The organism is Elusimicrobiota bacterium (assembly GCA_041658405.1).
GTDB lineage: Bacteria > Elusimicrobiota > UBA5214 > JBBAAG01 > JBBAAG01 > JBBAAG01.
This window is the reverse complement of the sequence record JBBAAG010000016.1, coordinates 1-44,057: the sequence shown is the minus strand read 5'-3', so window position 1 is coordinate 44,057 and position 44,057 is coordinate 1. Positions and strand designations below refer to the sequence as shown.

The 44,057-nt window shown below is 40.0% G+C and carries 30 protein-coding genes; 29 read left to right on the top strand and 1 reads right to left on the bottom strand.

The window, feature by feature from the left end:
• Positions 1-23: 23 nt before the first annotated feature.
• From WC955_04740 to WC955_04635, 22 genes are all read left to right on the top strand, one after another.
• The gene (locus WC955_04740) at positions 24-7,325 is read left to right on the top strand and encodes an Ig-like domain-containing protein (GenBank protein MFA5858353.1); all 7,302 of its coding nucleotides are present in this window, start codon (positions 24-26) and stop codon (positions 7,323-7,325) included.
• A gap of 28 nt (positions 7,326-7,353) precedes the next feature.
• Entirely contained in the window at positions 7,354-8,334 is a 981-nt protein-coding gene (locus WC955_04735; GenBank protein ID MFA5858352.1) for a PorV/PorQ family protein, read from the top strand.
• 13 nt (positions 8,335-8,347) lie between these two features.
• Entirely contained in the window at positions 8,348-9,463 is a 1,116-nt protein-coding gene (pilM, locus tag WC955_04730; protein ID MFA5858351.1) for a type IV pilus assembly protein PilM, read from the top strand.
• Positions 9,460-10,104, top strand: a complete 645-nt coding sequence (locus tag WC955_04725; protein ID MFA5858350.1) for a hypothetical protein — start codon at positions 9,460-9,462, stop codon at positions 10,102-10,104. The genes pilM and WC955_04725 overlap by 4 nt, the downstream gene beginning before the upstream one ends.
• 13 nt (positions 10,105-10,117) lie before the next feature.
• Complete coding sequence (gene pilO, locus WC955_04720; GenBank protein ID MFA5858349.1) at positions 10,118-10,696, top strand: type 4a pilus biogenesis protein PilO; 579 nt, start codon at positions 10,118-10,120, stop codon at positions 10,694-10,696.
• On the top strand, positions 10,693-11,193 hold the full coding sequence (locus tag WC955_04715; GenBank protein ID MFA5858348.1) for a hypothetical protein: 501 nt from the start codon (positions 10,693-10,695) through the stop codon (positions 11,191-11,193). The genes pilO and WC955_04715 overlap by 4 nt, the downstream gene beginning before the upstream one ends.
• On the top strand, positions 11,190-12,872 hold the full coding sequence (locus WC955_04710) for an AMIN domain-containing protein (protein ID MFA5858347.1): 1,683 nt from the start codon (positions 11,190-11,192) through the stop codon (positions 12,870-12,872). Before WC955_04715 ends, WC955_04710 begins: the two co-directional genes overlap by 4 nt.
• A gap of 12 nt (positions 12,873-12,884) precedes the next feature.
• Entirely contained in the window at positions 12,885-14,408 is a 1,524-nt protein-coding gene (locus tag WC955_04705; protein ID MFA5858346.1) for an O-antigen ligase family protein, read from the top strand.
• Positions 14,389-16,092 (top strand): O-antigen ligase family protein, encoded by a 1,704-nt coding sequence (locus WC955_04700; protein ID MFA5858345.1) that lies wholly within the window; start codon positions 14,389-14,391, stop codon positions 16,090-16,092. Before WC955_04705 ends, WC955_04700 begins: the two co-directional genes overlap by 20 nt.
• Before the next feature lie 25 nt (positions 16,093-16,117).
• Positions 16,118-18,193, top strand: coding sequence for a YfhO family protein (locus WC955_04695; protein ID MFA5858344.1), 2,076 nt, complete (start codon positions 16,118-16,120; stop codon positions 18,191-18,193).
• Between the two features lie 8 nt (positions 18,194-18,201).
• Positions 18,202-18,918: a glycosyltransferase gene (locus WC955_04690; protein MFA5858343.1), complete on the top strand. Its 717-nt coding sequence runs from the start codon at positions 18,202-18,204 to the stop codon at positions 18,916-18,918.
• A gap of 42 nt (positions 18,919-18,960) precedes the next feature.
• On the top strand, positions 18,961-19,821 hold the full coding sequence (locus tag WC955_04685; protein ID MFA5858342.1) for a sugar phosphate isomerase/epimerase family protein: 861 nt from the start codon (positions 18,961-18,963) through the stop codon (positions 19,819-19,821).
• A gap of 124 nt (positions 19,822-19,945) precedes the next feature.
• Entirely contained in the window at positions 19,946-21,226 is a 1,281-nt protein-coding gene (locus WC955_04680) for a DUF2341 domain-containing protein (protein MFA5858341.1), read from the top strand.
• Between the two features lie 118 nt (positions 21,227-21,344).
• The gene (locus WC955_04675; GenBank protein ID MFA5858340.1) at positions 21,345-22,484 is read left to right on the top strand and encodes a glycosyltransferase family 2 protein; all 1,140 of its coding nucleotides are present in this window, start codon (positions 21,345-21,347) and stop codon (positions 22,482-22,484) included.
• Positions 22,485-22,492: 8 nt separating this feature from the next.
• Positions 22,493-23,932, top strand: coding sequence for a radical SAM protein (locus WC955_04670; GenBank protein MFA5858339.1), 1,440 nt, complete (start codon positions 22,493-22,495; stop codon positions 23,930-23,932).
• A complete protein-coding gene (locus tag WC955_04665; protein MFA5858338.1) occupies positions 23,933-25,093 on the top strand; it encodes a glycosyltransferase family 4 protein in 1,161 nt (386 codons plus the stop codon).
• Between the two features lie 68 nt (positions 25,094-25,161).
• A complete protein-coding gene (locus tag WC955_04660; GenBank protein MFA5858337.1) occupies positions 25,162-26,196 on the top strand; it encodes an NAD-dependent epimerase/dehydratase family protein in 1,035 nt (344 codons plus the stop codon).
• The gene (locus WC955_04655) at positions 26,193-26,921 is read left to right on the top strand and encodes a sugar phosphate nucleotidyltransferase (protein MFA5858336.1); all 729 of its coding nucleotides are present in this window, start codon (positions 26,193-26,195) and stop codon (positions 26,919-26,921) included. The genes WC955_04660 and WC955_04655 overlap by 4 nt, the downstream gene beginning before the upstream one ends.
• 47 nt (positions 26,922-26,968) lie before the next feature.
• On the top strand, positions 26,969-28,249 hold the full coding sequence (locus WC955_04650; GenBank protein MFA5858335.1) for a radical SAM protein: 1,281 nt from the start codon (positions 26,969-26,971) through the stop codon (positions 28,247-28,249).
• A gap of 12 nt (positions 28,250-28,261) precedes the next feature.
• Positions 28,262-30,628 (top strand): glycosyltransferase family 39 protein, encoded by a 2,367-nt coding sequence (locus WC955_04645; protein ID MFA5858334.1) that lies wholly within the window; start codon positions 28,262-28,264, stop codon positions 30,626-30,628.
• Entirely contained in the window at positions 30,625-32,067 is a 1,443-nt protein-coding gene (locus WC955_04640; GenBank protein ID MFA5858333.1) for a radical SAM protein, read from the top strand. Before WC955_04645 ends, WC955_04640 begins: the two co-directional genes overlap by 4 nt.
• Before the next feature lie 37 nt (positions 32,068-32,104).
• Entirely contained in the window at positions 32,105-33,223 is a 1,119-nt protein-coding gene (locus tag WC955_04635; protein ID MFA5858332.1) for a glycosyltransferase, read from the top strand.
• Here the strand turns inward: WC955_04635 and WC955_04630 are convergent.
• Positions 33,124-34,083, bottom strand: coding sequence for a lysylphosphatidylglycerol synthase transmembrane domain-containing protein (locus WC955_04630; GenBank protein ID MFA5858331.1), 960 nt, complete (start codon positions 34,081-34,083; stop codon positions 33,124-33,126). The two genes, WC955_04635 and WC955_04630, sit on opposite strands and share 100 nt — an antisense overlap.
• Positions 34,084-34,130: 47 nt before the next feature.
• On the opposite strand from WC955_04630, the gene WC955_04625 reads away from it, so the two are divergent.
• From WC955_04625 to WC955_04595, 7 genes are read left to right on the top strand one after another with little or no spacing between them, the layout of a single operon-like run.
• Positions 34,131-35,123 carry a lysylphosphatidylglycerol synthase transmembrane domain-containing protein gene (locus WC955_04625; protein ID MFA5858330.1) on the top strand — a complete coding sequence of 331 codons (993 nt, stop codon included), beginning with the start codon at positions 34,131-34,133 and terminating at the stop codon, positions 35,121-35,123.
• Entirely contained in the window at positions 35,120-35,857 is a 738-nt protein-coding gene (locus tag WC955_04620; GenBank protein ID MFA5858329.1) for a glycosyltransferase family 2 protein, read from the top strand. The genes WC955_04625 and WC955_04620 overlap by 4 nt, the downstream gene beginning before the upstream one ends.
• Positions 35,830-37,821, top strand: a complete 1,992-nt coding sequence (locus WC955_04615) for a glycosyltransferase family 39 protein (GenBank protein ID MFA5858328.1) — start codon at positions 35,830-35,832, stop codon at positions 37,819-37,821. The genes WC955_04620 and WC955_04615 overlap by 28 nt, the downstream gene beginning before the upstream one ends.
• Positions 37,822-37,858: 37 nt before the next feature.
• Positions 37,859-38,875 (top strand): MraY family glycosyltransferase, encoded by a 1,017-nt coding sequence (locus WC955_04610; protein ID MFA5858327.1) that lies wholly within the window; start codon positions 37,859-37,861, stop codon positions 38,873-38,875.
• Positions 38,876-38,882: 7 nt separating this feature from the next.
• The gene (locus tag WC955_04605; protein ID MFA5858326.1) at positions 38,883-40,199 is read left to right on the top strand and encodes an FAD-dependent oxidoreductase; all 1,317 of its coding nucleotides are present in this window, start codon (positions 38,883-38,885) and stop codon (positions 40,197-40,199) included.
• Complete coding sequence (locus WC955_04600) at positions 40,192-41,355, top strand: glycosyltransferase family 4 protein (protein ID MFA5858325.1); 1,164 nt, start codon at positions 40,192-40,194, stop codon at positions 41,353-41,355. The genes WC955_04605 and WC955_04600 overlap by 8 nt, the downstream gene beginning before the upstream one ends.
• A complete protein-coding gene (locus WC955_04595; protein MFA5858324.1) occupies positions 41,340-44,033 on the top strand; it encodes a serine/threonine-protein kinase in 2,694 nt (897 codons plus the stop codon). Before WC955_04600 ends, WC955_04595 begins: the two co-directional genes overlap by 16 nt.
• Positions 44,034-44,057: the final 24 nt, after the last annotated feature.

Here is a 44,057-nt window from a genome sequence, read left to right as displayed (position 1 = left end):
TAGCTCATACATTTGACAGGTTGTTGATAGATACAAATACAGTCACTGCAAAGTATGGTGTCACTGCTGCTAATTCTACGGTTTACTTCCGGGATTATGTCAGGCCGTTCTTGCCGGATAGCGTATCAGGTTCAAGTTTGTACTGGGATCCAACACTTGAGTGGACCGGGTTGACAGGGTTCGTATCAGATGGGGTGGAACCTAACTTTGCAGAACGGTTGACTGACCGTGAATTCCAGGTTAAATATTTTGACCGCGGCCTGGCATCACAAGGTGTTGCGCCGACAACAATACAGGTTTGGATTGATATTAACGATAATATGGTATATGAAACTACTGAACAGTTTATGATGCAACTGAAACCTAGTGTGGATAACGACGGAGATTATTCCAACGGTGAAGTTTATTACTATATATATCCTCGTATGAACTACGCAGGGGATGGGTTTATCAGGTATAGATTTTATGCTAATAATCCCAATAGTTTAAGTGTTTCTACTTATACTTATTCTATCAATAGTACTACTAATACAGTGTTAGGTTTTTATGAAGCCAGCGGGACTGCAGTGTTCGGCAGTACAGTATCTGTCAAAGGTACACCGCCAAGAGTTACTATCGACGCTCCTTCGGGTGAACAAACCGGGCAGGTAACAATTACTTATCATCTAATAGATGATGATAACAAAACTGTGCCATATAATTATTGTTCTGTTAATCTAGAGTATTCGCTCGATGGTAATAGTTGGAATACAGCAACGAAGTGGGGTGGATCAGAGAAGATTGAAAATCTGGAAGCAAGTTTATCGCCAGGCACAACGCATACGTTTACATGGGATACCTCCGTTGATTTGAGTAATACCGATAATTCTGTACTCGTGAGAATAACTCCCGCAGATAGTGATGGTACAGGAACTGCGGTGGTAAGCCAGGCGTTTAATATTGATAATATTATTGTATCAAAACTTGTGATTACGTCTTCTATACAGGACTTGGCGTTCGGTACGACTTCACAGGTTGCTACAGTTGAAGCACAAAATAGTGCGGGAATTAAGGATATTGATGCAGCGCTAGTGCTGAACCTGCTGAGTAATTCTACAAATTATAACTTTGTTGATTATCAGGCAAATGTGGTTATAACAACAGTGACAATGTCATTAGGTGAAGCTAGGTTCAGGTATAATGATAGAAATATAGGGAGTCCGTTGCTTACAATCTCAGAAAATCCTAGTATAGGCATTTCTGATGCAACACAAAATTGGACTATCAATACAGGCGGGGTTAATGCCACAACATCTACTGTTATTGCAGACCAAACTTCCGCGATTGTCGGTACAACTGTTACTGTAACTGTGACACTAAAGGATATATTCGGGAATCCTATATCAGGTAAAGCGGTTGAGGTAGCGGTCAGTGGTTCAAGTAACTATATCACTCAACCTACTTTCACGACTAATAATAACGGATTGGCAATCGCAAGGTTCTGGTCGGTTGTTGCTGAAACAAAAACTGTTACTATAACTGATGTTACGGATAGTATTGCGCTTGTTTCCAGTGCAACAGTTGTTTTGACTGCAGATGTTGCAGATGCCGCAAAATCTACGTTCGTACTAACTCCAGGCAACGTGGTTGCAGGTTCTACAATTTCTGTTGTTACAACATTGAAAGACAGGTATAATAATTTGGTTTCCGGTAAGAGTATTGCGATCAGTGTTAACCCTGTATATGCAGGGGATGTTGTTACACAACCGCCGATGCTCACTAATACCGCGGGGCAGTCAACAGGAACTGTTACCAGTGCTGTTATACATAACAAAACTGTTACAGTAACTGATACAACGGACGGGATAACGCTGAATACTTCATTAACTGCAGCGTTTACAAGTATTGATCCAACCCCGCCGGTTGTTCTGCGGACATCCCCGGAAGCTAATAAAACGTTGAATACTATTTTTCGCAGCGTATCCGCTACATTATGGGATAACTACAGTCTGAACATCGCATCATCAACAATAAGGTTGTTGAGGCCGAATGATACTGAAGTCTCTGGTGTTAAGACTATTGTCAGTACGGATACTATAGAGTTATCTTTCGTAGATGAGGGGTCTGATGGGAAGTATACCATTGTCGTTAATGCTTATGATAGTTTTAATAACCTGTCAATATCATCAGTAACGTTTACTGTTAGTTTTACATATGGTTCAATTTATACAACAAACAAAAAGATGATTGGTAAATGGAATTCTACAGATACTTGGTATGGCGGAGTGGTTCCGACTGACCGTAACAGAGTGAATGTTGAGCAAGGATTCACGTTATTAATTGATTCTGAGGCGGTATGTAATGCGTTATCATTGTATATGTATGACAATGCAAAGGTGCAGTTTGTTGGTGGTAATTGCACTTTGAACGTTATTAATTCATTAGTGCTTCCCGAGGCAGGTCAGCTTGAGATAAAAACTACTCAGCCTGGGGATAATTTTAAACTTTCTTGCGCTGATATTTGGGCATGGAGTTGGTGGGATGGGTGGTATCACACAAATAATCGTGCGGAGATACGGTTTGAAACTATGGCACAGCAATCTACGATCACAGTTATTGCGGAAGATCTTAATCTTGGGTATTATTGGGATAACAATGCGAATATGAACGTTATTACTTCAAGCGCGAATTCGGTGATAAACATCTCATGCCGGGATTTTACGCTTGACCGTTATGACGAAGCAAGTTTGATTACCAATGCGCCAAATTCGTATATTACGTTTACGGCAACCGGTACCGGTGATCACGGATACATTGCTCTCGGGTATTATTCAAACTTCAATGTTCGTATTGCGTCAAGTAACAGCAAGATTGACCTGAATGTAGATGATATTAAGATACATTTGGATTATAGTACGGCAATTAAGGAAACTGCGGCAAAGTTTGAATTAATTAATGAAGTGAATACAAGTACGTTGACGTTGCACGTAAACAATTCAGTAACGAACGCAGGGTTGTTCACTATGCGCGGGGTAAATCCAGGCGGTGCTGTGAAACCTGACCCGGAGAATGCTTTCCGCAGTACGAAACTTACGGGTAATTATAATGTTGCGTATGTAAACAGTGTTGGTTGGGTGGACATGCAGAATGTTCAGATTACCGGTTTTGGGCAATCACGTACGCCTAAAAAATATGGGTTTATGTGTTATCAGAATAAAGGATCTGTTAATGTACCCCCAAAAGCTGTGTACTTTTATAACTGCGAAGTGTCGTCCAGTGCGGATACCGGGATATATCTTTTGGAATGTGAACGCTTGAATAATACCTGGTATGACCAGGGTATTACGTCGTGTGTGATTCATAGTAATAAATTCGCAGGGGTATGGCTGGATAATACAACCAAGAGCGAGGTTAAGGGATGTGATATATACAATAACACAGGGATTCCTGATGGGTATGGTATATACCTAACCCAGTCAAGTGAAAATATGATACTGTCAAATAATGTACATCATAATAACGTAAGAGGTATTCATCTTGAGTCATCTGCTAAGAATATGATTGAAAAGAATTATGTGCATCACCAGTTTGCTGAAGAAGGGATTTCAATTAAGAATTCTAATAAAAACATTTTGATGTCCAACGAATGCGCATATAATCCGGTCTGCGGGTTGTCACTCGAAACTTCAATCAATAATTATGTGAGTAATAATAGTTGCCATGATAACGCGAATTCGGGTATACGTGTGAGGTACGGCGCGGATAAAAATATTTTCTTGATTAATACCAGCAGTAATAATGCGAGAACTGGGTTAACATCGCATTCTTCGGTAGATAACCTTTGCGTAGGAGAAGTGTATCGCAACAATAATTTCGGTGATGTTTATATGGAAGGCGAAGCTAACCAGGGATATGTTTCGCAGTTATGGTTAAAAGGGTGTTTGCTCAACAGTGTAACCGAGTTCGCAAATACTATTGAAAAACAGGAGTTTACAAAAGAAAATTCGTGGGTGATAAGCCAGAAACATGATAATATTCCGGGCCTCACACGTATATGGGGTCAATTCTCTATGCCTCAGGCTAATCATTTATGGCATACGCCTGTGCTAAGATGGAATTACGCGACTGATACTTACTCTACTAACCGTGCGCATGGTTGGAATACTGCTATCCTTAACTACGATACGCCAATGTTAAGATACGACGATGGAGGTATTGACGGAGGGACAACATCAGGGACTAACGATATTACTTCAATATCTGTCAGTTCTACAACAAAAAGTGAGTTATGGATTTTGAGTTATGGTTACGGCCCAACTTCAAATCAGTGGTTGGTAAAAGGTACGGCGTCAGGAGTGCAGTTAGGATATCTTACGCATGATACAGATTATAAGAGTGATAACGGCGAGGTTGGAATACGATTAACGCATAGGCCGCCTGTACAGCGCGGGGAACAGTATGTATTCGCAACAATTGCACCGTCAGGTGATGCGTTTATACAAAAAGAAATTGATTTCTGTGATTTCTCTGATCCAAGTTATGTTGGTGCAAGTTTTGAGAATAAAGCAGGTGCAATAGTTGAAATGATAGGCGTTTCTACAGCTCCTACCAGGATTACACGGAAACTGGCAGAAGATCTTGCGGATACTAATTTTTATTATGGAATGAAATTGGGTGGTGGGATTAATCAGTTGGCTTATATAGATTACCAATATCTGGATTTTAATGGGTTGGTGATAAGTTCAGCGCCAAGTGTTAACAGTACTGGGTTGAGAATTACAAATATTCAGCCAAGTACGTTTACGGCGTATGTTACGGCACAGGCAGTGAAACATACTTTTGATAGTATTGTTATTGATACTACAAATATTGCAGGCGCATGGAACCTTGTGGCTACCGGCGGATCTGATATAACTTTCCGGGATTATACACGCCCAATGTTGCCTGATAATATAGATTTAACAAGTAAAGTTTCTTGGGATCCAACACTTCTGTGGACAACCCAGCCGGGATTCATAGAAGACGGGGTGGAACCTAATCTCGCAGAACGGCTCACCAACCGTGAGTTCCAGATTAGGTATTTTGATAAAGGTTTAGCGGCTAAGGGTAATCCTCCTACAACTATTCAAGTATGGATTGATTTGAATGATAATATGGTATACGAAACAACTGAACAGTATTCAATGATACCTAAACCTGGGATGGGGAATGATCTGGATTATACCAACGGTGAAATCTACTACTATATCCGCCCGAATGTTGACTACGCGGGGGATGGGTTTATTCGTTACAGATATTTCGCAAATAATGCGTTCAGTGTTACCGTCAGTACCAGCGGTGAGTATAATTATGAAGCTACCGGAGTTGGGGTTTATGAAAGTACGTTCGCTGTAAAAGGTACCCCTCCAAGAGTTACTGTTGATACGCCAGTGGGTGAGCAATGGGGACAGGTGCTTATTACATATCATCTTATTGATGATGACCTAAAACCGTATCCTCATAATCTTGCAAGTGTGACTGTAGAATATTCAAAAAACGGGACTTCATGGCAACCCTGTACTAAATGGCTGGGTTCTGAAGATGTGAAGGATCTTGAGTGTTTGTTGTCACCGGGGACAACACATACATTTACGTGGGATTCAAATACTGATCTTCCTGAATCAGAAACTTCGGTAGTAGTAAGAATAACTGCTACTGATGAAGATGGGACAGGTATACCTCTGATAAGCCAGTCGTTTAGCATCGATAATATACGTGCAATGAGGTTGGTGATTACCTCTCCAGCGCAGACTGTATCTTCAGGGACTGTGTCAAAAGAAGTTGTAGTCGAAGGACAGAGTCTTGGTGGAATAAAGGATGTTGATGCTAATTTTGTTATTGGGTTATTATCAAATTCTACGGATTACGCGTTTTATGTAGTTGATTCGTCTGATACTAAAATATCTACTATAACCATGATAATGGGTGAAGTTAGATTCAGGTATCTTGATAGAGTTCCCGCGAATCCTGTTATTTCAGTATTTGAATCACCAACTACCGGGGTGCAGGGTGCTACACAGATGTGGTCAGTGAATAAAGGAGGAGTTAGTACAATAACTTCGTCGGTGACGGTTATGGGTAGCGGAACCTATGCAGCAGGTTCTACTGTTACTGTTCGTGTAACTCTGCGTGATGTTGACCTGCGGGCGGTTAGCGGAAAAACTGTTAGTATTTCTGTAACCGGTATTAATAATATAATAAGTCAACCGGCATTCCCGACTAATAATGATGGACAGGTGTCTGCGTCGTTCTGGTCGTCAAGTGCGCAAATGAAGTATGTCACCGCAACTGATGTTTCAGACGGGTTGGCTATTATTTCAAGCGCAGCTGTTAATATTACACCTGCGGTTGTTAGCGGTGAAGTGTCAACATTTACTATTTATCCTTCAACAACCAATCTGCTGGTCGGTACAACTGTTACTGTTAATGTTATACTGCGGGATGCATATAGCAATCCTGCTTCCAGCAAGACTGTTGTTATAGGTGTTGCTGGTTTGCAGACAAGTGATAGTTATGTGCAGCCTGGATTAACGGATAATTCTGGGCTGGCAACAGGGTTTGTGTATATCAACAGCCTTGGATCAAAAGTGTTCACTGTAACTGATACAAGTGACGATATTATTCTTCGGTCGTCTTACACTATAGTTTTCCGGTCATTAACTGATCAAACAGGTGATATTGTTCCGCCTGTGGTATATAATACAACTCCGCAAAACGGCGGGACATTATCTGCAGCATTATCTGAAGTTTATGTTAACTTCACGGATACCGGCGGGTCTGGGGTTAACTTCGCATCGTCTACCATACGGATATTCAGGCCGGATGGTGCGGAAATTATCGGTGGGACTAAGACGGTTACCGGTTCGAATACTTTGAAGTTGAATTTTAACCGCCAGGTGATTAATGGTACTTATACAATGGTGATTACTCCTTATGATAATGCGAACAATATTGGAACTATTTACACGTCTATATTCAATGTAAGCATCTCGTTGAATGAAGCGTCTAATATTCTGAAAGAAAACACGTATGCGTACCCTAACCCTGCATCAAACGGGCGTGCATCATTAGGATATATGGTTGTGAATAATGCGCATGTGGTGATCAAGATTTATGATATTATGGGAAAAATTGTTTTTGATGATGAAGCGGATGTAGCTGCGGGGACTAATAACTATCCTTGGTTATTGACTGATGAGCAAGGGAATAAAGTTGCTCCTGGGTTATATATTTATCAGGTGAGAGTGCGTGAAAATACTGGGAATGAGTATTCCAGCGGGTTTAAAAAAGTTATTGTTGTGCAATAAATTATTTGTTGAAAGGTATATAGATATTATGAAAGCTAACTGCACAAAGTTGTTTCTTACGGCAGTGTTGTTACTGTTGTACGTTACCGCACTATCTGCGGGTACTTCCACGACGGCAGCGACTTTCTTGAAGATTGAGCCTTCAGCCAGGGTAGCGGGGATGGGTGGTGCGTTTGCCGGGATTACTGATGATATTAATGCGTTGTATTATAATCCGTCGGGGTTGTGTTCAATTCAGAATACAGAGTTTACGGCAACATATACTCAGTGGATTGTTAATATCATGTCGGGTTATGTCGGAGTAGGGTTCCCGTACCCAAAAATGAATGCTGCAGCGGGTGTGAGTATAACGTATTTAGGGACAGAGGATATTGAAGCTCGTGATGATTCAGGTGTTCTGCAAACAAGTAAAAATCTTGTTAATAACAGCGCTACTGCTGTATGTATCAGCCATAGGTTATTGCCAATACTCTCCTGGGGTACTAATATTAAGTATATAACACAAAAACTGGGGGCGTATTCCGGGGACGGTATTGCAGCGGATTTCGGTGTATTGTTTAATCCTTTTGAAAGTTTGGGAGTGGGATTGTCAATTCTTAATATCGGTACGGGGATAAAAGTTGCCGGGATAACTAATGATCTACCCATGAGTACCCGGATAGGGGTTGGCTATAGGATGCTAAAGAACGCGTTGGTTATGGGATTTGACATTGAACTTCCGGGAAGCGGAGATATGGCGTTTCATCTTGGCGGTGAGTATCTTTTTGCAGAAAAGTTTTATATCAGGGCAGGATACGGCGGGACGGCTAAGGATGCGGGTGAACTTAAAGGGTTAACCGCGGGGTTGGGGTTTAAGACATTAATGAAACTACCGGCTGAGAAACGGCAGCGGTACTCGCAGTCGTCCTTAAAAAATAAGGAAGCGGAAACCAATGTTGATTATGCATTGGTAACTTATGGCAGTGAGTTCGGGCCAATACATAGAGTGAGTGTTACGGTAAAATTTTAAGACGGGATAAATAATGGTTTTAGCAGTACCAATACCTAAATTTTTGGTTAGTAAAGACACCCTTGGGATTGATATCGGGAGTCAATCAATAAAAATTACGCAATTAAAGATAAGCGGTAAAAAATGGGTTGCTGCAACATGGACCGAAGAAGTATTATCACTTGAATCTATCAGCGAATTATCACCGCCTGAACGTAAAAGTTTGATCATAGATAAACTCAAAGAAATAATTTTGAGGGAACGTATTACGACAAAAAAAGTCTGTGCGTCAATTTCGGGTAGTTCTGTTATTGTACGTTATGTAAAGTTTCCAAAACTAGCACCGGAACAGTTGGCAAAAACAATAGAGTATGAAGCTGAACCGTATATACCGTTTGCGATAGCGGATGTGCATCTGGGATTCCATATAGTTAAGGATATTGAAGAAGACGGGCAGAAGAAAATGGAAACCATCCTGGTTGCAGTAAAGAAAGATCTTATCCAGGAACGGATTGAAATACTACAGCAAGCAAACTTGAATCCGACAATAATTGATATTGACGCGTTTGCGTTGGGTAATGCGCTGGAAGCTGCGGAAGTGTTGCCAATGACCGAAACCGTAGTAGCCGTAAATGTAGGTGCGACGGTAACAAATTTGGTTGTCATAGAAAATGGCGTGTCAAAAGTTGTGCGTGATATTTTTGTTGCGGGTAATAATTTTACTAAAGCAGTCCAACGCAACCTAGGTGTGGATTTTGCTACTGCAGAACAAATGAAACGGCAGTATGGTATACAGGTTACGCCTGAAGAAAAGGAAGAGGCAAAAGCGGATAAGGATAAAACACAGGTTTCTGCAATACTGTCTACAGTAGCGAAGGAGTTGACATCTGAAATTCAAAGGTCAATCGACTATTTTCTTGCTCAATCACCGGAGACTGCTATTACCAAAGTGATACTAACCGGCGGGAGTGTTGCGTTACCCAATTTAACGCAGTACGTTGGGCAGGAGTTGAATTTAAACGCAGAAGCGTTTAAGCCGTCAATCGCGATAGAGAATGCGCAGAGTATGGTCGCATTACAGAATGATGTGGATTATAAGTACGCCGTTGCATTTGGGCTTGGGGTTAGAAAAGAAGGGGATAGTAGATGATAAGAATCAACCTTGTCCCCGTAGCCCAGCGGCCAAAAGAAACTCTTGAGCTTTTGTCGTTAGTACCATATCTAGGTATTTTAGTTGCGTTAATCGGGTTGTTTATGTATCTCAATAAAGTTATTTATTTAACCCGGAAGAATGCTGAACTCGTCAGTATCACGAGGCAGATAAAGGATTTGCAAAGCGTTGTGAATGAAGTTGAAGGGTTGAAAGAAAAAAAAGCGTCATTACAAAAAAAATTTGATGTTATTAATAGTTTGATGGAGAACAGGTTGTTATACCCAAAATTTATGCAGTCTTTGGTGGAGTTAACTCCCGGGAATATGTGGATCTCTGATATTACCACAAAAACTGTGGGGGATAAGCTCGAGGTTAAGATGTCAGCATCAGCATTCGACACTTATACAATTGCTAATTTTGTTTCTGCGTTAGAGGGTTCACAAAAAAGGGAGAAAATTAAAAATGCGGATGTTGACTTGGGATTTATGGATATTAATCTTGGCAATATAAATCAGTCAGGGACAGCGGCCGGAGGCAAACTGAAAATATTGACTTTTGCTATAAGTTATAATTTTAGGACAAAAAAAGATACGTTGGATATCGAAGAGTCAACAGGGACTATTAAGGTGGTTAAATAAATAGGTATGGTATATGGCGTTTGAATTGAAATTATCACCGCAAAATCAGCAGATTGTTGTGCCGATAGTCATAATTGCGGGTTTATACCTGGGTTTTTCGTATTTATACTCGCCAACAGTTAATAAAATTAAGGAAGTTGAGAACACGCTTCAGACGGAGAAAGCAAAGCTTACATCTTATAAGGATGCTTCCCGGGATTTGCATAGGTTGAGGCTCGAAGTTGAGAAACTTGATTTTTTTATTGGGGAATCAATGAAAAAAATGCCGTTATCTTCTGAGATGCCGAAATTGTTGAAGAGTTTTACGGATAGTGCGGTACGCTATGGTGTGGATATTAATGTCTGGCAGCCTTTACCGCCGGCAAAAAAAGAGTATGTACAGGAAATGACGTTTAAGATAAGCGGGGCAACTAATTTTCATAATCTCGCAAGGTTTCTTTCTGAAATAGGGCAAATGGAACGTATAATGAATACCTCAAACCTTATATTCACAACAACTACCGGGGGTGAAAATAAGAATAATACGTTGGTTATGAATTTTTTGTTAACAACATATGTCTGGTTAGAGAAACCTACTGAGGCTAAGAAATGATGTATAAAAAAATTTGGTTCATTTACGCTATGATAGCTATCCTTGCTATTCTTAACGTTTCTGCTTGTGGGAAGAAAAAGGTTAATAAGAATCTGTCACAGGGTCAGACTGATAATGCTCAAGCTGAGGTTAAATTCGATACCAGTACTGTTCGTCCAATAGTGGTATGGTCTTATGACGGTGACCGTTATAGGGATCCGTTTATTCAGTTAACCGGGGATAGTTATGTTTATATGATGAGAGCGTCAACTATGGCGGTACAACCAGATGTTGCTTCTCTGCAGATAAGAGGTATATTATCCGATAAATCAGGGCAGTACGCAATTCTAACTGATCGTATGGGGTTGAGTTTTATTCTGAAAAACGGTAAATTAATCGATCCTAAAGGTAATATTGTAGAAAAAATTGCGGGGAATATAACGAAAGACGGTGTGAGGTTAATACCGGAACCGTCTTTAAAACCTATATTTATTGGTATTAAAAAGGAGAGAAGATGATAAAAGTTCAACGGCCGGTCTATTTTATTTTATTAATTGCAACAATTTTGGGGTTAGGTTTTTCGGGAATAGTACTGTCAGAAAATACGGATACGGCAGCCGTTAGTGAACCTGTGGTTGATTTGATTTCTGCTTCTGTTGATAATACCGATGCTGCAAAACCGCAGTTGATATTGAATCTTTCAAAAACAACTAAATGTTCAATTTTTCATATTTACAACCCGCCGCAATTGGTGATTGATCTTAGTAATACCGTTAATAAATGGGAACAAAAAGAGCTTACCGTTAATTCAGGGTTTATCAAAGGAGTAAGGTCGTCACAGTACCGCACGGATCCGCCAGCGGTAACTCGCGTAGTTATTGATTTGAAACAGGCTGTTAAGTATGAAGCGTTCAGGCAGGATAAGAATAACCGTATTGTAGTAAACCTCACTGCAGTTGACGTTAAAACCAAGCCGGTATCTAATAATTCAAATGTTAACACCACAAAAAAGAAGGTTAAAGCAGATATTACGGATGTGTTGTTGTCTAATAAACAGCCGGTAGACTTGAATTTTGTGGATGCTGATATCCGTGATATTCTAAGGTTATTGTCCGAGAAAACTGGTATAAACATTATTTATGGTGATGATGTTAAGGGTAATGTCAGCGTTTCACTTGATAATGTGCCGTTTGAAGAAGCTATGCGTACAATTCTCGATCTAAAAGGTTTAGTGGCGAAGTCAATCGGCGGGAATATTATCAGAGTTATGACGCCGGAAGTGTTATCTCAAGAGCGTTCCCGCGCGGTTACTTATACAAGGATATATTCTATTAACTATGCGAAATCAAGTGATCTTGAGGTACAACTTAACGCTATCCGTAATGCGGAAGGAAGAAAAGGGAGTATCAGTACTGATCTTCGTACAAACTCTTTGATAATTACAGATACAGAAGAAGGGTTGGAGGCTTCAGAAAAAATTATAGTACAGCTTGATATTAAACCTTATCAAGTTCAGATTGAAGCAAAACTAGTGGAGATAGTATTGTCTGAGAACAAAAATCTTGGGATTAACTGGGCAGCAACTCAAACAAATACTTCTGGAAGTGATTCACAAACCGGTGGGATAAACGTATCGCTTCCTGTGCCGGCACTAGGGTCTATTTCGTTCGGGGTTGTGTCAAACACCTTAAATTTGAATGCTCAGTTACAGGTATTAATGGCGGATAGTAAAACCCGTATATTATCAAACCCAAGGATTTCAACTGTTAATAATACTATGGCAAGTATTATTGTCGGGAAGAAGGTTCCATACAGTAGTATTAAAGTTACTGCAAATAATCAGTCAACACAGTCTACAGAATTTCTTGATGTGGGTATAAAACTAGAAGTAACGCCTACGATCAACGTAGATAAACGCATCAGTATGAAAGTACGGCCGGAAGTAAGCCTTGTCTCTGAGTTCAGGCCAGAAGGGCCGGTGGTTGCTACGAGAGAAGCTAATACCACGGTTATCGTAAAAGATGGGGAAACTGTTGTTATCGCAGGGTTAATTGATGATAGCGATATTGAAGCTGCCGCTAAAATCCCTATGCTTGGCGACCTTCCTGTATTAGGAGCGTTTTTTAAACGTAACCAAAATACGAAGGAACGTACTGAATTATTGATAATGCTCACTCCGAGGATTGTAGAATACTAAGTCAGTGTATAGATGTATTATAACAACCGCCACTTATCTCAAGGGCAGTACTCATCGTATCTTTTGGCGTTACTGTTAGGGTTTAATGTCCTTGTCTTCGGTGCAGTTGACCATTTTGCGCAGGTTATATTCCACTTAATTATAATGCTTCTGACAACCGTTTTAGTAGTGGTAAGTATTATTAAAAACGATGAAATTGAGGTTTCAACCTCCACTGTATTTCCTTTAATAATACTCATAACATTATTATTGTCGTATATATGCTCGTATACGCGATGGAACTCATTCCCCGGGTTGGTAAACTGGATCTGCTACCTGCTGTTGTTTCTTTATGGCCACCGCGGAAAACAGTGGAAAGATGTGGTTATCCTCAATCTCGTATTAACGGGTATGGCATTATCTTTTATCGCTGTTTACCAAACAGTATCCTCTGTAATGAGCTACGGGAAGTTTATTCCCGCAACTGCTACTTTGATGAATCCCAATATTCTTGCCGGTTTTTTTGTGATGATGATACCCTTGATCTTTGCATTGCGTGAAAGTAAGACAACTGCCGGGAAAGTTGAGAAGATACTTGCGCTGGCTGTATTATCAACTGGGTTGGTATTGACCGGTTCAATCGGTGCAATGCTGAGTTTAGTATTAGCGGCGGGAGGGTATTATTATTTTAAGTTAAAAAAAGGTACTGCCAAAACACTGTTATTCGCTGTATTAGGAGGGATGGTTATTGCCATACTCCTGGTGAAGGGATTTGATAGCGTAGATATAACTAACCGTATACACTGGTGGGTGGTTGCAGGGAAAATGTGGATCTCACAAATATTTACCGGTATCGGGATTGATAATTTTGACCGTTATTACCAGGTATACAAAATCGCGGGTGCGGAGAATTCGGTATACGCTCATAGTTATTATCTGCAATTCCTCGCGGAATGCGGGATATTAGCTTTTTTTGTGTTAGTGTTAGGGTTAATAATGCATTTAGTACGCGCGGTTAAGAACGTGCCGGTATTTATTGCGTTAACTACTGTGTTGATACACAATACTTTTGAGTATAACCTCCTTATCCCAGGTATAGCGTGTATATTTTGGTATTTACTTGGAGTATCTGATGACAACAAAAGTGTTTTTAAGTTTAATTTATCAGGAATCCCGAAGTTTTGTATTGCCACGCTTGTTATTGGGATTATTTGTATCCCGCTATTCTATGATATCCAAAATTTTGTAATTGATGTTTATAATACCCGCGGGGAGGTGAGGTTGGCTTCCGGTGAAGTATTACCCGCGAAAAATAAGTTTCTCAAGGCGTTGTACATAAACCCAATGCATTCACGGTCATTGTTTAATACCGGAGTAGCGGAATATATTGAGTATAAAAAAATACTGGGTAGCGCGATTGATGATACACCTTTGGTTAAGGCGTATTTGTATGAAGGATATTGGGAACGCGCTAAGTTAATAGAGCCACGGTATCCATTCGAACGTTTGATTAGAAGTATTGTGGTTGGAAGGAAGTATGAAGATAACAAATATTAACCTCCGCAGTTTCATATTGTTTATTCCTTTAATACTAGTAACACTGCTTTCAGGTGGGAGGTATCCGTTACAGTTTACCGTATTTGTTTTGTCAGTATCTGCGTTATGGGGATTAAAAAAGTATTTTTTACCTCATTTCCCGTCAGTAAAAATGGTAGGGAGTCAGGTTTTTGGGATTGCAGGGTGTATGGCGGTATGGTTTGTTATAACAGGGATTTTTAACTGTAAAAACGTTGAAGCCTATATATGGCAGATAGTGATTATGGCAACGGTATTCACGTATTCATACTTCCTATTTCTGTGTTTACCGAGGATACAGGGGGGTAGTGTTGCGTTTGAACTTGTTATTACTGTGATTGTTTTGATAGAAGCCATGTTAGGGTTTTATCAGTATTGGGGATTACATGGTATGCCCGTCGGGACGTTTACTAATACCAATCACTACGCAATCCTGCTGGTTACCGGCATCCTCCTTGCTCTAAACAGTTTAATGTTGAAGTTTAGTTTAACCAATGCTTTGGCCCGTATCCCGCTTGCGGGATTGTTCTTCATGGTATTAATGCTCACACATTCACGCAGTGCGGTATTATGCCTAGTACTAGGTTTAGCAGTTCTGGTATATTATTATTGGAAAAAATATGGGATTGCGGTATTACTCGCGGTTTCATTAGCAGTGATTGGTTTCACGCCTTCGGTTGTGGTTGAGAAGTTTGTAAAAACTTATGATACCGATGTTTACCAAAATACGGCAGTACGTGTTGAGATGATAAAAATTGCGTTCCGTGCAATCGCGGAATCACCTGTTGTAGGTCACGGGGTGGATGGGTACCTAATAAAGTATAGGCAGTTGAGTAATGGTGTGAGTATTACGCCTATTAATCCGGTGTGTTATGCCCGGGAGTCTATGTTTGTGCATAATGAGTTTCTGCAATTGGCGGTAGAGTACGGGTTACCGATGCTGGTGTTATTTCTATACCTGCTCTACACCTTCTTTGTTTCAGGTGGGCTATCCACTGTAAATATCGGGTATAAAACGGTTGCCGGGTGTTTACTAGCTCAAGGGATGATGGAGTTTAATCTTCATCTTCCTGCGTTACTGGTACTTCTTTTAGTAATTATAGTTTTGAGTGTTACTTCGGAGAGTGAAACCAGTGATATGGTTGTTAGTTGGAAAATCAGGACAGGGATTAATACTGGGATAGTTATTATCGCTATTATAGCGGTCATGTCAGTAATACCATCGCTGTCAAAGGTTTTACCGTGGAGTATAGAAAAAACTTTATTACAGCGGTTTTACGATCCCGGGGATGTATATTCACAGATAGACGATAAGTATGCATTAGCGTTTACAAGGTTATTTGAACTCTCACCAAAGAAAGCTTTGTATTATAATGATTATGGTGAGATATGCCCGAAGATGGGGATTCCAAGTGTATTTACGCTGAAATATTATAATAAAGCTTTAGAACTTGAACCCCTGTACCTCACTGCGAGAATGAACCTCGCATTATCCTATGCGTTGATTGGTGAAAAACAATTGGCGTTACGTGAACTCCGGAAAGTTGAGTTCATAAAAAAATATATAGAGAGTACTTATGATATTAAATCCCTGGATGAGTATAGCAAGAGAATAACGTATATTGATACTCAGTTATATGAGCGTGTAAAACAGGGATGCAAATAGAATTAATGAATGGATAGGTAAAGCGATGGTTAAGAATATTAAATATTCGCTGGTACTGCTGATATTCTTTTTCTCCGCAGTTTCATTTCTGCGGGATACGTTATTTACCGGGAAGACGTACTATACTCGTGACCTTACGTATATATTTCACCCGTGGAAACATTTTACCGTTGAGGAACTTCAGCAGGGGCGTGTGCCGTTATGGAACCCATACGCGTATTCCGGGATGCCGTTAATGGCGAATATGCAGTCACAGGTGTTTTATCCGTTGAGTTTAGTTTTTTATTCGTTACCGTTTGTGAAAGCGTTGAAGTTATTTTATCTCCTGCATCTTATACTTGCCGGGCTTGGTTGGTACTTGTTTTCACAAAAAAAAGGCGTTTGTGCGGTTGTGGGTATTACCGCCGGGATAATGTATATGCTCAGCGGGTATTTAGTATCAAAGATTGAGTTTTTAAGCCTATTTGCATCACTTGCGTGGTTACCCTGGATGCTGTTGTTTATCGATAATTGGTTGATGTTAGGGGTTGTTCTGGGGGTAAGTTTTCTTGCGGGGTATCCGCAGATATGGGGTATGCAGGCGGGGATTTTGATATTCTACGACTTTCTGCAGGTTATAGATAACGGTAGAAGTAATTTACGTGCGGGAGTATTGGGAAAAATTAGAAAGTATCTATACGCAGGAATAATCTTCGCAGGATTGGCTGCTGTACAACTTTTCCCGGCTGTTGAGCTTATTGCCAATTCTCAACGCGGGACTATGAAATTGGATTATCAAACTGTTACCGTAAATTCTGCGAAAGGTAATGATATTATTAACTGCTTCGTCCCTATGTTAAACTCCAGCGGGATAAAGGGCCAGCAACAGATTACCGGGGAGAAATATTATTGGGCAACTACAGGATACATAGGTGAAGCCGTAACTTCATTGCTGGTAGTTGGGATAATATTTGCGTTTGTCGTGTTTATTAGGGATAAAAAATATAAGGATATCATCAAACTATTATTTTTGTTGATGCTTGCTGGTATGGGTTTAGTATTGGCGTTAGGTGAAAAGTTTTGGGGTTATAAGTTTATATATGAACACTTGTTATTGTTTAGATATTTCCGTTATCCCGGAGGGTTAATGTACATATTTTCTGCTGCCGCAGTGTTGATATTAATCACAACTCTTCCGGTTATATTTGAAAAACTGGAACGGAAGAGTAATGGTAGTAACAATGGTTACCTATGGCTGATACCTGCTGTTGTATTGATAAACCTTCTTATACTTTCATACAAACACTTACCGGTTACAAGTGATAGATGGTATGGGTATATTAATCATACGGCAGCGAGGTTGCAATATGAGAATATTAAAAATAACAGTCATCCCTGGGAACGGTTTTTTGTATCACCCGCAACAGATCGTAACCGTATGTTTACTACAGGAAATGTTGAGTACGCATGGAAGTTATCTACCGAAAAGTTGTTCAATCTTATAAGTATGAAGTTCCATCTGTTCAACTTTGCGGGGATGGGAGAACCGTTGGAACTTGCTAACTCCTACTCTTACGCGCTGGATATTTACGAGCAAAAAAGGTTTGAGGATGCAAAGTATTTACTGGGTTTCGCAAATGTAAGGTATGTTATAGCGGATACTGATTTAAACGCAGAGTTGCTTTGTACCACGCCGGCAAAGGTGTATCTCAACGATAAAACATTATCCCGTGCGGTGTTTATACCCGAAAAAAATGCGGGGACTGATGGGCAGCTAGTTTCGCAAAGTGAAACTAAGAAAAAGTTGGTATTTGAAAAAGTCGGTATCACAAGATATTCACCGGAACGTGTTAACTTACAGCTTACACAAAAAAGGGCGGGGGTTGTGGTGCTTACCGACAACTGGTATCCAGGATGGGTGGTTAAGGTTGATGGTTTAAATAGTAAACTTGAGAAGTTTATGAAAACTTTCCGTGCTGTGAAAGTAAATACCGGAACCCTGAATATTGAGTTTGTGTATATACCAGGAATGTTTTGTGCAGGGTTATCACTTACATTGCTGACAGTAACAATTTTGTTAATCATTGGATTGAGGTATGCCACACAGAAAGTAGTAGGGTAACAAAAAGGATGATATATATAATACTTCCGGCGTATAATGAAGCTGCGGCGTTAGAGAAGTTAATCCCCAAGTTCAGTGTATTGCTACCCAAAACAAATGTGAAAGTTATAGTGGTTAATGATGGTTCAACAGATAATACTTCAAAAGTAGCTGCCAGGATGGGTAGTACAATAAATATTGTTTTACTTGAACATAAGGTTAATTCCGGGCTTGGTACAGCTTTGTTGACTGGTATTAAATATGTGGTAAATATAGGGTTAGAAGATAATGATGTTGTATGTACTATGGATGCTGATGATACACATCCTGTTGATTCAATAACGGGTATGATTGAAAAAGTTAAGAGCGGGTATGATATTATTATAGCGTCAAGATATGTCCCTGGCGCAAAGCTCGTGGGATTAGCATTTTACCGCAGGGTGTTGAGTTTATGCGCAAAGATTATTCTGCAGTTAAGGTATCCGTATCCCGGGCTAAGGGATTATACCTGCGGTTATCGCGTGGTACGCGGTGAGATTATTAAAAAAGCATTTATGAAGTACGGTGATAAGTTGGTTACTGAAACTAATTTTGCGGCAACATTTGAGTTATTAATGAAACTGTTGGAGTTCAAGCCAAAACTTGTGGAAGTGCCGCTGGTGTTGAGGTACGACCTTAAACCAGGAAAAAGTAAGTTACGGTTATTCAAAACTTTGGGTGGATATGTTAAACTATTATTTAAATGATTTAAGGTACTAGAGTTTTTATAGAAAGGTGTTAAAATTATTATGAGCAGGTTTAAAGTAGGGTTGAGTACGTATAGTTTGTCACGGGCAATCAAAGCAAAAGAGTTTGATATCCTTGGAGCGATACAGTGGATTAAAGATAATGGCGGTGAGTTTGTTGAACTTTCCTATGGCGGGTTAGCGGATAACCCAAAACTTGTGGATGACATCCGTGAGAAAGCAAAGTCGTGTGAGCTTGATATCGCGAGTTATACTATTGGTGCAGCTTTTATACAGGATACTGACGAGAAATACCGCGCAGAGATTGAACGCATGAAAAAGGAAGTTGAGATCGGTGCGCGGCTTGGAGTTAAACGTATGCGGCATGACGCTGCGGGACGGCCAAAGCCGGACTGTAATATCGAACAGTTTATGAAAGACCTTCCGAAAGTAGCGGATGCATGCCGTGAGATTGCGGATCATGCAAAAAAGTACGGGATTACTACCAGTGTTGAAAACCACGGGTTTTTTATGCAGAAAAGTGATCGTGTACAGATGCTGATCAACGCAGTGGGACGCGAGAATTTTCGTACGACCATCGATATCGGCAACTTTCTCTGTGCGGATGAGGATCCTGTAGTGGCTACAAAAAACAATATTAGGTTCGCATCGCACGTGCATTTTAAGGATTTTTATATCCGTAAACAATATCCCGGTGAAGGATGGATTAATACGCTTTATGGTAATTACCTTCGTGGCGCAATTATTGGGTTTGGGGATGTTGACACCCGTGCAGTCCTGCAAGTGATTAAAGAATCTACCTACGAAGGGTATCTCTCAATTGAGTTTGAAGGCGGGGAAGAGTGTAAGCTCGGGTCTAAGACCGGGATCGCGAACCTTAAACGTTTGGTATCAGAACTGTAAACACGCTGTTAGGTTGAATTAAGTAACTCAATAATTGGTTTATCACTGCGTTGATTGTATTACATAACCAAATAATGTAGTATTAAATAGCATTCTATAAATTCTATAGAAGGAGAAAATATCTATGAAAGATAACATCAAGAAGTATTATGTTATTACCAGTGCTTTATCTTTATTATTGTTTTTATGCGATGTATCATTTTGCTGGTGGAATAATGATTGGCAGTATAGGCAGAAGTTTACAGTTACCAACAGCAGCGGTGTATTGTCTGATTACCAGATATTTTGTTCTACAGGGCTTATAAATACATCAAGCTTAGTCTCTCAGGCAAAAATGCGTGATGATCTCGGGGATATAAGGTTTGTCGATAACGATGATGTTACGGAATTGAGATACTGGGAAGATAAAACAAGTTCAACTACCGCAGGATTTGTGGTCAAACTTCCAAATATACCTAACGGAACAAAAGATATTTATTTGTATTACGGAAACTCAAACGCAGTATCCAAGAGCAGCGGGGCCGCGGTATTTGATTTCTATGACGATTTTAGTTATTACATAAATGGTTCTTCCGCTAGTCCAACTTGGATGGTAAATGAAGGATGGTCTGTACAAAACGGTGTGTTTCAACAAAAGAATTTGGGATTTGCACCACCAATGGCAAAGATTTCCGATTTGGTAGTTAAGGACTTTTGTCTTAAGTTAAGATATCGTTGGGATGGGTATTATAACGATTCTATAGGAATTCAATTTAGGGAACGGCTTAGTTCTGCTTATACCTACAGAATTGTTATAGCTGGTAATTCCGGTTCCCGTTATGAATTCTCAAAAGCTAGAGGGGCATTTTGGAGCCCAGTGGTTTTATTCGCTACAGCTCCTTATAGTTCAATTGGGCAGATAGATAAGTGGCATGATTTAAAAATAATAGCGAATGGCCCAAATATATCAAGTATCGTAGATAGCAACTTGGTATTTAATGGTTATGATACTGAATACACATCGGGAACAATATCTGTTTATACAACAAATGCATACTGGTCAATTGATGATATTTATATTAGTAAATATGTGAATCCAGAGCCATCAATTTCATTAACAACATCAGAAGAAAAATATTTGTTACCATCAACAAACTCGAATTCAAAAGTGAAAATATCACCGAATCCTTTTAATGGATCTAATGGAGACACAGTAATTACTTTTTCAGGATTTAATTCAAGCGCAAGTATTAAAGTTCATACTTTAAAAGGTGAATTAGTTTGGTCTAAGGATAATACTGGTTCTTCAGAAAACTGGGATGTAAAAAACAAGAATGGCAAACCGGTTGCCAGCGGGGTATATATATTTGTTATCACGGACTTCTATGGAAATAAACAAACCGGAAAACTTGCAATAATTAAGTAACGAAACTTATACTAGGTCGTATAGCTGCTGCTTGTATATACATTTTATTTTTATGTATAATACCTAAACAAACGCGTAATTTTTATTATTTAATAAAAAAGGTGGTGAACGCAAAACTATGACAGAAATACAAGTATCCGTAGTACTTCCCTGTTTAAACGAGGAAGAAACGATTGAAGCAAGTATAAAAAAAGGTTTTGCAGGTATTACTAAGACAGGCCTTCCTGGTGAAGTCATCGTTGTGGATAACGGTTCTACTGACAAGTCAGTTGAGTTATCAAAAAACCTTGGTGCACGGGTAATTAATGAATCCGAGAAAGGGTATGGTAACGCGTTACGCCGGGGGATCGATGATGCTTACGGGAAGTATATCATTATGGGAGATTCTGACGATACCTACGATTTCTCTGAACTTGATAAGTTTGTTAAGCTTTTAAAGGACGGTGGGTACGATCTTGTGATGGGGTCGAGGTTTAAGGGAAAAATCTTGCCCGGTGCGATGTCGTGGACACACAGGTATATCGGTAATCCTATACTCTCAGGGATACTCCGTGTATTTTTCGGGGGTAATGTGTCTGACTCGCATTGCGGGTTACGCGCGTTTACTAAAGATGCATATAAAAAAATGGGCCTCCAGACAACTGGGATGGAGTTCGCGTCGGAAATGGTTATTCATGCTCTTAAACTTAAACTAAAAATCGGGGAGATACCAATAACGTACTATCCGCGTAGAGGTGAGTCAAAACTTATGGGCTTACGGGATGCGTGGAGGCATACACGGTTTATGTTGTTGTACAGCCCAAACTATTTGTTTCTTTTACCCGGACTGCTATTGTTTATTCCGGGAATAGTTATGCTGATAACTTCATTATTTGGCCCGCTGGTATTATTCGGTAGGGAATGGGGTATACACGTAATGGTGTTTGCCAGTATGATGACAATACTTGGGTGGCAGATACTTAGCCTGGGATTATGCGCTAAATCGTATGCTCTGAATATCGGGCTTGAGGAAAGCGGGCGGACAAAATGGTTGCTCCGCGTGTTCTCGATTGAACGTGCAGCGGCAGTATCGTTAATTATGATACTTGCAGGGATTGGGTTAATTCTTTATATCCTTGTCACATGGATGCAACACAATTTTGGCGCGCTTGCTGAACAAAAAACTGCGTTACTCGCTGTTACGCTTATCACCGTTGGATTGCAAACGATATTCTCGGCATTCCTCACGAGTATGCTGCAGATTAAGTATAGAAAGTAAGTTGTAATATGAAAATACTGCTGATTTATCCTCCGCGTGAAAATTATATTTTTGGTGTGACTCCACATGTGTATATTGAAGCTGATGCCGGGAATTATCCGCCGATTGGGATGTTGTATATCGCAAGTTACCTCAAAAATCATTCTAAAAATGTGGGTATAAAAGTATTAGATGCTTGTACAGAACAGTATACGCATGAGCAAGTTAAGGGTTTTATTGACAAAGAAAAGCCTGATATAGTCGGTATTTATTTCTCAACTTATTATCTCAACGACGGTATAATAGTTGCTAAAAGTGTTAAACAGCTAAACGCAAAAACGCTTGTAATTGCGGGTGGGCCGCATGTCATGTTATATCCAGAAGAAACTATTAAACTGCCGGAGATTGATTATGTTATGGCAGGTGAGGGGGAACATAGTTTTACTGAACTTGTTGAATGTATAGCAGAAAATAGGGTGTCGGATATTTCAAAAATTTCTAATATATGGAGTAAAAAGTCGAATTATTCAAAACCGCTTACCCGCGGGCGGGAAGAAGATATTGACTCTCTGCCGTATCCCGCACGTGAACTTTTGAGTGTTAATAAGTATAAATCTATACTTGCTAAACGTAATCCTATAACTACAGTTATTACATCAAGAGGGTGCCCGTTTAAATGTCTTTTTTGTTCTAATATCGAAAGCGGGCAAAAAGTTAGGTATCGTTCTGCGGTAAATGTTGTTAACGAGCTTCAGTACCTGCATAATAATTATCAAATTACAGATTTCCTGTTGTTTGACGAGTTGTTTACTTCCAACCGCCAGCGCGCAATGGATATCTGCAATGAAATATTACGACGCGGATTAAAGATCCGTTGGCATTGCCGCAGCCGTGCGGATGTTTTGGATAAAGAAATGGTTGTGTTAATGAAAAAAGCAGGATGTAGGTTGATACAATTCGGGATTGAAACTGGTAATCCGCGGTTACAGCAGTTAATAAATAAAAAACTTGTACTAGACGAAGTAAGAAAAACAATTGCTATGGTATATGATGCCGGAATATATACGTACGCGGATTTTATGTTTGGTTTACCTACCGAAACTGAAGAAGAAACTAAAATAACATTGGAGTACGCTAAATCATTAAAACTTGACTACATAGCATTTGGAATGTTTCATCCTATACCAGGTAGCGTGTTTTACCAGCAAGGGTTGGATGAAAATAAGTTTACAGATTTCTGGCGTGAGTTTGTTAATAATCCAACTATACCGATGGAAGATCATTCCTGGACTCGTAAGGATAGGACGAAGTTTCATGATTTTATGTCCTATGCCTACCAAAGTTTTTATATACGGCCTTCATATATGTTTTCTCATTTATTTCGTTTAGATTCTTTTAACCAGCTGGTATGGCAGGTAAAAGCGGCGTTTAGGGTGTTCTCACAACTTATCTTGAAGCGATATAAATAGATGAAAGTTTTGATCGTAAATAGGTACATGAGCGTATACGGCGGGGCGGAATCGGTCGTACGGGAACTCGCGCTAGGGTTGCTTAAACGCGGGATTGGAACTAAGGTTGTTACTCTGAATGTTTCCGAAGAAGTACGCGGATTGTGTCCTGGTGTTGAATTTGTACTGCCTCCAAAAGTGTTTCCGTATGCATTCAGAAGTACGGGAATTACAGCAGCGATGGGAATTCTTGATGAATACTGGTGGTTACGGAAACTTATAAAGAGTTGTTACCGCGAGTTTGATATAATTAATACCCATAATTTCCCTGCTAGTATTGCCGTGCATGGTTTAGATAAACCTGTAGTGTGGTTGTGTAATGAACCTCCTGACCTGGTGAATAATTTACGTCCATCTTTGATAATGAAACTGTTTCGCTGGGTGGGATTGAAAGTTGATAGAGAGATCATTAATAGTTCAGTTGATACTCTGATCGTTGCGGACGAAAATAATTTCAGCAGGGTTGAGGAACGTTATGGTCGGAGAGATTCTGTGGTGATCCCTTATGGAATAAGTACTGAAATATTTTATGCTCAAAAAGTTGACGCGAAAGAATTGCGCGAAAAATACAAAATTCCTTTCGAAAAAAGAATTGTGTTACAGGCAGGGGTTTTGTCTCCTCAAAAAAATCAATTGGCGTCAGTTAATGCATTGAATAATATCTGTAAAAATGGTGTTGACGCAGTTTTGGTATTGGTGGGGAATAAGGATACAAAGTATTATAATGAGGTTGTTGACGCTGTGAAAAGTTACGGTATGGAATCCCGTGTGGTTTATACGGGTATCGTAGGCAAAACTGAACTTGCGAAGTTATATAACATCGCGGATGTGTGTGTGTTCCCCGTTAAGGAGCAGGGGGGGTGGCTTGCGCCGTTTGAAGCTATATCCTGTGCGAAGCCTGTAGTGGTTTCTACTACAATGGGTGCTGCGGGGTTGATAAAGTCTAAGAATTTAGGAGTTGTAACTAATGACTTTGGGAATGCGTTACAGCAAGTGTTTGATAACCACTCTACCTGGCAGAAGATTGCTGGAGAAGGTATGAAGTGGGTACATGAGAATCTTACCTGGGATAAATACGTTGACGAAATGATAAATAAATTTGAACAAACGCTTAATCGTTAATAAAGCGTGTAATTGAATTATTCTCGCCTATTTTGTATATTAATTGTTTATATTTATAAGGAGTAGTGATAGTAATGAAAATAATAGTTACTGGCGGTTGTGGATTCCTTGGTTCATGGGTTTGCGAGTATTATGCGAAAAAGGGTGTGAAAGTTGTTGCGTATGACAACATGACAAAACATGAACTTATGCGTACCGGATATAACGTTGAAAAAGCGAGAAATTATAATACTGACTACCTTAAATCTATTGGAGTAAATGTTGTAAAAGGTGATGTACGAAATAAAGAACATTTGTTTGACAATGTTAATGGCAGCAGTTTTATTGTTCATACCGCCGCTCAGCCGGCGGTCACCATAAGCATGGAAGAACCGGAACTGGATATCACAACGAATCTTATGGGAACTTTTAATGTTTTAGAAGCTGCGAGAAAGTTTAAAATCCCTGTTGTTTCCTGTGCTACTGTTCACGTGTACGGTAACAAAATTAATGACGAGCTTAAATCAGGGAAAACTAGGTATTTGCGTAATCCCGTAGGGATTGATGAGGAGTATCCTACCCTGGGTGGGTGGTTAACACCATTGCATGCATCAAAAGCAAGTGCAGATATTTATGTTAGGACGTACATTGAAACATATAAGATTAGAGCTGCAAGTTTTCGTCTTACCGGTCTATATGGTCCAAGGCAGTTGGGTGGTGAGGACCATGGCTGGGTTGCTAATTTTTGTATCCGCGCTGTGTTGGGAATACCCATGACAATATTTGGTACCGGTAAACAGTTGAGAGATATTATTTATGCAGAAGATGTTGTCCAAGCATTTGATGCCTTTCGAAAACATCCTGTACCCGGAATTTATAATATCGGCGGGGGTAAGATGACAATGATATCGTTACTTGAATCAATCAAGGTTATTGAAAATATTGTCGGGAAGAAGGTTGACGTTAAGTTTGCACCGGGACGGTACGGCGATCTAAAGTATTTTGTGTGCGATATAAGGAAAGCTGCAAAAAATCTTAAATGGTCACCTAAGGTGAAGCCTGTGGAAGGTATTACAAAGTTGGTGGACTGGATTCATGTGAACCAAAGGTTGTTTAATAAATGAAAGCGTTAATACTTGCCGGAGGTAGAGGTAAGCGGTTAGGGAAGGTTTCCGAAGGGATAAACAAGTGTATGCTTCCTGTTCGCGGACGGCCATTGATTGAACATAGCCTTGATACTGCGGTACGGCAGAAGGAAATAACGGAAGTAATTCTTGTTGTTGGATACCGCGCTGAAGATGCTATTAATATGTACGGGACGAGTTACAAAGGTACCCGTGTTAAGTATGTTATTCAATGGGAACCCAAAGGATTGGTGGATGCCATTGATTGGGCAAGGCCTGTTATAGGTAACGATGATATCATGTTGATGCTTGGCGACGAAATCATGTTAAACCCGGACCATGAAGGAATGTTGAAAAAGTTTAAAAATGAAAATGTTGATATTCTCTGCGGGGTTGTTGAAGTTAAGGACAAAAACCTGATAAAACGAACATATTCTATGCTGTACGAAAAAGATGACAGGGTAATTAAGCTTGTAGAAAAACCTGAAGAGCCATTTAATAATGTTATGGGTACAGGGAATTGTGTATTCAGGAATTCGGTTTTAGGGTATGTAGAGAGTATGGGTATTAACTCGAAACGCGGAGAAAAAGAGTTGCCGGATTTAATTCAAGCTGCGGTAGATGATAATAAGAATGTTAAGCTCTACAGGTTATGTAATAAGTATATTAATGTGAACTCGCCGGAAGAGATGCAAGAGGTTGATTCATTCTTTGCTCATTTCTAATAATTAGTTTCTGTTGTATTAAAGTATTTTTGAAAGGGGATAACATAATGGTCAGTAACGAAAGTGGTACGGAGAAACAAAAACGTGATTGGTTGAAATTCTTACCCGGGGGTATATATACTACCTCAAAGTATTTCGGTATATTTTATCTTTTAAAACTTATTTTTCGTAGTGCGATGGAGTATATAAGGACGTATTTCTACATTTTGCGTGTACGCGGATTGAAACAGGCGTACAGTTTTTTTTATACAAAATTTTTTGTACCCGCAGGTGAAGGTGCCGGAGCGGGGATTTACTTTTTGTTAAACCCTATTGTTCGCCGTTTCCCGAGGCTCGTACCTAGGCCAAGGTACGTCGAGATAGAGGTTACCACGATATGCCCGCGAAAATGTATTATGTGCGAACATACTTACTGGAAGGACCAGGAAGAACGGCATTTGAGTTTAGATGAGTTTAAACATATAGTAAATGAGTTTAAAGGTATACGCTGGTTGCATTTAACAGGTGAAGGGTCGTCTTTTACAAATCCGGATTATCCCAAAATGTTAAGGCATGCAAAGGATAAGTTTATTTCGGTATACCTTGTCGATACGCTTGATATGATGGATGAAGAAAAACTTGAAATGCTGGTTGATATTAAACTTGAAGGTATTTATATCTCATTAGACGCTGCGACTAAGGAAACATACGAAAAAATACGTGTTGGCTGTAATTTTTACCGTGTAATAAATAATATAAATAAATTGTTGGAAATAAAAAGAAAGAAAAAAAGTTTATTGCCTGAAGTAAGTTTCAGGAACATTATACTTACAGAAAATGTTCATGAGATGCCGGATTTTGTGAAGCTTATAGCGTCGTTTGACACCAAAATGATGGGTCGCGGGGCAAGGTTGGATTTTGTAGGTAATCTCGAATTTCCTGAAGTAAAACAATACTCAGTAGCAAAAGTACCGGAAGAAATTATTAAAGCTACCATGGAAAATGCCCTGAAATACAATGTGAACGTTTTTTTAAGTCATATCGAGTGTAAACAAAATCCCAGTATCAACCAGTGTATAGCATGGATGGAGCCCTATATCATTATGGGCGGATATGTAATGCCCTGCTGTAATATATTGATGTCTAATAAGCGTACGGTGCTTCGGGAACATGCGTTCGGGAATATTTATAAACAGTCGTTAAGCGAGATTTGGAATTCCGAACGGTTCAGAAAATTCCGTGATACGATAACAAAACCTGATGCTAAAGTACCGTTTTTGTGTACTATGTGCAGAGCGTACGATTTTTCTGAACGCGCAAAAAAGTATGGCGTAGATGAAACTCTTTAATGGGGAGATGTTTTGAGTAATATAAAAAATAAGCATAACAAAAACAAACCTGTGATCGTACCGGTTCCGGTACAAAGATTGACACCTGTCCTTGGAAAGATTATTGCTAACAATGTTGTTCTGCAATTAGTATTATCTGGGATTATTGCGGTATGGGCATACGTACTCGCAAAAAATTACTTCGCTGCGTATCCCGTTGATTTTAATGCGTTGAATTTATTGTTTACCTTACCGGCAAGGATGGATAAAGCCGCACCAGGGTTCGTAAATGTGCTGGTGTCAAGCGTTCTTGCTATAGCCGGAGCGAAAGTGTTATTTCTCGCGGCATACGGATACGGTGCTATGCTCAACAGGTATGTGTTGAAATTGGAGTACCATAACGGAAAAGAAGAGTTTGTCTTTGATTCAGGTATCGGGTTGGGATTGTTGATTGTTATTTTTTTAGCCACAGGGATCATTGGGTTGTTCAGTTTAGGGACTGCAATATTTCTTCTGGGGATCGGGTTTGTGTTTCTGGTGCTGAACCTAAAAAAAGTGGTGGAGAACGCTAAGTCTTTCCTTCCTAAAAGTAAACTGGCAGTTAATGAGATTACTGCATTGTGCGTGCTTTTTATTGCTTTAATTGCGGTCTTAGCCGGGTCGTTGGTACCTGAAACGTTTTATGATTCTATGAAGTACCACCTAGGTGTGCCGTTACAGTGGGTTTTAGGGCATAAGATTGCGCCGATAGAAGATTTTGAGTATTCTTACTACCCGCTGAATATTCAGGTATTGTACGGCGCGGTAATGCTTTATGGTAATGACATAACTGCGAAGCTCGTGCATTATATTATAGGCGTATTGTTGTTGATGACGGTATACACGATTGCACGGAAGTATTTTTCGCGTGCTACCGGGATATATGCTATGTTCATTCTTTATACGATACCTATGGCAATGATTGTTGCATGGAAAACAGCGGTTGAACATGGGCTGGGTTTGTTTGAAACACTTGCTGTTTACGCGTTTCTTAACGCTGCAAAGTTTATTGAGAACGGTGGTGAACAGCAAAATCAGTTTATCAAGTGGTTAGTCTTATCAGGTGCATTCGCCGGGCTCGCAATCGGGGGGAAGTATACCAGCGTATATTGTCTGATCGCATTAATGATTGCAATTACAGGGTATTACATTTTAAAACGTAAAGTTGTTGAGTTAAAGAAAGTCATACTTGCCGTAGTTGTTATTGGGGTAATAAGTGTTCTAACCGTGAGTCCGTGGTTGGTGCGTAATGCTGTACTCACGGGGAATCCTACGTATCCTTATGTGGTATCCCCGACACAGGATATCGGGGTGAAACACAAGAATTCGGTGGTAGCATTCACTGATCCCGGCCCGCCGGATAGGAGTATAAAAAATTTTGTTACCCTCCCATGGACACTTACTATGGGAACAAATACGCAGGAGCCGCATTCCGGGGTTATATTATTATTGCTTCTGCCCTTCACTCTTTTATGGTGGAAGACAAAGCCGGAATTGAAGTTCTTGCTGATATACTCTGTAATCTACTGCGTTATCTGGTTTATGGTAAGGACATATTTCAGGTATTTAACCCCGGTATTACCGGTTGCAAGTATTGTGCTTGCGTATTATCTTACAGAAAACAATTTGGTTAAGTTCGTAAAAACTGTACTGCTATTATTTGTGATATTTCTTGGGTTCCGGCAGGTGTATTCTACTGTGTTTATGGAAAAAATGTCAATGGATCCCCTGCCGTACCTGCTTGGGATGGAGAGCAGGTATTCGTATTTATCCACCCAACGGCCAACTTATCCGTGCCCGTACTATCCCGCAACGGATTGGATGAATAAAAATATGCCTGTAGGTTCTAAGATAGCGTTCTTGGGTGAATGCCGCGGGTTATATTCCAAACATAAAGTTGTCGTGCAAACAATCGGGGATGAAAGCCCGTTAGTGCGTGTAATGCGGGAGTCAAATAATATGGATGAGTTTTATGATAATCTCGTTAATAAAATGAAAGTTACACATTTTATGTTAAACCTGCCCGAAGCTAAACGGTTGGCTGGGTATGATATGTTTAACTGGGACAATGCAGGACAGTTGCGGATCTTTAATGAGTTTTGGGTGAAACATGTGAGGCTTATACATAAAACTTTGCCGGATATCACGCTGGATAATCAAAGAGGGTACAGAATGTCTGATATCCCGCAGTACTGGGAGAAATATGTAGCGGATCCTACGGGATATCTGTATATCTACGAAATCGTTAAGGATAAACAACCGGCGGGGCAAAGCGGGATTAATGAGTATAATATGCCGGTTAACTGGTTATTAATGCCAGGATTATATCCTGAAGCACGGAAGAAAATGTTGGGTTTATGACAAAAGTATTGGTTATCAATGAACCGTTTGTCCCGGATTTTTGTAGGACACAACGCTGGGCTGCACGTACCCGCGGACGCGTACTGCGTGCACCGGACTGGCTGGCATACGCAACGGCTGTCCTTGAACAAGCCGGGGTGGAGGTAAAACTTTACGACTTTCCTGCGATGGACTGGGGGAAAGATAAATTACGTGAACTCATAAAAAATGAACAGCCGGAATTCGTGGTACTCGACGCTACAACGCCGTCAATATATTCTGATATTGAATGCGCAAAGATTGTGAAAGAGGAATCCGCTGGGGTTAAGGTTATTATGGTCGGGCCCCATGTGTCATCACTACCGGAAGATACGCTTAAGATCAGTGATGGTATGGTAGATATGGTAGTTATAGGTGAGTATGATTACGCTGTACGTGATTGTGTGTTAAAGTATCCGAACCTTAATGAAGTTCAAGGAATATGTTATAGAAACGGTACTGAGTTTATACGGACAACCCCGCGGGGGTTAATTGAAAACCTTGATGCCCTACCTTTTCCTGCATGGAAACACCTTGACCTAATGAAATATTTTGACGGCGGGAAGTTGTATCCTTATATCGACATAATATCCGGCCGCGGGTGCCCGAACCAATGTGTTTTTTGTTTATGGCCGCAGGTAATGCACGGGACACAGTATAGGTTAAGAAGTGCAAAAAATGTGGTGGATGAAATTGAATACGATATAAAATTATGCCCCCAGGTACTAAAGGGCGGCGAGTTTTTCTTTGAAGATGATACGTTTACTGTAAAACAATCGCGCGCAATGGAAATCTGTGATGAAATACTCCGGCGCGGGTTGAAGATAATATTTTCAGTTAACGGCAGGGTGGATAGCGTTAATGATGAAATGTTTAAACTCATGAAACGTGCGGGGTGCCGCGAAATATTAGTGGGGTTTGAATCCGGTGACCAGGGTATGCTTGAGAATATGCATAAAAATACTACTCTGGAGCAAGCACGGAAGTTTATGGAGCTTACCAAAAAATACGGGATTAGTGTTCACGGATGTTTTGTTATTGGCCTGCCGGGTGAAACACATGCTACTGCAAAGAAAACTATTGATTTTGCGTTAAGCCTTGGGTTGCATACCGCACAGTTTTCGGGTGCTGTACCGTTTCCTGGGACAAGATACTATGAGTTAGCTAAAGAAAAAGGGTGGTTGAAAGCAAAGTCTTGGGCGGATTGGTTATTACAAGGAGAACAGGCTGGTGTGGTGGAGTATGAGAATATGACACGTAAAGAAATTGATTGTTATGTTGATAGCGGATTAAAAAAGTTTTATTTTCGTCCTCAATATATGATAAGATTTTTGTTTGAAACAAAGAGTTTACCGGATTTTTACCGTAAATTACGAGGGTTTTGGAATTATTTAAGATACCTTTTTGCGTCGAATAAATAGTGTTTATTTTGTTAGTTAAGGAGTACTAAAGAATCATATGCCGCCGTTAATTACTATAGGGATACCCGCAAAAAATGCTGAGCATACAGTTGTTAAATGCCTGGAGTCAGTCCTTGCACTGAATTATACTACTTACGAACTTATTGTTGTGAATGACGGTTCAACTGATACCACCGGCATCATTATTGAGAAGTACAAAGAAGTGTTTAACACGAAATTCGGGGATGAAAGGTTAAAGATTATTACTACTGACGGTGTTGGCCCGTCAAAAGCAAGGAATATGATTATTGAACGTTCAGCGGGTAAGTATTTAGCGTTCACTGATGCGGACTGCGTTGTTGCTGCTGACTGGCTGGATGAATTATTGAAACCGTTGAGTTTGGATAATATGAACAATCTCCCGACCCGCAGTTCGTGGCCGTTGTATAAATACAAAATTGCTTGTGTCGGAGGTGACCAGCAAAGCCCGTTGGATGAAAGCCAGTTTGGCCGTTATGTTCAAGGGTTTATGAAATCAGTAGGGTTTATCACCGGATACATCAAACCATCAATAAAGAATGCTAAAAAGAAGGTGGATGATTACAAGAAAGTTGATCATAATCCTACATGCAACTCATTATATCCACGTGAAATATTTGCTGATCTCGGTGGTTTTGTCCCTAACCTTTATCCGGGTGAGGATGTTGAATTTGATAAGCGTATGAAAGCAAAGGGGTATATTTTATTGTATAATCCCGCAGCAATTGTACGGCATTACCGCGCAAAAACATGGAAACTTTTCGCGAGGATGATGTTTAACTACGGCAAGGTACAAGCATACCTCGTACGTAAGTTCGGGTTGTTTAGGCTTATACATTTCGAGCCACTAATTTTGCTATGCGGAATCGCTGTGATTATATGGTTTGCTTTACCCGGAATGCCTCCGGTGAAATGGTTGATGGAATCTGCGGGGATTTTGGTGTTAGCAGGGTATGTAAAGTTTGTTTTTGATTCCAAAAATATTAAACACGCAGCGGTATATACCGGGTTGTTTATTTATACTCTTATATGGTGGAACTACGGTTTTGTTACGGGATTGTTCTCAAGGTCGCCTTTAGCGGAGAAAGTAAGTACTTCTTTAGACATAAACGCGAATATTACTGCTGTTAGCAGATAGTTAAAAACTAGTAATACAAGGTACCCGCTGGCAATCTTTCCTGCATCAAAACCTATCTTGCTGAATAATATTGACGCGCTTACTTCGCGTATGCCAAGGCCGCTTATGCTTAACGGTATTAATGCGATAACTGCAACTCCGCTGTTAACCAGGAAGGTTGTGATAAAAGACAACTCTATCCCTATTCCTCTTAATGCAAAGTATATAGGTAATGATGAAATTATCCAGCGGAGAAGGTTAATCCCTAGGTTTATTAAAACAATGCCGGTATGTGTGATGAAGTAGTTTTTGTAAGCGGCAAAAAAACCGGTAAACCGCTGGCCTATGGGGCCAAGGAGTGTTTTAACGATCCTGCGGATTGCCGGAGTGAATAACAATATCCCGAGTATTAAGAAAGCAAGGAAGGCGAATGTTAATATCCGCATTGCAGTCGGAATATCAAAGTATATTAACGCTGTTCCGGTGCAGATAATGAAGCCTAGTATTAACGCTGTGGTTTTGTCTATAAGAAATACAGCAGTGCTCGGGCCGATGTCAACATTTTCTTTCTTTAAAAAATATAGGAGTGTAAGATCCCCGAAGTTCGCGGGTAAGATATTGCGTGCAGCCCACATGTACAACCCTATGCTAAAACATTTAGGGTAACTGATGTTCTTTAATGGTGATATTATGTATTTAAGGTTGAAACCTGTGATTGCAAAAAAAAATATTTGTATGAATACAATCGGGATAAAGTATAAGTAATTGAATGTTTTAACAGCGGCTAGGATATTGGGAATGCCTAGTTTGTACAATAAAAACAGTATTAATACTAGTCCTATGGCAAATCTTAATATTGTTGAGTATATGCTTTTCTTCATATTTAATATATTATAAAATATATGTTTATTTAATATGATAATAATTTATGAATAAATATGTTAAGTTAATTTTTGGTATAGCGATCAGTTGTGTTTTTTTGTACCTGATCTTCAGGAAAACAGACCTTCAGCAAATTTTTTCGTTAATCCTTGCGGCAAAATGGGGGTTTGTGTTATTGTCGCTTGTCTTGACTGTTGTTTCACTGTATATTCGCAGTTACCGCTGGCAGGTTCTGCTTAAGGAACATCATGTGATACCCAGGCGTAGTTGTATGGAGTCTATCTGTATAGGCCTTACTACAAATAATCTTTTACCGTTCAGGTTAGGTGATCTTACACAGGCGTATGTCCTTGCGAAACGTAATAGTTTGAGTAAGTCACTCGTGTTATCCACTGTTGTGGTGGAACGTTTATGCGATCTTGTATTTCCTTTAGTTGTCATTACTGCGAGTTCTGTGGTGATACTTGCGCCAGGGAGTAATTTAGTATTCGCGTTTTTGGTTGTTATACCCATAGGATTACTCTTCTTATTTATTGCAAAAGGGCAGGTTAAAAATATTGTGTCTTTCATTTTCTCAAAAACACAGTATAGTGAACGAATAGTGAGGGCTGTAGATAATTTTTATGCGGGTTTTAAAGTGTTCAGAACTTGGCAGAACTCTTTGTTGGTTACGTTTTATACACTCGTGTTGTGGACATGTTACTCTCTTATGTCATACTGCATTCTTCTTGCAGTAAGAATAGACCTGTCGTTATTGAAAGTTATTTGGGTACAGGCAGTAACTGCAATGAGTGTGGTGATACCTTCTTCTCCGGGGTACATAGGAACCTGGGAATTTTTTGCGCAGTCAGCATTGCAGGTTCTGGGAGTCAATAAAGAATTGGGGTTAACTTTTGCGATTCTTTCTCATGCTACACAGTATATTGTTCAAAATGTTATGGGGATATATATGATTGCGAAAACTGGCTTATCTTTTGCTGAGATAGGTAATACTAGAAATAATGCTGAAGATAATATGACAGGTGGTAATGGTTTATGAAAATCGTGGTAGTAATGCCTGCATATAATGCTGAGAAAACACTGGAACGCACTTTTAACGATATCCCGAAAGATATTGTTTCAGAAATTATACTCGTGGACGATGCGTCAAAAGATGGGACGGTTATGCTGGCACAGTCGTTAGGGATACGGACTGTTGTTCATGATAAAAACCGCGGGTATGGTGCTAACCAGAAAACGTGTTATAGTGAAGCTTTGAAGTTGGGTGCTGATATTATTGTTATGATCCATCCGGATTACCAGTACGACGCGCGGTTACTGCCGTATATGGTAGGTTTTATTGAGAAAAATATCTGTGATTTCATGATGGGTAACCGCATAAGGACACGCAGGGAAGCGCTTAATGGCAAGATGCCGGTATATAAATACATCGCAAACCGCGGGTTAACCATTCTCGAAAACATTTTGCTTGGGCAAAACCTCGGTGAATTTCATTCAGGGTATCGCGCGTATAAACGTGAAGTACTCGAGAAAATTGCGTGGGAAAATAATTCTGACGATTTCGTGTTTGACCAGCAAATACTTGTACAGGCAACATATTTTGGGTATCGCATAGGCGATGTACCGGTACCTGCGAGATATTTTGAGGAAGCGTCGTCCATAAATATTTTTAGAAGTACGGTTTACGGGTTATCAACATTATGGGTGTTGATACAATATTTATTGGCAAAGGCCGGGATTTATAAATGCAAAATATTTACCTCCAAAAAATAAAGAACTGTATTTTAGCAGTATATCTTGTGCTGTTGATGATCGCAGCAGGGGTGTATTCTGTCTATTATCCAATACCTGAACTTATTGAAAAAATTGTGCAAACATTGTTTTTTGGGGTAGCATGTATTTCAATGCTTCTTTACGGAAGAGTAGTTATCCGTTACTTCTTTTTGCGTAATGACGCTGTGTGGTGGCTTGAGAATCATACACTGGCGTTCAGGTCTATAATATATTTTGGCATAGGCGTATGCGTTAGTGCAGTGATACTTTATTGTTTGGGTGTTACAGGGTTGATGTATCCTCTATCAGCATGGGCGGCGGTAGTGTTGCCCATAGGACTCAACATCAAGTACGGTTTTATTAAACAAATTGGCGTAGTGATAAATGAACTTCGTGAGGATTGGGTTAACTATACAGGGTATTTAGGGATCATTTTAGTGTTTGTATTAAGCGTTGTGTTATTGTCATGCTATGCGCCAGTTACATACTACGATTCTTTGGTGTACCATATGTCTCTTCCCGGGTATTATGTACAGCAGCATAGGATTGTACCGGTTGAAGGTAATTTGTTTTCGTATTTTCCTCAAAATATGGAACTTATGTATGCTTTTATGTTATTGCTGGGAAGTGAGTATGGAGCAAACCTGCTTAGTTATGTTTTTCTCTTAGGAATCATCGTTTTAATACGGTTTTATTCAAAAAAGTACCTGAACGAAAAAAGCGGGATTTATGCAACAATACTGTATTCTTTAACCCCGGCAGTGATGTTGTTATCGGGTAGTACTTATGTTGAAACAGGGCTCGCGTTTTTTGTGTTACTATTATTCATCTGCATAAACGAGTATGTCGCTGAAGATAAGTTTATCTGGATCGTTCTTGCAGGTATTATCGCGGGTTTCGCGGTAGGGATAAAGTATACTGCTGCGCTGGGTGGTGCAGGTGCGGTATTGATTTTGCTGTTGAAAAAAAAGTTTGTACCCGTATTATGGTTGGTAGGTATTGCTGTAATAACGTTTCTTCCCTGGGCAATACGTAACTACTTGGGGACTGGGAATCCGGTTTATCCGTTCTTTTACCAAATATTTTCGGGAAACGGTATTTGGTCGGCTGAGATGGTAAAAGGATACTTTGGGGTACTGACTGAGTACAGTATGCGCAGTAATGCTGTCATAGAATTACTTAACTTTCCGTTGTGGTTGTTTAACCAGCCGTTGAGGTATGGCGGTGGGATTGATGTACTTGGGGATATCGGGTGGATATGGTACCTTCTGTTTCTACCATCAATATTTTTTTCTGTTAGGTTCGCTAATGCAGGAAAGATGCTGGGGATTTACGCAGCAGTAATCTTTTTTGGTTGGTTCTTCACAAAACAGGTTTTACGTTTTCTTGTCCCGCTATTGCCTGTATTAGCGTTATTATCGGGGATTGGGTTGGCAGGTATTGAACAAATTCTTAACCGCGCAGGTAAAGTTGTGGTGTATTGTGTACTGGTACTTATGGTGGTGTCTAATTTGTTTTTGTATTTTATGATACACGATATCACAGGTATGTTCCCGGCAGCAATGGGGGTTCAGATAAAACATGATTATCTTGCCGCTAAGATTAACTATTACCCCGTAGCAGAAGTTGTAAATAAGTACGTTGATAAGGGCGGCAAGGTGTTATTGATCGGTGACCAGCGGGGATATTATTATGAATGCCAGTTTAGGATAACAAACGTATTTGTGCAGGATGGGTATTTTAAAACGGTTAACAATGCGCGTGATATCTCTGAAGTTGAACAATTTCTTGTAGCTAACCACTATAACCACATTGTTTTCAATGAACCTGAGTTTAAACGGTTACAGTCTTATGAGAGTGTGAGGTTCACAGATAGAGGATGGAAGTTACATAACGAAGTACTGGAGAAAAAGTTTAAGAAAGTGGTTTCATGTAATGGTGTTACGTTATACGCCAGGGCATAATTGAGAATAAAACAAAAAAGGTGTGAGAGGGTAGATTATGGTATATTTTAAGATTTTTATTATTTCACTGGTGTTAGGTTTAGTATTAACGCCGTTATTCCGTTTTCTTGCGGTAAGATTTAATATTTATGATAAGCCAATCACTAGTATCAAAACTCATAAAATTCCGGTGCCGTATCTCGGAGGGTTAGCTGTATATTTAGCATTTGTGCTGTCAATGCTTATCCTTAGGTATTTCACAAGTTTTCCTACGGGTACCTTAAGGTCATTACGCGGGATATTGTTTGGATTAACTTTTATTACCATCGTTGGGTTGGTGGATGATATTAAACACGGAGGGTTGGGGTATAAAGTAAAATTTGTGTGGCAGATACTCGCAGCGTGTATGTTGTTGATGTTTGATATACGTATAAAGTTTATACAGCCGGACTATCTTGCGGATATTATTACTATTGTATGGGTTGTTGGGGTAACTAATGCACTTAATATTATAGATATTATGGATGGTTTATCATCCGGTGTAGCTGCGATTTCGGCGTTATCCTTTTTCTTTATTGCATTACCTGGTGAAGATATTTATGTCAATTTTGCAAGCGTAATCATGGCTGGTGCGTGTATTGGGTTTATGCCGTATAATATGTCAAAAAAGTTAAAGATATTTCTTGGCGATACCGGTGCTTTAGGGATTGGGTTTGTACTTGCTGCGTTATCGCTAAGCACAACATATACTAATGTTAACCCTATTGCCGTTTATGTGCCGCTGTTGATACTGGGTATACCGTTGTTTGATACAGTATATGTTTCAATATTGAGAATTCAACAGGGGAAGTCGCCGTTTCTGGGGAGTAAGGATCATTTAGCATTAAGGCTTACCGCTGCGGGTTTATCACGGGTACAGGTAGTATTTGCGGCAGTGGGAGCTACGATGTTTATAGGTTTTTGCGCATGGGTTGTTACACGTGTACAATTATGGTACGCGATAGGAGTATATGTTTTTGTTATACTTCTGGCAGTCTTAATCGGGAAGCATTTGAGTAAGTATAAGATGGAGTAAGCCGCAAGTGAAAAAAGTTAATGGAAAAGTTGTAATACTCGGTGCCGGGTTGACTGGCCTCTCAACCGCGTATGCGTTACATGCTAACAATGATTGTATAGTGTTTGAGAAAGAAAAAACGTACGGCGGGTTGTGCAGGTCTGTTAATATAAACGGGTTTAAGTTTGATTTCACGGGGCATTTATTGCATTTTAAAAACCAGGAAGTAAGGAAATTTGTTACAAATATTGTTAGCAGCGGGTTGGTGTCGCATCGCAGGAATTCGTGGGTGCATATGTGCGGAAAGTATACGCCTGCTCCATTCCAGGTAAATACATTCGGCCTACCTGCGGAAATAGTGAGAGATTGTGTGATGGGGTACGTTGACACATTGTTTAACCGTAGTAAAAGCGGGCATGAAGTAAGAAGTTTTTATGATTGGAGTATAAAATATTTTGGGAAAGGTATCAGCCGGCATTTTATGTTTCCCTATAACACAAAATTATGGAGGATAAACCCTAAACTAATGTCACCGGAAGGTGTTGGGAATTATGTTCCAAAAACAAGTTTGGAGGATATTCTCACCGGCGCATTAACGGATCAGTCAAAAAACAGTAAGGGGTATAACGCCGATTTTTATTATCCTAAACGCGGGGGAATACAGTCATTGGTGGATGGTTTTGCTGCAAGGGTTAGGGATAAAATATCTTTTTCCGATGAGGTGTTAAGTATTGATTGTAACAATAAAACCGTACTGTTATCAAAAAGCGGGTGGGTGAAGTACAACACTCTTGTTTCCACAATTCCTTTACCCGAATTTGTAAGGCGTATTAAAGACGCGCCGGGTGAGATTGTTAATGCCGGGAAAGCGCTTAGAAGTACAAAGGTTTTGTGTATAAACATCGGTGTAGCCAGGAATATAAGTGATAAGCACTGGATATATTTCCCGGAGGATAAATATAATTATTACCGTGTTGGTTTTCAAAACAATTTTTCTGTGGATGTTGTGCCAAATAAAAATTATTCTTCATTATACGTGGAAGTTGCGTTTCATCAAGACGAACGGATTAATACCGAAAAACATGTGAAGGATGCGGTTGATGGTTTGATCATTGCGGGTATTATACGGCCATCTGATAAAATCGTTGTTTTACAGGCAGTAATAATACCATATGCATATGTCGTATATGATTTTAACCGCGGGAGGGCTGTTGCTAAGATACAAAAGTATTTGAATAGGAAGAGTATACATTCTGTCGGGCGGTATGGTGCGTGGGAGTATAGTGCTATGGAAGATGCAATTATTCATGGGCAAAAAGTTGCGGGGATGATAGTCAATGGATAAGATAAGGGTTTATCATATTATTACAAAACTTGAACTTGGCGGTGCGCAAGGGAATACATTGCATACCGTTAAGTATCTTAACCGCGATAAATTTGAGCCCGGGCTTGTATGTGGTCCCGGAGGAATACTTGATGAAGAAGCTAAAACCGTACCGAACCTGTATTTACATTTCGTGCCGTCATTAATCCGTGAAATACATCCGTTGAAAGATATTTCTGCGTTATTTGAATTGTACAAGGTACTGAAAAAAAATATGCCTGTGGTTGTGCATACTCATTCGTCAAAAGCCGGGATTCTCGGGCGTATCGCCGCGTGGGTTGCTGGGGTGCCGGTAATAGTGCATACTTATCACGGGTTTGGGTTTCATGATTTCCAAAATCCTATAGTTAAAGTTTTGTATGTATTGATTGAAAAGTTTACTTCAGGGTTCACTGATAAACTGGTTACCGTAGCTAAGGATAATATTGAGAAAGCGTTGAGTTCGGGGATTGGTAAACGTGAACAGTATGCTGTTATACGCAGCGGGATACCCGTTGGGAAGTATAAGGGTATAGTTGTTGATGTTATTGAAGAAAAAAAGAAGTTGGGTTTAAAACCTGAAGATAGAGTGGTTACAACCATTGGCCCGTTTAAACCACAGAAAAATCTGGTTGACATGATAAAATCAGCAAAGCTTGCGTCTGAAAAGGTTGGGAATATAAAGTATTTGTTTATCGGTGATGGTGAACAACGGGGGATGATTGAAAGTTTAATAGCTGAACTAAAACTTGAAAACACAGTAAAACTTCTTGGTTGGAGAAAAGATGTCGGGCAGTTACTAAAAATTACTGACGTGTTTGCGATGAGTTCATTATGGGAAGGATTACCGCGATCAATCCTGGAAGCAATGGCTTGTGCCAAGCCTGTAGTAGCGTACGCAGTGGATGGTGTGAAAGAGATCGTTATTCCCGATAAAACAGGTTATCTTATTGAGCCAAAGGATTATAGAACACTTGCGGAGAAGGTTGTATACCTGATACAGAATAACGAACTGGCACAGCAGTATGGTACGGCGGGTAGTGAATTGATAAACCGAGAGTATGATATTGATTATATGGTAATCCAACAGGAAGAATTGTATACTGATTTAGTGAGACAAAAATGGAATACAAAATAGTATCAAACCGTTACGTAATACTTGAACAAATCGGTGAACCCGGCGGGTTCGGGACCGTGTACAAAGCATGGGCACGGCATCTTGAAAAATTTGTGGCATTAAAAAAACTTCATACACATCTCGCGAGGAGTACCGCGTTAATTGAGATGTTCCACTCGGAAGCTGTTAATACCGCTAAGCTTGAACACGAAAACATTGTGCGTGTAATAGATTATTTTCAGACCGAAGAAAAAGAGTGGTATATTGTGATGGAATACGTCCGCGGGTGTGATCTCCAGTATTTAAAAGAAAAAATTGAGAATGAAATATTGCCTAAGGAGATCGGGGTTTATATTATCTCTCAGATACTTAAAGCTGAGGATTATGCCCACGCAAGGATTGACGATCTCACCGGTCAGCCGCTGGGGATTGTTCATCGCGATATTTCACCCGCGAATATCATGATGTATTACGACGGGAAAGTTAAACTTGCGGATTTCGGTATCGCAAAAGTGTTGAGTACAACGTCCACAGGGCCTTCATACGGGAAACGTGAAGGTTTACGCGGGAAGTTTAGTTATATGTCACCGGAACAGGCAAATAATAATCCGAATCTAACTGCGCAATCTGACATTTTCTCAACAGGATTAGTTTTATATGAAGTGCTAACCGGGAAAAAGGCGTATGGAACAAACGGGGAGACAGAAGCATGGACACGCGCGTCACAAGGGAATATTGATTTTAAGCTTTTAGATGAAATGCAGATACCGGAAGAAGTGATTGAAGCATTACACCGGGCATTACAGATAGATTTGACGTTAAGGTATGAGAATGCAAAAGAGATGTTCGTGGATTTACTGCGGTGGCTGCATACGTGTGACTGGGGTAACCGCCAGGGTGATCTCAAGATTTATTTAAACAAACTTTTGGCTAGGGAGATGGAACTTGAGGAACTGCGGACGAAAGAGTTGCTTGCATCGTTAAGCCTTAAGAACACGCCGGCTGCCCCGCAGAAAACGCCGGGAGGTACTATTCCCCGTAAAACTACTACGCCCCAGCCGGTAGCAGAACATAGAGAGTTTAAGGAACAGGGGATTGCACCTGAAAAAACAGGGACTTTTAAGCCTCAGTCACCAACGTTAAAAAGTTCGGTGCCTGAATTTAAAACTCAGCCTAAGGGTGTACAGCATATACCGGCATCTGTACCTAAGAAAAGCAGTAGCCGTGAAAAAACTGTATTTGACTATGTGGCTGATACAACTAAAAAATATAAACTCTGGGTTCTTGGCGGGATTAGTATAGCAGTACTCGCACTACTGGGTTATGTGGTAACGGATACTGTGCTTCAGCTAACTTCCAGGGGAAGGTATCTTCACAACATTATCTGGGCGCCAAGTTTTGTTATTGACAGTACTCCCACTGGCGCGGTTCTTACAGTTGAAGCAGTTAAGGGTTCAAAAAAAGTTGTTGTGCTTTCTGGGAATACTCCATTACCGGTATCAAGGCTTTCCGCAGGGGTTTACTATATCAAACTCGAAAAACAAGGGTTTTCTGCTGTAGAACAAACGGTAAGTATTTCAAAAACCGGGCAGCCGGTAAGTATTCCCGGCAGTAGGGTTATTAAAACGAAGTCAAGTGAAACTTATGTTGTGCCGTTTGAGTGCCTGGTTTCGTTTAAATCCATTCCATCCGGTGCGGAAGTGTATGTTGACAAAGTACTGCTGGGTGTCAAGACACCGGTAGCTGACCTGCCGTTTAAGACTGGTAAGCATAAGGTTGAGATGAAGTATGTATCAAGTCCCGGGGAACTTCAGTATGAAAGTATTGCTGCTGAATTAGACTTCTCAGAAATTTCAGGCGGGATGATTATAGATAAACGTTTTTGGGATGCGGTATTTAACAAAGACGGGCCCGGTGGGCTGGCACGGTTTGTTATAACAGGTAAGTTAAAAATGTGGGTCTCTATAAATTCACAGCCACCCACAGCGTCAGTATATGTTGATGAAACATATCTTGGGGTAACACCGCTTGAACGCGTAGCGATTGGCGTGGGAAATCATACCGTTAGAATTGAAAAATACGGTGTGGATCCTTTTGAAGGAGAATTCGAAATCGGTACCGAAGGCAGCGGGGCTAGGACACAGTTTATGTTTAACCTTGAACCCGGGTTGTATATATGCGCAAAGTTTCCCGATGCGGGCAATGATGAAAAAATTATTGTCGGTATCTCTGATAATACAGGACAACTGGTAACTGCAGAGACTACGCCGTATAGGTATAAATTAAAACCCGGGAAGTATGAACTGGTATTTATGCATCCTAAGAAAAAAAATACGGTTAAGAAAAGAATTAATGTTACTAAGGAAGCAATGACTATTAATATCCTTCAGGATGATGCACCTGTGAGTGTCAGTGGTTCAGGGGTGAAGACAAAAACTGATGGGGTTGATACAAAATCGTATATTAAGGTTCAAGTACTTGAAACATTATCAGGTGAACCTATTGATAACGTAGGGATTTCAATCAATGGCGGAGCATTTAAGTCAACTGATAATAAAGGTATCTGGCAAGGGTATGTCTCACCGGGGAAGGTTGTGATTGCCGTTGGGAAAAGCGGGTACGAGATTAAGGAAGTTAAATCCGCTATCCGGGCTGGGGAAACTAAGGCTGTAACAATTAAATTAGCTGAACAGAAATAGGTTATACGGGGTAATATTGATGTT

Bases quoted from the DNA above. Each gene is read 5' to 3' on its own strand.
- WC955_04735 (MFA5858352.1), top strand. From the start codon at position 7,354: ATGAAAGCTAACTGCACAAAGTTGTTTCTTACGGCAGTGTTGTTACTG.
- pilM (MFA5858351.1), top strand. From the start codon at position 8,348: ATGGTTTTAGCAGTACCAATACCTAAATTTTTGGTTAGTAAAGACACC.
- WC955_04725 (MFA5858350.1), top strand. From the start codon at position 9,460: ATGATAAGAATCAACCTTGTCCCCGTAGCCCAGCGGCCAAAAGAAACT.
- pilO (MFA5858349.1), top strand. From the start codon at position 10,118: ATGGCGTTTGAATTGAAATTATCACCGCAAAATCAGCAGATTGTTGTG.
- WC955_04715 (MFA5858348.1), top strand. From the start codon at position 10,693: ATGATGTATAAAAAAATTTGGTTCATTTACGCTATGATAGCTATCCTT.
- WC955_04710 (MFA5858347.1), top strand. From the start codon at position 11,190: ATGATAAAAGTTCAACGGCCGGTCTATTTTATTTTATTAATTGCAACA.
- WC955_04705 (MFA5858346.1), top strand. From the start codon at position 12,885: ATGTATTATAACAACCGCCACTTATCTCAAGGGCAGTACTCATCGTAT.
- WC955_04700 (MFA5858345.1), top strand. From the start codon at position 14,389: ATGAAGATAACAAATATTAACCTCCGCAGTTTCATATTGTTTATTCCT.
- WC955_04695 (MFA5858344.1), top strand. From the start codon at position 16,118: ATGGTTAAGAATATTAAATATTCGCTGGTACTGCTGATATTCTTTTTC.
- WC955_04690 (MFA5858343.1), top strand. From the start codon at position 18,202: ATGATATATATAATACTTCCGGCGTATAATGAAGCTGCGGCGTTAGAG.
- WC955_04685 (MFA5858342.1), top strand. From the start codon at position 18,961: ATGAGCAGGTTTAAAGTAGGGTTGAGTACGTATAGTTTGTCACGGGCA.
- WC955_04680 (MFA5858341.1), top strand. From the start codon at position 19,946: ATGAAAGATAACATCAAGAAGTATTATGTTATTACCAGTGCTTTATCT.
- WC955_04675 (MFA5858340.1), top strand. From the start codon at position 21,345: ATGACAGAAATACAAGTATCCGTAGTACTTCCCTGTTTAAACGAGGAA.
- WC955_04670 (MFA5858339.1), top strand. From the start codon at position 22,493: ATGAAAATACTGCTGATTTATCCTCCGCGTGAAAATTATATTTTTGGT.
- WC955_04665 (MFA5858338.1), top strand. From the start codon at position 23,933: ATGAAAGTTTTGATCGTAAATAGGTACATGAGCGTATACGGCGGGGCG.
- WC955_04655 (MFA5858336.1), top strand. From the start codon at position 26,193: ATGAAAGCGTTAATACTTGCCGGAGGTAGAGGTAAGCGGTTAGGGAAG.
- WC955_04650 (MFA5858335.1), top strand. From the start codon at position 26,969: ATGGTCAGTAACGAAAGTGGTACGGAGAAACAAAAACGTGATTGGTTG.
- WC955_04640 (MFA5858333.1), top strand. From the start codon at position 30,625: ATGACAAAAGTATTGGTTATCAATGAACCGTTTGTCCCGGATTTTTGT.
- WC955_04635 (MFA5858332.1), top strand. From the start codon at position 32,105: ATGCCGCCGTTAATTACTATAGGGATACCCGCAAAAAATGCTGAGCAT.
- WC955_04630 (MFA5858331.1), bottom strand. From the start codon at position 34,083: ATGAAGAAAAGCATATACTCAACAATATTAAGATTTGCCATAGGACTA.
- WC955_04625 (MFA5858330.1), top strand. From the start codon at position 34,131: ATGAATAAATATGTTAAGTTAATTTTTGGTATAGCGATCAGTTGTGTT.
- WC955_04620 (MFA5858329.1), top strand. From the start codon at position 35,120: ATGAAAATCGTGGTAGTAATGCCTGCATATAATGCTGAGAAAACACTG.
- WC955_04615 (MFA5858328.1), top strand. From the start codon at position 35,830: ATGCAAAATATTTACCTCCAAAAAATAAAGAACTGTATTTTAGCAGTA.
- WC955_04610 (MFA5858327.1), top strand. From the start codon at position 37,859: ATGGTATATTTTAAGATTTTTATTATTTCACTGGTGTTAGGTTTAGTA.
- WC955_04600 (MFA5858325.1), top strand. From the start codon at position 40,192: ATGGATAAGATAAGGGTTTATCATATTATTACAAAACTTGAACTTGGC.
- WC955_04595 (MFA5858324.1), top strand. From the start codon at position 41,340: ATGGAATACAAAATAGTATCAAACCGTTACGTAATACTTGAACAAATC.